This is a genomic window from Polaromonas sp. P3_B1, from assembly GCF_056402935.1.
Genome location: NZ_JBFUGK010000046.1, coordinates 1 through 46,982, shown reverse-complemented (window position 1 = coordinate 46,982; position 46,982 = coordinate 1). Strand labels below are relative to the sequence as shown.

General features: G+C 64.9%; 46 protein-coding genes. 13 read left to right on the top strand and 33 right to left on the bottom strand.

Annotated features, from left to right (window positions below; all coding sequences use genetic code 11):
• Positions 1 to 133: 133 nt before the first annotated feature.
• The 24 genes from nagZ to AC1DXS_RS21735 form a co-directional block, all read right to left on the bottom strand.
• The gene (gene nagZ, locus AC1DXS_RS21850) at positions 134 to 1,192 is read right to left on the bottom strand and encodes a beta-N-acetylhexosaminidase (RefSeq protein WP_477739557.1); all 1,059 of its coding nucleotides are present in this window, start codon (positions 1,190 to 1,192) and stop codon (positions 134 to 136) included.
• 29 nt (positions 1,193 to 1,221) lie between these two features.
• Entirely contained in the window at positions 1,222 to 1,617 is a 396-nt protein-coding gene (gene acpS / locus AC1DXS_RS21845; protein ID WP_477739556.1) for a holo-ACP synthase, read from the bottom strand.
• Entirely contained in the window at positions 1,614 to 2,420 is an 807-nt protein-coding gene (locus AC1DXS_RS21840) for a pyridoxine 5'-phosphate synthase (protein WP_477739555.1), read from the bottom strand. Before AC1DXS_RS21840 ends, acpS begins: the two co-directional genes overlap by 4 nt.
• A gap of 12 nt (positions 2,421 to 2,432) precedes the next feature.
• The gene (gene recO / locus AC1DXS_RS21835) at positions 2,433 to 3,185 is read right to left on the bottom strand and encodes a DNA repair protein RecO (RefSeq protein ID WP_477739558.1); all 753 of its coding nucleotides are present in this window, start codon (positions 3,183 to 3,185) and stop codon (positions 2,433 to 2,435) included.
• A 133-nt stretch (positions 3,186 to 3,318) separates the two neighbouring features.
• Complete coding sequence (gene era, locus AC1DXS_RS21830) at positions 3,319 to 4,386, bottom strand: GTPase Era (protein WP_477739554.1); 1,068 nt, start codon at positions 4,384 to 4,386, stop codon at positions 3,319 to 3,321.
• Positions 4,387 to 4,432: 46 nt separating this feature from the next.
• Entirely contained in the window at positions 4,433 to 5,134 is a 702-nt protein-coding gene (gene rnc, locus AC1DXS_RS21825) for a ribonuclease III (protein ID WP_477739553.1), read from the bottom strand.
• Positions 5,135 to 5,476, bottom strand: a complete 342-nt coding sequence (locus AC1DXS_RS21820) for a DUF4845 domain-containing protein (RefSeq protein ID WP_477739552.1) — start codon at positions 5,474 to 5,476, stop codon at positions 5,135 to 5,137.
• 55 nt (positions 5,477 to 5,531) lie between these two features.
• Entirely contained in the window at positions 5,532 to 6,518 is a 987-nt protein-coding gene (gene lepB / locus AC1DXS_RS21815) for a signal peptidase I (protein ID WP_477739551.1), read from the bottom strand.
• Positions 6,518 to 8,329, bottom strand: coding sequence for a translation elongation factor 4 (gene lepA / locus AC1DXS_RS21810; protein WP_477739550.1), 1,812 nt, complete (start codon positions 8,327 to 8,329; stop codon positions 6,518 to 6,520). The genes lepB and lepA overlap by 1 nt, the downstream gene beginning before the upstream one ends.
• A 613-nt stretch (positions 8,330 to 8,942) precedes the next feature.
• Complete coding sequence (locus AC1DXS_RS21805) at positions 8,943 to 10,406, bottom strand: DegQ family serine endoprotease (protein ID WP_477739549.1); 1,464 nt, start codon at positions 10,404 to 10,406, stop codon at positions 8,943 to 8,945.
• Positions 10,407 to 10,490: 84 nt separating this feature from the next.
• Positions 10,491 to 11,501, bottom strand: coding sequence for a MucB/RseB C-terminal domain-containing protein (locus tag AC1DXS_RS21800; protein WP_477739548.1), 1,011 nt, complete (start codon positions 11,499 to 11,501; stop codon positions 10,491 to 10,493).
• A gap of 36 nt (positions 11,502 to 11,537) precedes the next feature.
• The gene (locus AC1DXS_RS21795) at positions 11,538 to 12,152 is read right to left on the bottom strand and encodes a sigma-E factor negative regulatory protein (protein WP_477739547.1); all 615 of its coding nucleotides are present in this window, start codon (positions 12,150 to 12,152) and stop codon (positions 11,538 to 11,540) included.
• 90 nt (positions 12,153 to 12,242) lie between these two features.
• On the bottom strand, positions 12,243 to 12,887 hold the full coding sequence (rpoE, locus tag AC1DXS_RS21790) for an RNA polymerase sigma factor RpoE (protein WP_477739546.1): 645 nt from the start codon (positions 12,885 to 12,887) through the stop codon (positions 12,243 to 12,245).
• A complete protein-coding gene (locus AC1DXS_RS21785) occupies positions 12,884 to 13,426 on the bottom strand; it encodes a hypothetical protein (protein ID WP_477739545.1) in 543 nt (180 codons plus the stop codon). The genes rpoE and AC1DXS_RS21785 overlap by 4 nt, the downstream gene beginning before the upstream one ends.
• Before the next feature lie 23 nt (positions 13,427 to 13,449).
• Positions 13,450 to 14,694, bottom strand: a complete 1,245-nt coding sequence (gene fabF / locus AC1DXS_RS21780; protein ID WP_477739544.1) for a beta-ketoacyl-ACP synthase II — start codon at positions 14,692 to 14,694, stop codon at positions 13,450 to 13,452.
• A gap of 84 nt (positions 14,695 to 14,778) precedes the next feature.
• Positions 14,779 to 15,018 (bottom strand): acyl carrier protein, encoded by a 240-nt coding sequence (acpP, locus tag AC1DXS_RS21775; protein WP_007873885.1) that lies wholly within the window; start codon positions 15,016 to 15,018, stop codon positions 14,779 to 14,781.
• A 157-nt stretch (positions 15,019 to 15,175) separates the two neighbouring features.
• A complete protein-coding gene (gene fabG, locus AC1DXS_RS21770; RefSeq protein WP_477739543.1) occupies positions 15,176 to 15,922 on the bottom strand; it encodes a 3-oxoacyl-ACP reductase FabG in 747 nt (248 codons plus the stop codon).
• On the bottom strand, positions 15,919 to 16,869 hold the full coding sequence (gene fabD, locus AC1DXS_RS21765) for an ACP S-malonyltransferase (RefSeq protein WP_477739542.1): 951 nt from the start codon (positions 16,867 to 16,869) through the stop codon (positions 15,919 to 15,921). Before fabD ends, fabG begins: the two co-directional genes overlap by 4 nt.
• Before the next feature lie 90 nt (positions 16,870 to 16,959).
• The gene (locus tag AC1DXS_RS21760) at positions 16,960 to 17,601 is read right to left on the bottom strand and encodes a hypothetical protein (protein WP_477739541.1); all 642 of its coding nucleotides are present in this window, start codon (positions 17,599 to 17,601) and stop codon (positions 16,960 to 16,962) included.
• Positions 17,582 to 18,949, bottom strand: a complete 1,368-nt coding sequence (locus tag AC1DXS_RS21755) for a sialidase family protein (protein ID WP_477739540.1) — start codon at positions 18,947 to 18,949, stop codon at positions 17,582 to 17,584. The genes AC1DXS_RS21760 and AC1DXS_RS21755 overlap by 20 nt, the downstream gene beginning before the upstream one ends.
• 45 nt (positions 18,950 to 18,994) lie before the next feature.
• On the bottom strand, positions 18,995 to 19,972 hold the full coding sequence (locus AC1DXS_RS21750) for a beta-ketoacyl-ACP synthase III (RefSeq protein ID WP_477739539.1): 978 nt from the start codon (positions 19,970 to 19,972) through the stop codon (positions 18,995 to 18,997).
• A 29-nt stretch (positions 19,973 to 20,001) separates the two neighbouring features.
• Complete coding sequence (gene plsX / locus AC1DXS_RS21745; RefSeq protein WP_477739538.1) at positions 20,002 to 21,087, bottom strand: phosphate acyltransferase PlsX; 1,086 nt, start codon at positions 21,085 to 21,087, stop codon at positions 20,002 to 20,004.
• An 85-nt stretch (positions 21,088 to 21,172) separates the two neighbouring features.
• Positions 21,173 to 21,355: a 50S ribosomal protein L32 gene (gene rpmF / locus AC1DXS_RS21740; protein ID WP_007873878.1), complete on the bottom strand. Its 183-nt coding sequence runs from the start codon at positions 21,353 to 21,355 to the stop codon at positions 21,173 to 21,175.
• A 239-nt stretch (positions 21,356 to 21,594) separates the two neighbouring features.
• Positions 21,595 to 22,146, bottom strand: coding sequence for a YceD family protein (locus AC1DXS_RS21735; protein ID WP_477739537.1), 552 nt, complete (start codon positions 22,144 to 22,146; stop codon positions 21,595 to 21,597).
• A gap of 26 nt (positions 22,147 to 22,172) precedes the next feature.
• Here AC1DXS_RS21735 and AC1DXS_RS21730 point away from each other — a divergent pair, with 26 nt between their 5' ends.
• Positions 22,173 to 22,793: a Maf family protein gene (locus tag AC1DXS_RS21730; RefSeq protein ID WP_477739536.1), complete on the top strand. Its 621-nt coding sequence runs from the start codon at positions 22,173 to 22,175 to the stop codon at positions 22,791 to 22,793.
• The gene (locus AC1DXS_RS21725) at positions 22,790 to 23,557 is read left to right on the top strand and encodes an SAM-dependent methyltransferase (protein WP_477739535.1); all 768 of its coding nucleotides are present in this window, start codon (positions 22,790 to 22,792) and stop codon (positions 23,555 to 23,557) included. The genes AC1DXS_RS21730 and AC1DXS_RS21725 overlap by 4 nt, the downstream gene beginning before the upstream one ends.
• 75 nt (positions 23,558 to 23,632) lie before the next feature.
• Here AC1DXS_RS21725 and AC1DXS_RS21720 read toward each other — a convergent pair whose 3' ends face one another.
• The 5 genes from AC1DXS_RS21720 to AC1DXS_RS21700 form a co-directional block, all read right to left on the bottom strand.
• Positions 23,633 to 24,691 (bottom strand): S49 family peptidase, encoded by a 1,059-nt coding sequence (locus AC1DXS_RS21720; protein WP_477739534.1) that lies wholly within the window; start codon positions 24,689 to 24,691, stop codon positions 23,633 to 23,635.
• 21 nt (positions 24,692 to 24,712) lie between these two features.
• On the bottom strand, positions 24,713 to 25,078 hold the full coding sequence (locus tag AC1DXS_RS21715) for a Rieske (2Fe-2S) protein (RefSeq protein WP_477739533.1): 366 nt from the start codon (positions 25,076 to 25,078) through the stop codon (positions 24,713 to 24,715).
• Positions 25,079 to 25,096: 18 nt separating this feature from the next.
• The gene (locus AC1DXS_RS21710) at positions 25,097 to 25,756 is read right to left on the bottom strand and encodes an HAD family hydrolase (protein ID WP_477739532.1); all 660 of its coding nucleotides are present in this window, start codon (positions 25,754 to 25,756) and stop codon (positions 25,097 to 25,099) included.
• A 64-nt stretch (positions 25,757 to 25,820) separates the two neighbouring features.
• Positions 25,821 to 26,435 (bottom strand): hypothetical protein, encoded by a 615-nt coding sequence (locus AC1DXS_RS21705; RefSeq protein WP_477739531.1) that lies wholly within the window; start codon positions 26,433 to 26,435, stop codon positions 25,821 to 25,823.
• An 8-nt stretch (positions 26,436 to 26,443) separates the two neighbouring features.
• Positions 26,444 to 27,598: an RluA family pseudouridine synthase gene (locus tag AC1DXS_RS21700; protein ID WP_477739530.1), complete on the bottom strand. Its 1,155-nt coding sequence runs from the start codon at positions 27,596 to 27,598 to the stop codon at positions 26,444 to 26,446.
• A gap of 622 nt (positions 27,599 to 28,220) precedes the next feature.
• Between AC1DXS_RS21700 and AC1DXS_RS21695 the strand changes: the two genes are divergently transcribed.
• From AC1DXS_RS21695 to AC1DXS_RS21650, 10 genes are all read left to right on the top strand, one after another.
• Positions 28,221 to 31,331: an Rne/Rng family ribonuclease gene (locus AC1DXS_RS21695; protein ID WP_477739529.1), complete on the top strand. Its 3,111-nt coding sequence runs from the start codon at positions 28,221 to 28,223 to the stop codon at positions 31,329 to 31,331.
• A gap of 121 nt (positions 31,332 to 31,452) precedes the next feature.
• A complete protein-coding gene (locus AC1DXS_RS21690; protein ID WP_477739528.1) occupies positions 31,453 to 31,962 on the top strand; it encodes an RDD family protein in 510 nt (169 codons plus the stop codon).
• An 11-nt stretch (positions 31,963 to 31,973) separates the two neighbouring features.
• Positions 31,974 to 32,690, top strand: a complete 717-nt coding sequence (locus tag AC1DXS_RS21685) for an RDD family protein (RefSeq protein ID WP_477739527.1) — start codon at positions 31,974 to 31,976, stop codon at positions 32,688 to 32,690.
• Positions 32,687 to 33,682 carry a stage II sporulation protein M gene (locus AC1DXS_RS21680; protein WP_477739526.1) on the top strand — a complete coding sequence of 332 codons (996 nt, stop codon included), beginning with the start codon at positions 32,687 to 32,689 and terminating at the stop codon, positions 33,680 to 33,682. Before AC1DXS_RS21685 ends, AC1DXS_RS21680 begins: the two co-directional genes overlap by 4 nt.
• On the top strand, positions 33,672 to 34,427 hold the full coding sequence (locus AC1DXS_RS21675) for a hypothetical protein (RefSeq protein ID WP_477739525.1): 756 nt from the start codon (positions 33,672 to 33,674) through the stop codon (positions 34,425 to 34,427). Before AC1DXS_RS21680 ends, AC1DXS_RS21675 begins: the two co-directional genes overlap by 11 nt.
• The gene (locus AC1DXS_RS21670; RefSeq protein WP_477739524.1) at positions 34,424 to 35,212 is read left to right on the top strand and encodes a DUF4129 domain-containing protein; all 789 of its coding nucleotides are present in this window, start codon (positions 34,424 to 34,426) and stop codon (positions 35,210 to 35,212) included. Before AC1DXS_RS21675 ends, AC1DXS_RS21670 begins: the two co-directional genes overlap by 4 nt.
• Positions 35,209 to 36,447, top strand: coding sequence for a DUF4350 domain-containing protein (locus AC1DXS_RS21665; RefSeq protein WP_477739523.1), 1,239 nt, complete (start codon positions 35,209 to 35,211; stop codon positions 36,445 to 36,447). Before AC1DXS_RS21670 ends, AC1DXS_RS21665 begins: the two co-directional genes overlap by 4 nt.
• 15 nt (positions 36,448 to 36,462) lie before the next feature.
• Complete coding sequence (locus AC1DXS_RS21660) at positions 36,463 to 37,458, top strand: AAA family ATPase (protein WP_477739522.1); 996 nt, start codon at positions 36,463 to 36,465, stop codon at positions 37,456 to 37,458.
• A gap of 5 nt (positions 37,459 to 37,463) precedes the next feature.
• The gene (locus AC1DXS_RS21655) at positions 37,464 to 38,834 is read left to right on the top strand and encodes a DUF58 domain-containing protein (RefSeq protein WP_477739521.1); all 1,371 of its coding nucleotides are present in this window, start codon (positions 37,464 to 37,466) and stop codon (positions 38,832 to 38,834) included.
• 88 nt (positions 38,835 to 38,922) lie between these two features.
• The gene (locus tag AC1DXS_RS21650; protein WP_477739520.1) at positions 38,923 to 39,465 is read left to right on the top strand and encodes a DUF805 domain-containing protein; all 543 of its coding nucleotides are present in this window, start codon (positions 38,923 to 38,925) and stop codon (positions 39,463 to 39,465) included.
• A gap of 19 nt (positions 39,466 to 39,484) precedes the next feature.
• Here the strand turns inward: AC1DXS_RS21650 and AC1DXS_RS21645 are convergent, their stop codons facing one another.
• The 4 genes from AC1DXS_RS21645 to hemC are packed head-to-tail and all read right to left on the bottom strand — an operon-like array spanning position 39,485 to position 43,735.
• Complete coding sequence (locus AC1DXS_RS21645; RefSeq protein WP_477739519.1) at positions 39,485 to 40,774, bottom strand: heme biosynthesis HemY N-terminal domain-containing protein; 1,290 nt, start codon at positions 40,772 to 40,774, stop codon at positions 39,485 to 39,487.
• Between the two features lie 23 nt (positions 40,775 to 40,797).
• The gene (locus tag AC1DXS_RS21640) at positions 40,798 to 41,946 is read right to left on the bottom strand and encodes a uroporphyrinogen-III C-methyltransferase (protein WP_477739518.1); all 1,149 of its coding nucleotides are present in this window, start codon (positions 41,944 to 41,946) and stop codon (positions 40,798 to 40,800) included.
• Complete coding sequence (locus AC1DXS_RS21635; protein WP_477739517.1) at positions 41,943 to 42,770, bottom strand: uroporphyrinogen-III synthase; 828 nt, start codon at positions 42,768 to 42,770, stop codon at positions 41,943 to 41,945. Before AC1DXS_RS21635 ends, AC1DXS_RS21640 begins: the two co-directional genes overlap by 4 nt.
• Positions 42,770 to 43,735, bottom strand: a complete 966-nt coding sequence (gene hemC / locus AC1DXS_RS21630) for a hydroxymethylbilane synthase (protein ID WP_477739516.1) — start codon at positions 43,733 to 43,735, stop codon at positions 42,770 to 42,772. Before hemC ends, AC1DXS_RS21635 begins: the two co-directional genes overlap by 1 nt.
• Before the next feature lie 116 nt (positions 43,736 to 43,851).
• Between hemC and ppc the strand changes: the two genes are divergently transcribed.
• The gene (gene ppc, locus AC1DXS_RS21625; protein ID WP_477739515.1) at positions 43,852 to 46,737 is read left to right on the top strand and encodes a phosphoenolpyruvate carboxylase; all 2,886 of its coding nucleotides are present in this window, start codon (positions 43,852 to 43,854) and stop codon (positions 46,735 to 46,737) included.
• Positions 46,738 to 46,982 lie beyond the last annotated feature (245 nt).

The window sequence follows — 46,982 nt, the reverse complement described above, 5'->3', positions numbered from 1 at the left end:
AGGGTCGCCTTTTCTTTGCTTACTTTCTTTTGGCGAAGCAAAAGAAAGTGAGTTGCCGCCGGGCAACCCCGGCCAGCCGCTCTCAGCAAAGGAAAGAGGAGGAAGAGCGCGCAAGACCGGCGCAAGACCCGGCTTAAGGAATCAACCCCACCGCATGCATATACGCCGGCTGCACCATCAACTCATCCCATCCAAACGCCCTGCCCTGCGGCAGCAAGGCCAGGCGCCGCAGCTCGCTGGCTTCCATGGCCTCCCATTGGCCTTTGAGCAAAGCTTCGGACATGCCGTCCAGCAGTTCGTCGACAGGCTGGCCCTCGCCCACGGACTGGTTGCACAGCAGCACCATGTCGCAACCGGCGTTGAGTGCCGTGACGGCGGCCTCGGTGTAGCTCACTTCCTTGCCGTCGATCAGGCGGGCACCAGCCATGCTGAGGTCGTCGCTGAAGATCGCGCCGCCGAAGCCCAGCTGGCTGCGCAGGATGAAGTTCAGCCACTGGCTCGAGAAACCGGCGGGCCGGGCATCGACCTTGGGATAAATCACATGGGCGGGCATCACGCTGCTGAGCGTAGTGTTGAGCCAGCCGTAGGGCGCGGCGTCGTCCGCCAGTATGGCTTTCAGGCTGCGCTTGTCGACAGGGATGTCGGTGTGGGAATCAGCCTTGACGAAACCATGGCCGGGAAAGTGCTTGCCGCAGTTGGCGACGCCGGCCTGCAGCAGACCGTGCATCAGGCTCTTGGCCAGCAAGGTGACGACGCGGGGGTCGCGGCCGAAGGCGCGGTCACCGATGACGCCGCTCTCACCGTAGTCCAGATCCAGCACCGGCGTAAAGCTGAAGTCGACGCCGCAGGCGCGCAGCTCGGCGCCGAGCACATAGCCGCAGGCGGTGGCGGCGTTGGTGGCGGCCAGTTGGTCTTTCATCCACAGCAGGCCCAGCTCGCGCATGGGCGGCAGGTGGGTGAAGCCGTCGGTTTTGAAGCGCTGCACACGCCCGCCTTCGTGATCGACACAGATCAGCAGATCTTCGCGAATATCCTTGATTTCGGTGCACAGGTCGGACAGTTGCCGGCGGTCTTTCCAGTTGCGGGCAAACAGGATGATGCCGCCAGTGAGCGGATGCTTGAGGCGCCGGCGGTCGGCCTTGGTGAGCGAAAAGCCATCGATGTCGATGATGAGAGGGGCGTGCTGGGTCATGAGGAAATCCGGGCTGTACGGTTGATGGGTCAGGCGAGCTTTTCCACCACGCAGAAACTGGCGGCGTAATCGGTCTCGTCGGTCACGGTAACGTGGGCGGTGAGCTGGCGGGCCTCAAACCAGGCTTTGAGCGCACCATGCAGCACGATCTCAGGTTTGCCGCTGGCGGCTTTGGCGATTTCACAGGAGCGCCAGGTCATGGGCATACGCATGCCCATGCCGATGGCCTTGCTAAAGGCTTCCTTGGCGGAAAAGCGCGTGGCCAGGTAGCTGACGCCACGGTCGGGCCAGCGCGCGCTGCGGGCCTTCCAGGTGGCCAGCTCCCCATCGGCCAGGATTTTTTTGGCGAAGCGCTCGCCGTGCTTGTCAAGGCTGGCGCGAATGCGGCGCACGTCGCAGATGTCGGTACCAATACCGTAAATCATGCAGAAACAAACGCCCGGTCTATGCTGGCCAGATAGCTCCGGACGGTGGCGGCGTAACCCAGTTCCAGCGCGTCGGCGATCAGGGCGTGGCCGATGGAGACTTCCAGCACGCCCGGCACTTCGCGCACAAACTCCGTGAGGTTGTCGCGGTTCAGGTCGTGGCCGGCGTTGATGCCCAGGCCGGCGGCGGCTGCGGCCTTCCCGGCCGCGGTGAAGCGGGCTAGGACTTGTGCTTTTTCAGGGGTCGCCCAAGCGCGGGCGTAGGTCTCGGTATAGAACTCAACGCGGTCGGCGCCAACGGCTTTGGCCGCCGCCATGGCTTCCGGCACCGGGTCCATAAAGAGGCTGACGCGCACGCGGCGGTCGTGCGCCTGCTGGATCAAAGGCCGCAGGCGCTCGGCGTCCTCGGGAAAGCTCCAGCCGTGGTCGCTGGTGAACTGGTCTTCGCTGTCGGGCACAAAGGTGCACTGGTGCAGTGGCAGGCCCCGGGCGGCGAGATCGTGCACAAAACCCATGAGGTTCTGGAAGGGGTTGCCTTCGATGTTGAATTCGCGGTCTGGCCAGTCTTTCATCAGCGCAGCCAACTCAAAGACGTCGTCGGGGCGGATGTGGCGCTCGTCGGGCCGCGGGTGGACCGTGATCCCCTGGGCGCCAGCCTCCAGGCACAGCTCGGCGGCGCGCAGCACGCTGGGAATGTCCAGGTGGCGGGAATTGCGCAGCAAGGCGACCTTGTTGACATTGACCGACAGTGCGGTCTTGTCGTGCGCATGGGACACGACGGGAACGGGCGAAAGGATTTTCATGGCGGTGGCTCGTTAAAAAGCTTGCAGGTCCATCATCATTTGCCGCGTTTTCAGGACCTTCACGCCGCAATGGTAGTGCAGCAGGCCGCGCAACTGGGTTTTAAGCTCATTGAAGCCGGGGATACAGGCCCGCACGGTATCGGAAAACAGGGAGTCGTCGCCCAAAGCCTGCTGTATCGCCTGCCATTGCCCCCCGGGCAGGCTGGCGCGGTCGTCGTCATGCGCCTGCCTGAGGCCCGCTTCCGGCACCAGCACATAGCGGGTGTCCGGGTCCAGCGGTGCCAGCGTGGCGGTTTCGGCATCCAGCAGGGGAAGCAGGCCGATGTCGCGCAGCAGCCGCAGCTCGAACGCCCGCAAGGCCAGCTGCAGGGTCTCGGCGCTCTGCGCGGCAAGCAACTGCACCGTAGCCGCGTAGGCGTCAAACAGCACGGGATGCGGGTCGTCCCGGGCCATGAGGCGCATCAGGAGTTCATTGAGGTAATAGCCCGACAGCAAGGCATCGCCGGTCGGCATGACATGCCCGCCCTGCCATTCTGCACTCTTGAGGGTGCGGATTTCAGCGTCACCGCCGAAGGCAATATGCAGCGGCTGCAGGGGCAGCAAAATCGGCCGGAAACTGGAGCTAGGCTTCTTCGCCCCTCGAGCCACCAGCGCCACCCGCCCGTACTTGCGGGTAAACACCTCCAGGATCAGGCTGGACTCGCTCCAGTCGTAGCGGTGGAGAACGTAGGCCGGCTCATCGCCGATGCGTCTAGCGGCCATGATTAGGCCATCAAGCAGAGGTCAAAGGAAGCTATCCACCAGCAGGGGCCGCGGAACCGGCTTTGCCGGGCCGCAGGCGCAGCAGCCCCCTCGGGGGGCAGGAAGCTACACGAAGTGAGCGACCGTGGGGGCCACATTATTCGTAGCCGAAGGTCTTGACCCTGGCTTCATCGTCGGCCCAGCCGGAGCGGACCTTGACCCAGATCTCCAGGAACACCTTGCCGCCCGTGAGGGTCTCAAGCTCGTGCCGGGCCTCGGTGCCTATGCGTTTGAGTTTTTCGCCCTTCTCGCCAATGATCATGCCCTTGTGGCCGTCGCGCTCGACCACGATGGTGGCGGCAATCTTGCGCAGGGTGCCCTCTTCCTCGTACTGGTCGATGATGACGGTGGAGGTGTAGGGCAGTTCGTCGCCGGTGAGGCGGAACAGCTTTTCGCGGATGATCTCGGCGGCCATGAAGCGGTCGCTGCGGTCTGTCAGTTCATCGGCACCGTACATCCACGGCTGGACCGGCAGGTACTTTTCGCAAATACCGAACAGGCGCTCGATGTCCTTGGCATTGTTGGCCGACATGGGAACGAACTCGGCGAAATTGTGCCGCTCCTGCATCTCCTTGAGCCATGGGGCGATCTCGGCCCGCCGGTGTATCAGGTCGAACTTGTTGGCCAGCAGGATCGCCGGGGTCTTTTCAGGCAGCAGGGCCAGCACCTTGGCATCGGCCTGGTTGAACTGGCCCGCCTCAACGACAAAGACAATCAAGTCCACGTCGTTGACGGCACCAACCACGGTTCGGTTCAGCGAGCGGTTCAGCGCGTTGCCGTGCCGGGTCTGGAAGCCCGGGGTATCCACGAACACATACTGTGTCGCCTTGACCGTGCGCATGCCGGTGATGCGGTGGCGCGTGGTCTGGGCCTTGCGTGAGGTGATGCTGATTTTCTGGCCGACCAGAGCATTGAGCAAAGTGGACTTGCCCACATTGGGCTTGCCGACGATGGCGATCAGGCCGCAGCGCTGCTCGCCGGCGGGTGGCGTGCCGACGGCCGGCACCGCCGCGCCGCGCGAGGACAGGGCCTGCGCCAGCATGGCTTCGAGCGCGTCGGGCGGCTGGGCAGCCTCCAGTGCTTTGGTCGGCCGCGCCTTGGGCTTGGTAGCGGGCGCTGCTGCGGCAGCAGCCGGTTTCTTGGCTTCTTTTTTACCTGTACTCATAATCTTGGTGTGTTGGCCTGGGGCCCTTGGGGCCGCAGGCGCGGAGTCAGGATTCCAGTGTCTTGACAAACATCAGCATGGCAGCCGCGGCCGCCTGCTCTCCGGCACGGCGCGAACCGCCTATGCCGCGCTCGGCCCGCCCGAACTCTGCGATTTCGCATTCGACGTCGAATGTCTGCTTGTGAGCGGCGCCCATGGTGCCCACCACACGGTAGATGGGCAGGTTCATTTTGCGCCCTTGCAGCCACTCCTGCAATTCGGTCTTGGGGTCCTTGCCGATCGCCTGCATCTGCGGGTTGATCTCGACGTCCTTGAAGAGACGGTGCACCAGCCGGGCTGCGGTTTCAAAACCGGCGTCAAGGTAGACCGCGCCTATCACGGCCTCCAGCGCATCGGCCAGGATGGAGGGCCGCTTGTGGCCGCCGGACTTGGCCTCGCCCTCCCCCAGGCGCACCATGTCGGGCAGGCCCAGCCCTACGGCCAGCTTGTGCAGGGTATCCTGCTTGACCAGGTTGGCGCGCACGCGGGACAGGTCGCCTTCGGGCAGCTCGCTCAGTTGCTCATAAAGCATGCCGGCGACCGCCAGGTTCAGGACGGAGTCACCCAGAAACTCGATGCGCTCGTTGTGGTCGGACGAAAAGCTGCGGTGCGTCAGTGCCTGCACCAGCAGCTTGGGATTGGAGAACTCATGCTCCAGGCGCTTTTGCAGCGCCGGCAGGCCCGGGCTCGAGGTGGCGCTGGCTCGCACTTATTTGGATTTGCCGCTGTACTTGAGCAGCAAGAAGGCAGGGCCGGCCAAGTGGATTTCCTTGTTATAGGCGAAGGCCACCACTATTTTGTCGCCGTCCTTGGTCACTTCCAGGTCTTTGCCGGTGATCGATTTGATGTCGTCGATCTGGGCTGCCTTGTCGAAAATGGTCCGGACTTCAGCGACGGAGTTGCCGTCCCTGGCCTTGTTGGCGGCCTTGGTGATGGCCTGAAGCTCCACCAGTGTCGGGAAAACCTGGGCGGCCACAATCCCGGCGCAGACCAGGATGACGCAGAAAAAAAGAAGGCCGATAAAGGAAATGCCGCGTTGCTGATGTTTCATTTTTTCTCCTGCTCTGACTAGAAAACCTATCGGATCCCGGGCTCAGGCGCACAGCCTATTCGAAGGAGCCTATCCGTTTGAGGTTGCCAAAATTCATCCAGACAAAAAAGGCCTTACCCACGATGTTGGCCTCCGGAACGAAACCCCAATAGCGCGAGTCCTGCGAATTATCGCGGTTGTCACCCATCATGAAGTACTGCCCCTCCGGCACCTTGCAGACCATGCCCTCGCTACTGTAACGGCAATTTTGCTTGAAAGGAAAGTCCATGACCTCACGCTCGTCCAGCCCGGCACGCCGTGTGTCGTCATTCAGCAGGCGGTACTTTTTGGTGCCGTTGACCTCTTCGAACTGCTTGGCATAGCGCAGCACGTCCTCGTCGAAGAAATCCGGCAGCGGGGTCTTGGGCAGGGGCTTGCCGTTGATGGTCAGCTTTTTGTTGATGTAGGCCACCTCATCCCCGGGCACGCCGACGACACGCTTGATGTAGTCCAGGCTGGGCTTGGGCGGGTAGCGGAACACCATCACGTCGCCGCGCTGCGGACTCTGGTTGTTGATGACCTTGATGTTCAGCACGGGCAGGCGCACGCCGTAGTGGAATTTGTTGACCAGGATCAGGTCATTGATCAGCAGGGTCGGGATCATCGAGCCCGAGGGGATCTTGAAGGGCTCAAACAGGAAGGAGCGCAGCAGGAAGACCACCACGATCACTGGAAAGAGGCCGGCGGTCCAGTCCAGCCACCAGGGCTGCATGATGAGCCGGGCACGCGCCTCACCCAGATTGACGTTGTCGACCTGGTTGATGCCCATTTTGGCGAGTTCGGCCTGGCGGCTGGCGGCGCTTTCCTCGAGCGCGGCGGCGGCCTTGTAGCGCTGCGGCAGGAAATAGAAGCGTTCAGCCAGCCAGTAGATGCCGGTGACCAGCGACGCCAGGAACAGCAGCAGGGAGAAATTGCCTTCAACGGCGCCGAAATACCAGGCGGCGCCGTAACCCACAAAGGCCGCCAGCACCACGGCCGTGATCGTGCTCATTGCGCCGCGCATCAGTCTTCCACCTGCAAAATGGCCAGGAAGGCCTCCTGGGGTACTTCAACGGAACCGATTTGTTTCATGCGTTTTTTACCCGCTTTTTGTTTCTCTAGGAGCTTGCGCTTGCGTGAAATATCGCCGCCGTAGCATTTGGCGATCACGTTTTTGCGAAGCGCCTTGATTGTCTCACGCGCAATAATGTTGGCCCCGATCGCGGCCTGGATCGCGACGTCGAATTGCTGGCGCGAAATGATCTCGCGCATTTTGGCCACCACCGCCCGCCCGCGATAGGCCGACTGGCTGCGGTGGACGATGATGGACAGCGCGTCCACCTTCTCGCCGTTGAGCAGGATATCGACCTTCACCACGTCGGAAGCCCGGAATTCCTTGAACTCGTAGTCCATGGACGCGTAGCCGCGCGAGACGGACTTGAGCTTGTCGAAGAAGTCCAGCACGATCTCGCCCAGCGGCATTTCGTAGGTCAGCATGACCTGCTTGCCGTGGTAGGCCATGTTCAGCTGGATGCCGCGCTTCTGGTTGGCCAGCGTCATGACGGCGCCGACGTAGTCCTGCGGCATATACAGGTGCACGGTCACGATGGGTTCGCGGATCTCGTTGACGCGCCCGGCGTCCGGGATTTTGGACGGGTTCTCGACCATGATGGTCTCGCCGTCGGACTTGAGCACCTCATAGACGACGCTGGGCGCCGTCGTGATCAGGTCCTGGTCGAACTCCCGCTCCAGCCGCTCCTGGACGATTTCCATGTGCAGCAGGCCCAGGAAGCCGCAGCGAAAGCCGAAACCCAGGGCTTCGCTGACCTCGGGCTCATAGTGCAGCGAGGCGTCGTTGAGCTTGAGCTTTTCCAGCGCGTCCCGCAGGGACTCGTACTCGCTGGCCTCAGAGGGATAGAGGCCGGCAAAAACGGCAGGCTGGATTTCCTTGAAGCCGGGCAACGCTTCGGTCGCAGTGAAGGCCGCGCCGCCGGTGCCGGCCTTGACCAGCGTGACGGTGTCGCCCACGCGGGCGGCTTGCAGCTCCTTGATGCCGGCGATCACAAAGCCCACTTCTCCGGACTCCAGCGATTGGCGCGGTTCGGTGTGCGGGGTGAAGACACCCAGTTGCTCGGCGTTGTACATCGCCTCGCTGGCCATCAGCTTGATGCGGTCGCCCCTGGCGAGCCGGCCGTCGACCACCCGCACCAGCATGACCACGCCCACATAGGCGTCGTACCAGCTGTCGATGATCATGGCGCGCAGCGGGCCGTCCGGGTTGCCCTTGGGCGAGGGAATCCGGGCGACGATGGCTTCCAGGATTTCGTCGATGCCCATGCCGGTCTTGGCGCTGCAGGGAATCGCGTCGGTCGCGTCGATGCCGATCACTTCCTCGATTTCCTGCTTGGCGTTTTCGGGGTCGGCCTGCGGCAAGTCCATCTTGTTGAGCACCGGCACGACCTCCACGCCGAGGTCCAGCGCGGTGTAGCAGTTGGCGACGGTCTGTGCCTCCACGCCCTGGCTTGCGTCCACCACCAGCAGCGCGCCCTCGCACGCGGACAGCGAGCGGCTCACTTCATAAGAGAAGTCGACGTGGCCCGGCGTGTCGATCAGATTGAGGTTGTAAACCTCGCCGTTGAGTGCCTTGTATTTGAGCGCAGCGGTCTGCGCCTTGATGGTTATCCCACGCTCTTTTTCGATGTCCATCGAATCCAGAACCTGCGCGCTCATCTCGCGGTCCTGCAAACCACCGCAGCGCTGGATGAGTCGATCGGCCAAGGTGGATTTGCCGTGATCAATGTGCGCAATGATCGAAAAATTTCTGATGTGATTCATCAACGAGAACGCCTAAGTACTTGAAAGTATTGCGAAGAGATTGGGTGCGATTCGCGAGGGGCCATAAAAAAGGGCGCGTCGATTAGCGACGCGCCCTGAACCAACAATCTATGGCAACTGCGATAGTTGGAACTTCATTGTAGGCAAAAAGCCAGACCCGAACAGTCCCAAAATGGCCATATTTTTGTCGTTGCAGGCTAGCAACAGGAATCTTATACACAACTTATTCACATTTTTAAACTGCTTGTCTCTGGACAACTTGTGGGTGATCTGTGGATCGCTGGGTATTACCCAAAAACGCGATGGAAAGCCGGATTTTGACGCGGCCGATATATCCAAAAGGCACAGAGGCAGACCTGCATTCTACCGAAAAGCCTCCGAGAGCAATTTTATTGTGAGCATTCACTAACAAAAAGCAAGTATCGGGCCTCGAAAAAATATATTTTTGAGGGAATCAAAAAGAGCCTCGCAGGGGGCTAAACCCATAAAGCCCAGCAGGGTATGGGGGCCTTCGGGGTGCTCCTGGGTGACGGGCGACATCCTCACGCGAGCGCGGATGCAACTCCGCGTGCGCGCCCGGCGAGCCGACCCGCACGCCGGGCTTCCCATGCGATTAACGCGAGGGGCGAATCAGCGCGTACTGCGCCCATTCGCCACGGCGAAACAGCACATTGATGGCTTTGGTTTTGTCGATCTTCGCCAGGGCCGCTTCGAACTCCTTGACGCTGGTGACCTCCGAATTGGCAATCGCCACGATCACGTCGCCCTCGCGGAGGCCGGCTCGCGAAGCGGCAGCCTCGGCGGTATCGACCTTGACGCCACCCTTGATCTTGAGTTCCTTCTTCTGCGCGTCGCTCACCTCGCTGACCACCAGGCCCAGCGCCTGGGCCGCACCCACGGCGGGTGCTTTGGGCTCCGGGCCCGAAGCCTTGCGTGCCGGCTTTTCAGGCTCAACCTCACCGATGGTCACTGAGATGTCTTTGCTCGCGCCGCGCCTGAAGACGGTCACCACGGCCTTGGTGCCGGGCTTCACGTTGCCGACCATGCGCGGCAGGTCGCTGGATTTTTCGATCGGCTTGCCGTCGAACTTGATGATGATGTCGCCGGCCTCGATGCCGGCCTTTTCTGCGGGTGCACCGCTTTCAACGCCGCGGACCAAAGCGCCCTGTGCCTTGCCCAGGCCTATGGATTCGGCCACGTCCTTGGTGACCTGGTCGATCTGGACGCCGATGCGGCCCCGCGTCACCCGGCCGCTGCTGCGCAGCTGGTCGGATACGCGGGCGGCTTCATCGATGGGGATGGCAAAGGAAATGCCCTGGAAGCCGCCGGAGCGCGAGTAGATCTGGCTGTTGATGCCAACCACTTCGCCGCGCATATTGATCAACGGGCCTCCGGAGTTGCCCGGGTTGATGGCCACGTCGGTCTGGATGAAGGGCAGGTAGTCGCCGGTATCACGCTGCTTGGCGCTCACAATGCCGGCCGTCACGGTGTTTTCAAGGCCGAAAGGCGAACCTATGGCCATCACCCACTCACCGACTTTGAGGCGGTTGATGTCGCCGATCTTGACGGCCGGCAGGCCGGTCGCCTCGATCTTGACCACCGCCACGTCGCTGCGCTTGTCGGCGCCGATGATCTTGGCCTTGAATTCGCGCTTGTCCGCCAGGGTAACGAGCACCTCATCGGCGCCCTCCACCACGTGCGCATTGGTCATGACAAAGCCGTCCGCCGTGAGGATGAAACCGGAACCAACGCCGCGCGGCTGGTCTTCGTCAGGCTGGCCGCGATCAGGCCGGGGCACGCGCGGCATATTCGGAGGAACGGGAATGCCGAAGCGTTTGAAAAACTCCAGCATCTGCTCGTCGGCGCTTCCGCTGGCGGAGGGTTTGGCTTTTTCCAGGGTGCGGATATTGACCACGGACGGCCCCACCTGCTCCACCAGGTCCGTGAAATCAGGCAATGTGCGGGTTTGCGCCGCAACCGGTGCCAGCGGCACCAGCGTGGTGACCGTGACAGCAACGGCGGCCAGCAGGCCTGCGGACAGGCAGGAGCGCAGGGGTTTCCAGGTCAATTCAAGCATCATTCAAGCCTCATCAAAAATAGGTGTCTTCAGGCAATCCAGGCTGCCGCAGGGAAGAGCCGGCGCCAAAGCGCCATGCGCATATTATTTCTTGCGCTCCAGGCCATTGGCAAAGAGCTTCAGGGTAGCCATGGGGACTTCGCCCATGACGGTGACCCAATAAGTGTCGAGCTGGCGGGTGATGGTCTGCGTGGCGCCCATCGACAGGCTGGACTCCCGCTCGTGGCGTTGCCGGTCAAAGGGTTCCACGAAGATGGACACCGAAGCCAGGCCGTCCGAAAAAATCCATTGCAGCGGTTCCTCGCCGGGTCCCGGATTGGCCGTCACCGGCCGCTTGTAGCAGCTCATGGGCTTGAAGCCCGCCACCGGGGCCTTCAGCACCCAGCCTTCGGCGCTGGCGCTGGTCTTCACCAGGACCGGTTTTTCGACGCGGTAGCCCTCGACCTTGCCCATCATCTGGAGGAGCTTGTCCATCTTGACGGGGGCATCGAGCTGCAACTCGGAAAACGCCGCCTGCTCCAGCACCTTGCCGTCGGTGTCCAGCGTCTGCAGCTTCACGACCAGGCCTTTTTTCTGCTCGGTCCAGACGCGGTAGCCAAAGCGCATGCTGTCCTTGGGCACCAGCAGCACGACGTCGGCTTCGACGCCCGCCACGCGGTCAGTGCCCTCCTGCTTGACCTTGTAGTAGTCGGCGATCCTGCCATCGGTTGATTGCAGCAGTTGCGGAAACATCCCCAGCGACTCGCGTTTTTCGCTGCGGACCACCTTGTGGTCGGGCATGAAGGTGACGACCTGGTCGTTGTGCCGGAAAATGGAGCGCGGCGCACCGGTGAGCGTTTCGACCCGCTCCATCTGCTGGTCGCCTTCACAGACGTGCCAGATCTTGGCGCTGGACATGGCGCCGCCTGAAGAAACCACAAACGTGCCGATATAGGAGCGCTTCCTGGAGGCCTCATGCATGCGCATCAGCCAATCATTGATGCTGCGGGATTCCACAGCTGAGGCGGCGGGGGTTGAGGTCTGCGCCGCTACATAACCCATGGCGGGCAACGCGCATCCCGCCAAAGCCAGCAGCCGGAGTAACTTGAGGTTCATGGTGTCGCCAAAGCCCTGTCGCGTTGCAGCGTGCGCTCAGCGCCCTGCATTGCGGGGAGTCTCGAAGGTGGCATTGCGCAGGAAGCCCGAGGGCTCCTGCAAAGCCGAGGTGCCGCCGAGCTGCTTGTGCGCGGCCAGCAGTTCCTCGAGCCGGGCATCGCGCACCATGGGACCTTGGGGTGAAGCGACGACGACCACCTGCTGTTGGAGGGCAGGCGCCTGAGCCAGTTGAGGCGCGGCGGCAGGCGCCAGCAAACCAGCGGCATTCCACGCAATGGCCGACACCGCCGCGACCGAGGCAAATCCAGCCACCAGCTTCCAGCGGAAGTCGCCGTCGTTGGCCGCCTGGCCGCGCTGCGGAAGCAGGACCACGGGTGAACCCTGGACGGCCGGCTGCGCAGGAGCTTGAGCAGGGCCCCGCGCCGTTTCCTGTGCCAGGCGCTGGTTCAGGCGGCTCAGAAATGCCGGGTCCGCGCCACGCGCACCATGGGGAGACCGCAGCGCATCGCCGATCAGGTGATAGGTGTCCCAGCAGGCGACCGCCGAATCATCGTGTCGGCTGGCGTGAAGCGCGGCCGCAAAGTCCTCCCCGCCCAGTTGGCCATCGGCCAGGGCGGACATGAGTTCGCTGGTTTGCATAGACGGTTTCATGATGTTCGTGGTGTTCGTGGGTGGCGGAACTGTCTGGATAAGGGTCTGGAAATACCTGGCTTGTATGGGTTCGTGATGGCTGCGGCGCCCTTACCAGCGCTTGCCGCTCTGGTTTTCAAGCAAGGGCTTCACCTTCTGCGAAATCGCTTCGCGCGCCCTGAAAATCCGCGACCGCACCGTACCTATGGGGCAATCCATGACCTCAGAGATCTCCTCATAGCTCAATCCTTCGATTTCACGCAGGGTGATGGCCTGGCGGAGTTCCTCCGGCAAGGCTTCCATGGCGGTATTGATGATCTCCGCGATTTCCTTGCTGGCCAGCACGGCATCCGGCGTTTCAGAGCTTGTTAGTTCGTTTTCCAGCGGGGAAGTTTCATCGCTTTCCTCGCTTTGGCCCGATTTGAAGGCATTTTCGGAAACAGTCGGGTCCCGTTTGAGGTCCATCAGCGCTTTTTTGGCGGTATTCACCGCGATCCGGTACAGCCAGGTGTAGAACTGGGCCTCGCCCCTGAACTGGGCCAGGGCCCGGTAAGCCCGGATAAACGTCTCCTGGGCAATATCTTCCACCAGGTCCACGTCGCGGACCATGCGGCCTATCAGGCGCTGGATGCGCCGCTGATACTTGATGACCAGCAGCTCATAGGCTTTCTGATCGCCCGCGACCGTGCGCTCGACCAGCATGGCGTCGCTGTCGGCGGCCTTTTCAAGCGGCACAAGTGGCAGGTCGGCGCTCATGAAGGATTGGGGGTGCCGCTGGTGGAGTGCATAGCCCCCGATACTGCCACAGCGGACGGCCGGTCCGCGCCCAGCGCATCATCCTGCCAGGGCGCGGCGACAGTTTTGCGTGGTGAATACACGGCCCTGCGCAGATCAAGCCAACGTTGGGGCATGCTGCGCCGCTCCATCCAGAGCCACAAACAGGCATGAGCCTGGTTTTCAAGCCGCAGCAGCAGGATATTCTGGAAGTCAGCCAGGACCGTCAGGCTGTACTCGGCGACGCCCGCCTGGTAGCCCGGGCTTTCCCAGCGCCAGACCTCGCCATCCCAGGCGAGTTGCCCGGCCGGGGCGTTTCGCCAACCGGTATACGCGGCAGCACCGGCTACGGCCACCAGAACAAGCGCCGATGCGATGCGCCAATCGAGGCGCCCCGTAGCTTGAAGAAACCACAGCAGGGTCAACAGCAAACCGCAAAGCCACAAGCCAAACAAGAGCGCGCCCAGAAAACGCGAACGCCCCAACGGATAAACAACCGAAGGGGCGTTGTGGGTGGCCAAGGGGTTTGCGAACGCGGGGGAAATCAGGCGCGCTTGAAGACCAGCGTGCCGTTGGTACCGCCGAATCCGAAGTTGTTCTTGACGGCAACCTCGATCTTGGCGTCACGCGCGGTATTGGCGCAGTAGTCGAGGTCGCACTCGGGATCCTGGTTGAAGATGTTGATGGTGGGGGGAATCTTCTGGTGGTGCAGCGAGAGGACGGTGAACACCGACTCGATGCCGCCGGCCCCGCCCAGCAGGTGGCCCGTCATGGACTTGGTGGAGCTCACCATCAGCTTTTTGGCGTGGTCGCCGAAAGCCGCCTTGATGGCATTGGTTTCGTTGAGGTCACCCAGCGGGGTGGAGGTGCCATGCGCGTTGAGGTACTGAACTTCATCGGCGTTGACGCCGGCGTTCTTCAGCGCCATCACCATGGAGCGGCGCGGGCCGTCAATATCGGGCGCTGTCATGTGGTATGCGTCGGCACTCATGCCGAAGCCGGTCAGTTCGGCATAAATTTTGGCGCCGCGGGCCTTGGCGTGCTCGTACTCTTCGAGCACCAGCACACCGCCGCCCTCGCCCAGCACAAAACCGTCGCGGTCCTTGTCCCAGGGGCGCGAAGCCGTTTTCGGGTCGTCGTTGCGGGTGGACAGGGCGCGCGCAGCCGCGAAGCCGCCTATGCCCAGGGGAGACACGCAAGACTCGGCGCCGCCGGCCACCATCACGTCGCAATCACCGTACTCGATCATGCGAGCCGACAGGCCGATGGCGTGAAGGCCGGTGGTGCAGGCCGTGACAACCGCAATGTTGGGGCCTTTGAAGCCGAACTTGATGGATACATGCCCGGAGATCATGTTGATGATCGAGGCAGGAACGAAAAAGGGGGATATCCGGCGCGGGCCGCGATTGACCAGCTCGGAATGCATTTGCTCGATCATCGGCAGCCCGCCGATTCCCGAACCGATATTGCAGCCGATGCGCGTGGCCATCTCGCCATCGAGCGCATCGCCGGTCGGCAAGCCGCTATCGGCCACCGCCTGGCAAGCCGCGGCCAGACCGAGGTGGATGAAACGGTCCATGTGCCGGGCTTCTTTTTCGGGGATGTAGTCCGCGATATTGAAACCCTTGACCTCCCCGGCGAATTTGCAGGCAAGGTTGCTGGCGTCAAACCCGGTGACAAGATCAATTCCGGGCTTCCCGGCAAGAAGATTGGCCCAGGACTCAGCCACGGTATTACCTACCGGACTGACGCAACCCAGACCTGTCACGACAACACGACGACGGCTCATTCAGAAATCCTGAAAAGAACCTGAAAAGGCCCTGTGGCTTTTCAGGCTTGGTGACGGCAGAGTCACAGGCGAAAACCTGCGGCTTCAGGCCTTTTGATGGGTGTTCGCGTAGTCGATGGCGTTCTGGACGGTGGTGATCTTCTCGGCGTCTTCGTCGGGAATCTCAATGCCGAACTCGTCTTCCAGAGCCATAACCAGTTCTACGGTGTCAAGGGAGTCTGCGCCCAGATCGGCCACAAAGGCTTTTTCATTGGTGACCTGGCCTTCTTCCACGCCGAGTTGTTCGGCAATGATCTTCTTAACACGTGCTTCGATATCGCTCATAGTTCCCTCTGAGGGTTGTAAATTAATCCGTGATTTTACCGCGTTAGAGTCGTTTCCCTAAGCACCGCGCCGGACGGATAAAAACCGGCTTCGATTTCCTGTGTTTTACCACCGTCAACCCGCGGTTTTCATGAAACCGCGGATTGACGGCCTCGGCCTACATATACATGCCGCCGTTGACGTGAATCTCCTGGCCGGTAATGTAAGCCGCCTGGGGGCTGGCCACAAAGGCCACAGCGTGCGCAATGTCTTGCGGCTTGCCGAGGTGGCCCAGCGGAATCTGGCCCAGCAGCGCTTTTTGCTGCTCTTCGGGCAAGCCTGCGGTCATGTCGGTTTCGATAAAGCCGGGCGCCACGCAATTGACCGTGATGTTGCGCGAACCGAGTTCGCGCGCCAGCGCCCGGGTCATGCCGGCCACGCCGGCCTTGGCGGCCGCGTAATTGGACTGGCCCGCGTTGCCCGAGGCGCCCACCACCGAGGTGATGCTGATGATGCGGCCATAACGCTGCTTCATCATGGTGCGCATCACCGCGCGGCTCATGCGGAACACGGCCTTGAGGTTGGTGTCCAGCACCGCGTCCCAGTCGTCATCCTTGAGGCGCATCGCCAGCATGTCGCGCGTGATGCCCGCGTTGTTGACCAGCACCTGCAGGCCGCCGTGCTCCTTGACGATGGCCTCGATCAGCGCTTCGGCGGCGGTCACGTCGTTCACGTTCAGGTTTTTGCCGGTGCAGCCCGGGAAAGCCGCTAGAGCCTGGCCGATTTTGGCCGCGCCTTCGTCGCTGGTCGCCGTACCTATGACCTTGAGGCCTTTCTGGGCCAATTCGAGTGCAATGGCAGCACCAATGCCGCGCGATGCGCCTGTGACCAGCGCGACCTGGCCTTCAAATTTGACTTCGCTCATGCCAGTAACTCCTTCACTTCCGCCAGTGAGGCGGGATCAAACAGCGGGATACCCGTCAATTCGGGGTCGATTCTTTTGGCCATGCCGGCCAGCACCTTGCCGGGACCGCACTCGACCAGCGTGGTGAGCCCGCGCGCCTTGATGGCCTGCACACACTCCACCCAGCGCACCGGGCCGAAGGCCTGGGCGTAGAGCGCGGCGCGAATGCGGTCCGCGTCGGTCTCGACGGCCACGTCGATGTTGTTGATGACCGGAATTTTCGGCGCCGCGAAATCGACGCCCGCCAGCCTTTCGCGCAGCTTCTCGGCCGCGGGCTTCATCAGGCTGGAGTGAAAGGGAGCCGACACCGGCAGGGGCAAGGCGCGCTTGGCGCCGTTGGCTTTGAGCACTTCGCAAGCCTTTTCGACCGCGGCCTTGCTGCCTGCGATGACGGTTTGCATCGGGTCATTGAAATTGACGGCTTCCACCACCTCGGCGGTGGTGGCTCCGAAACTGCGCGCGGCCTCAGCGCAGCCTTCGATCACCTTGGAGGCTTCCATGCCCAGGATGGCGGCCATAGCGCCCACACCGACCGGCACGGCATCCTGCATGGCCTGCGCGCGAAAGCGCACCAGCGGAGCCGCCTGCGCAAGCGTCAGAACGCCAGAGGCGACCAGGGCGGAATACTCCCCCAGCGAATGGCCCGCAACGGCCGCGGGTGCGGCGCCGGTCTCAGCCATCCAGGCGCGGTAGGCCGCCACGCCGGCAACCAGCATCACGGGCTGGGTGTTGGTGGTCAGGGCCAGCGTCTCCTTGGGGCCTTCCTTGATCAGGCGGCCTACATCCTCGCCCAAGGCCTGCGAAGCTTCAGCGAGGGTCTGCGCGACCACGGGATGGTCGCCCCAGGCGTCCAGCATGCCGACCGACTGCGAGCCCTGGCCGGGAAAAACAATGGCAAACGATTTCAAATGATTACTCCATGGATCGAATTCTTGAGTCGCTGAAAAGCACCCGCATGCATTTTAAGAAGATGAATCGCCATTTTTTGAAGACGCCAATCAGACGGGGGATGGCATGGCGCCGAGGCGCGCACTGCGAAGTCGCGCAAGCCCCCGGCCGACAGCAGACCTGGCGCAATGAAATATCGCCGCGACGGCCAGCCAGGGGTCCATGAGGTAGTCCCACAAGTTGGTGGACTCCAGCGCGCCGGCCACCCAGGCCAGCAGAGCCAGGGCCACCAGCGCAGGCAGCAGGCGCAGGCCCCCGGCCCAACACGCAAGCGACAACACCAAAAGCGCCGCCCACAAGCCCCAGGAACCCCAGCCCAGCCGGTAGGCATCCCAATCACCCCAGCCCAGCGCCAGCGGATACAGGAACAAAGCCCCGCCCGCGAAGGCAAGGCTCAGCACCACGCGCTCACGCTGCGCCATGAGTGGAATGCCGCGCAGGCGCTGGTACATGCCCAGGCAAGCGATGGCGACCAGCGAGATACTCAGATCCGAACTGACGCCGCGCACATAGGCCACAACCGGCAAACGGGCGGGCCCCACGGGACACCACAGCAGCAAAAACACGGCGGCGCTGACCCACTTGCTCCAAGGCGTGACGCCATGGCGCCAGCTCAGCAGGCGCAGGCAGCCGGCACAGAGCACCAGACTGATGCCAAGCAAGGCGATCAGGTCATTTGCCGGTGGGAGCATGGCCGGGCGCCGCTTGTGCGGCCTCAAGGGTTTGCAAGGGGTCCAGATGCACATGCTTGATGCGCGTGCGGTGCCAGGTATAGACCAGATGCAGGTAGCCGTCGCGGCTTTGTATCAGGTAAGGGTAGGAGAACTCCTGGGAGCAGCTCTGGCCGCCGCACAGCTGGCGCCGGGCGCTGGCCACATAGGCCTGGGCCTCGCCGTCGCTGGCACCGCGCGCCTTGAGCTCCTGGGTCAACAAACGCTCATAGTCGCCAACGGATGTGCGCAGCTGCGGATTGACAGAGGACTCGACGATCCAGGGCGTCACGCCGTCAAATGAGCCGCCCGCAACGGTCTGCAGCAAGGCCAGTGTTTCGCGGTTGCGGGGCGCCGGGTTCAGGGCCAGCCATTGCGTGCCGCTGTTCGTCATGGTGCCGGCCAGGGCGGAATCCGGGTTGGGCCAGGCGCTTGCATGGGCCGGCAACCAGGTCTTGCCGGCATCGGCGGTGCTTGAGGCCATCAGCGCCGTGGCGTTGCCCGAGCGCATATAGACCTGCGCTTTTTCCGGCCCCGACACCAGGACCACCGGCTGCAGGCTGGTACGGCTACCGGGAATGCGAATTTTGTCGACTACTTGTCCCTGGGCATTGATGCGCAGCACTTCGCCGAACTTGGCAACGAACTCGTGGTACACCGGCAAGCCGATTTCACCGTTCTCGAAGAGGACCGGCGTGCCTTTGACCAGCGTGCTGATGTTCAGGAAAGGCGAGGTCACCAGCCGGCGCGGCGCACTCCAGCTTGCGCCTTCGTCAGTGGAGCGTGCCCAGGTGATGGAACTGCCGGCCCACCCACCCAGCGACACATTAACCATCCACAGGCACAGCGAGCCATCGGGCGCACGCGCAATGACCGGGTTGCCGAGTTTCTTCACATAGCGCCACAGGCCTTGCTGGAGTGCGTGCCGATCGAACAGCGTGCTTTCGGCGCTCCAGCGCAGGCCGGCCGGCTCCAGCACGGCACTCTGGATGGTGACATCTCCCGCGCCCTCGCGTGAGCCCGAGAACCAGACTGCACGCAGGCGGCCGTCGCGCAATTCCACCAGGGAAGCTGCGTGCACGGCCTGGCCGGGAGAGGAAGAGACAAACTGCGCGTCGAAGCGGAAACGGCCGTCGGGCGAACGTTGTTGCTGCGCCGGTCCGGCCTTGGTTGACAGGGGCTTTGCCGCATCCACGGCAGGATCGGCCTGCGGTATCGCAAATGGTGAAGCCGGGGGGCGCTGCAGGATTTTCCATCCGGCCAGGGCGAAGGCCAGCACCAGCAGAGCTGCTGCAAGGCGCTCCGATACGCCGGATGGTTTGAAATTCAAGTGCCCACCTGTCTGTGAAAGCCTGGCGGATGGGTAGGGAGCCGCTCAGTACTTGAGAAGCACCGCACCCCAGGTAAAGCCGCCGCCCACGCCTTCGAGCATGAGGGTGTCGCCTTTTTGGATCTTGCCGCTGCGCACGGCCGTATCCAGCGCAAGCGGGATGGAGGCGGCGGAGGTGTTGCCGTGCTGGTCGACCGTGACGATGAGCTTTTCAAGCGGCATCTTCAGCTTTTTGGCCGTGCTCTGCATGATGCGGATATTCGCCTGGTGCGGGATCAGCCAGTCAATGTCGGCGTCGGTCAGGTTGGCCTTTGCCAGCGTGGCGCGCGCGGCGCTTTCGAGCACGCCCACGGCCAGCTTGAACACAGCCTGGCCGTCCATCTTGAGCAGCGGGTCACCCAGGATCTGGCCGCCCGAGACATTGCCAGGCACACAGAGGATGCCGACATGCTTGCCGTCGGCGTGCAGGTCGCTGGCGAGGATGCCGGGCGTCTCCGAAGCCTCCAGTACCACGGCGCCGGCGCCGTCACCGAAAAGCACGCAGGTGGTGCGGTCCGAAAAATCCAGGATGCGCGAGAACACTTCTGCGCCTATCACCAGCGCCTTGCTGGCCGAACCGGTGCGAATCATGGCGTCGGCCACGGTCAGCGCATAGACGAAGCCGCTGCAGACAGCTTGCACGTCAAAGGCCGCACAGCCGGCGATGCCCAGCTTGTTTTGCAAGATGCAGGCTGCCGACGGAAACACCATGTCGGGTGTCGAGGTCGCCACGATGATGAGGTCGATATCGGACGCCTGCAGGCCCGCGGCTTGCAGCGCATTCTTGGCGGCTTCCACGCCCAGGTCGCTGCTGGTCACGTCGGGCGCGGCAAAGTGGCGCGCCCGGATGCCGGTGCGCTCCACAATCCATTCGTCGGAAGTTTCTACGCCCCGTGTAGCCAAATCGGCGGCCAGTTCGGCGTTGGTCAATCGGCGCGGAGGCAAAAAACTACCGGTGCCGGTGATGCGTGAGTAACGGGTCATTAATAAGTGGCCGTGTTGAAACTGCTGAGTCAACTGGCATTGAGGAGGGGTTCGGCAGGCGCATCGGCAAGCGGTGCCGCATGCGCCACAACCAGCAAAGGGGCTGCGTGGGCGATGCGCTCGCGGACTCTCTCAAGCAAATTGTTCCGAGCCGCATCATAAGCCCGATTCAGCGCCCTCTCAAAAGCGAAGGCATCGGCCGAACCGTGGCTCTTGAAGACCAAACCTTGCAGCCCCAGCAATGCCGCGCCGTTGTAGCGCCTGTGATCAACCCGGTTTTTAAATGCATTTAACACCGGATAGGCAATAATGGCTGAAATTTTTGTGAAGATGTTCCGCGAGAACTCGGTCTTCATGAAGCCGCCAATCATGCTGGCGAGGCCCTCGCTGGCTTTCAGGGCCACATTGCCCACAAAGCCATCGCAGACCACGATGTCTGTCGTTCCCTTGAAAATGTCGTTGCCTTCGACATTCCCATAGAAATTCAAATCACCGGAATTGGAAGCAGATCGCAGCAATTCACCGGCTTTTTTAATCATTTCACTGCCTTTTATCGCCTCTTCGCCGATATTGAGCAGGCCGACGCTAGGTGTGGGGTTGGTGGTGATGGCCGCCACCAGAGCCGAGCCCATGACGGCAAATTGCAGCAGGTGATCTTCGGTGCAATCAACATTGGCGCCCAAGTCCAGCACCGTGGTGGCGCCGCCCAAGGCATTGGGCAATTGGGTGGCAATCGCCGGGCGGTCTATGCCGTCCATAGTCTTGAGCACATAGCGGGCGATGGCCATCAGTGCGCCGGTATTGCCAGCCGACACGGCGGCTTGTGCCGCACCGTCCTTGACCTGGTTCATCGCAACCCGCATCGAAGAGTTCTTCTTGCGCCGCAGCGCGATCTCGATGGGATCGTCCATGGTGACGATTTCGCTGGCGGGGACGATCTGGCAGCGAGGGTGGGCCTGGAGCCGCGCATGCAGCGGGTGCGTGGCCAGCACTTCAGGCTGCCCCACCAGCACCACGGCGGCGTCAGGGTGGCCGTCCAGGAAAGCCAGGCTGGCGGGCAGCGTCACGGCGGGGCCGATATCGCCGCCCATGGCATCGACAGCAATCCTGATCATGAGGCGACCGGTGCAGTCAAGAGGTGGAGTTCAGGCAAAAGAAAGGCCCGCAGGATGAGTGCGGGCCCATGCTCAAAGCGTGGAGTTACGCTTCGGATTTGGTTTTCAACACCTTGCGGCCACGGTAGAAACCGGTGGGGCTGATGTGGTGACGCAGGTGGGTTTCGCCGGTGGTGGACTCCACGGCAATGCCTGGCACGGTGAGTGCGTTGTGCGAACGGTGCATGCCGCGCTTCGAAGGCGACTTCTTGTTTTGCTGGACGGCCATGATCGGCTCCTGATGGGGTGTTAGGTTGGTAAATTACGCACCAAATTCCGAGTTCAGACAGCTGGACCTGAATATCAGCCCATGACAGCCTGAGCGCCATGACACCGTATCCACCGCATTGGTACGCGAAGCCTTTGATTATAGCTTGATGCGGGGGCATTTTCATCACCCTGGCCTCAGACGGGCGAAATGTCCATGAATCCAGTGGTTTTTCGCATGAATTTAGTAAAACCAAATTACTACTTTTTATTCTTTAGCTGCGCCAACACGGCAAAGGGATTGGGTTTTCCGGCGGGCTCACCCGCCGCATCTGGTGCTTCCACATCACCGGCCTGAAGCTTGGGGGCGACCGGGCATTCCTCATGCATCGGCACCAGGGGCAAGGCCATCAGCAGTTCGTCTTCCAGTACGGCGAGCAGGTTGAACTGCGGCTCCATCACCAGCAGGTCCTCTTCGGCCTGGTCGTCCTCGGCCATGGCGATGTCTTCGCTGGCGACAAAACGGTACCGCTGGTCCACCTCCACGGGCGTCTCGACCACGCCCATGCAGCGCTGGCAGGTCAGCGGAACGGTGGCATGGGCCTGCAAGTGCAGCCACACCTCGTCGTCAGCGCCGGCGCGCGGGCGCAATTCGCCTGACGCCTGCCACTGCACGACTGCATCAGCCTGCAGCCCTTGCGTTTCCTCGGCAAGCCGCTCCAGATTTTGTAGCGGAGTGGTTTCGGCAAGCGCCACGCCCTCCTGGGCAAACGCTTTCATGTTGAGCCGGCTGGGCTGAAGGGATCTGGACATGGATGCAGTGTAAGAGAATCGAGGCCATGACCCTCGCCTCCCCTCTCGCCTCCAATCGTCCTCTCGTGCTGGGTTCGACCTCACGCTACCGCCGCGAATTGCTGCAGCGGTTGCACATCCCTTTCGAGGTCGCCGCGCCCGAGGTGGACGAAACCCCGCAGCCCGGCGAGGCCCCGCGCGCCCTGGCCGAACGCTTGGCCCTGGCCAAGGCCCGTGCAGTGGCTACCGCTTTCCCGGGTGCCGTTGTCATTGGCTCCGATCAGGTCGCCGACCTGGACGGCGAACCCCTGGGCAAGCCCGGAGACCATGAAAAAGCCGTTGCACAGCTGCGCCGCATGCGCGGACGCACCGTGATTTTCCAGACGGCCGTGGCCGTGGTGTGCCTGGAAAGCGGCTACGAGGCGCAAAGCCTGGCGCCGGTCAAGGTGAAATTCCGCGAGCTGAGCGACGATGAGATCGAGCACTATTTGCGCATAGAGCAGCCCTATGACTGCGCGGGCAGTGCCAAAAGCGAAGGCCTGGGCATCGCGTTGCTGGAGTCCATCGACAACGACGACCCGACGGCCCTGGTCGGCCTGCCGCTGATACGCACCTGCCGGCTGATCCAGGCCGCAGGCATCAAACTACTGTCCGGAGGCCGGCCATGAGCGCCGCCATGAAGGGCAAGCTCTACCTGGTGCCCGCGCCGCTGGATTTCGGCTGCGACACGCAGGCGCCCCTGCAGGACGTCATGCCGCTGCAAACCCTGCAGCTCGCGTCGCGGCTGTCCTGCTGGATCTGCGAGAACGCCAAAAGCACGCGCGCCTACCTCAAGCGCATAGACGCGCTACAGCCGCTGGCCGCGCCGCTGCAGTCGCTGCAGATCCAGGAGCTGCCGCGCGAGGTCCATAAAAAAGGCGACCATGGCGGCAACTTCGACGCTCGCCCCCTGCTCGCGGCCGCCCTCGAAGGCCGCGACATGGGCCTGGTCAGCGAAGCCGGCATGCCGGCGATTGCCGACCCAGGGTCCTCCGTGGTGCGCGCGGCGCATGACCTGGGACTGGAAGTCGTGCCGCTCACGGGCCCGATGTCGCTGATGCTGGCGCTGGCCGCCAGCGGCCTCAACGGCCAGAGCTTTGCCTTTGCCGGCTATGTGCCGCAAACGCCGGCCGAGCGGGCGCAGCGCCTGCGCGAACTGGAATCGCTGGCGCTGAAATCCGGCCAGACCCAGCTTTTTATCGAGACCCCCTACCGCAACGCCGCCCTGCTCCAGTCGCTGCTGCAAACACTGCAGGACAACACCCGGCTGGCGCTGAGCTGCGGCCTGACCCTGGGCACAGCCTGGTCGCGCAGCGCGCAGGTGAGCGTGTGGAAGCGCGACAAGCCCCAGGCGCCGCTGGATTTGCCGACCGTGTTTGCCATAGGCCGTTGAAGAAGCCCCGAAGTGCACCCAGCGCCCACAAAAAAGCCCGCATGACGCGGGCTTTTTTACGCGGCCAAAGAGCGCTTAACGCAGCGCGGGAATCGCCTTGAAAGCTTTCATCGCGCCCTCACCCATGGCGGCGCCAAACTTCTTGGCCAGGCGCTCGGCCACGTTGTCGCGGCGCGTGTAGTCGATGATCTCGTCGGTCTTGACCACTTCACGCGCGACATAGTCGAGGTTGCCGAGCTGGTCGGCCAAGCCCAGTTCGACGGCCTGCTGGCCGCTCCAAAACAGGCCGCTGAACATCTCGGGCGTTTCCTTCAGGCGCTTGCCGCGGCCGGCTTTGACCACCGCGATGAACTGCTGGTGGATCTGGTCCAGCATGGCCTGTGCGAAGACGCGCTGCTTTTCGTTTTGCGGGCTGAAGGGATCCAGGAAGCCCTTGTTCTCGCCGGCGGTCAGCAGGCGGCGCTCCACGCCCAGCTTGTCCATCAGGCCGGTAAAGCCGAAGCCGTCCATCAGCACGCCTATGCTGCCCACGATGCTGGCCTTGTCGACGTAAATCTTGTCGGCCGAGACGGCAATGTAGTAGGCGGCGGAAGCGCAGGTCTCTTCAACCACCGCGTAGACCGGCTTCTTGTGCTTGGCCTTCAGGCGCAGGATCTCGTCGTTCATCATGCCGGCCTGCACGGGGCTGCCGCCGGGGGAATTGATCAGCAGCACGATGGCCTTGGCGCCGTCGTCCTCAAAGGCCGCGCGCAGGGCCGCATTGACGAACTCGGCGCTGGCATCGGCGCCCGCGGCGATCTCGCCCTTGATTTCCACCACGGCGGTGTGCGGAACCGTCGCGTCGCTGGCGGGCGTGCCGCGGTGCAGCAGCATCCAGACCAGGGCGACAAAAAACCCCAGCCAGGCCAGGCGCACAAAAGTCTTCCAGCGGCGCGTGGCTTTTTGCTCGTTGAGCGCAGCAAAAGCCAATTTCTCCAGGGTCGCGCGCTCCCAACCCGGGGCGGCGGTCGGGTCTGCCGCGGATCTTTTTGTTTGGGGATAGGGAGGAAGTGACTCCGGCTGGTTGGGCCGGAAGTCCGATTCGCGCAGCAAATCGGGATCTGTGGAGGGATCAGGGCGTTGGGGATCGTTCATGGGCACTAGTTTAGAGAGGTATTAGAACTGTAGCGGTTTAAGGTTGTAAGCGGGATGCCAATAAACAACCCCCTCCGATTCGGAAAGCGTGATTTTGATCAGCCCGCCCTGGCAAGGCCCGCCCGCGCATTGGCCGGTGTCCGGACGGTAAGCCGCGCCGTGGCTGGCACACAGCAGCCACCGGCCCTGGTCGTCAAATACGCGGTTGGGCTGCCAGTCGAGCTCCATCGCGACGTGGCTGCAGCGATTGAGGTAGGCATGGACTCCCCCCTCGAAACGCACGGCAAAGGCACGGCAGGTCTGCCCCGCGTAAACCACGTCGAACGGCACCGCCAGCCCGCCTTCAAGCAGGTCGCGGCTGTTGCAGAGAGCTTGCCGTTCGTCCATAAGCTTTAAGTCCGGAAGTCAACCATGGGCAAGCAGCCACTCGTGCAGCTCCTGCACCGAATGCGCCACGTGGCGCGGCGCCAGCACGGCAAAGCTGTCGGGTTCATGCGCGCCGTAGCTCACACCCACACTGGGGCAGCCGGCATTGACCGCCATCTGCAGGTCGTGGGTTGTGTCGCCCACCATCAGCACGCGTTCGGGCGCAACGTCAAATTCCGCCATCAATTCGTGCAGCATGCGCGGATCGGGCTTCCCGGCCGTCTCGTCGGAGGTGCGCGAACCGTCGAAAACGCCCTTGAGTTCCACGGTGCGCAGCACCTCATCGAGGCCGCGGCGCGACTTGCCGGTGGCCACCGCGAGCAGGTGGCCGCGCGCCTTCAGCGCATCAAGCAAAGGCAGCACGCCGTCGAACAGGCTCAGGTCGTCGTAGTGCGCGGCGTAGTGGTGACGGTAGCGCTCGCCGAGCTGGGGGTATTTTTCAGGCGGCACGTCGGGCGCGGCATGGGCCAGGGCCTGCATCAGGCCCAAGCCGATGACATAGCCGGCTTCCTTGTCGGTCGGCACCGTGCCGCCCACGTCGCGCACCGCGGCCTGGATGCAGCGCACGATGATTTTTGTCGAATCAAACAGTGTGCCGTCCCAGTCAAAGGCGATCAGGTCGAAATTTCGGGTTTGCATGGGGATATTGTCTTAGGGACGGCCCGCATATTGGCGCATAGGGACAAAAGCCGCAATGCGCACGTCAGTTGTCCCGGCGTTGATTGAACCACCACGATGAGAGCCCGTACGCCGCCCCCAACAAGGCGCCGGCCAGGCCAAGTACAACAAGGTGGAAAAGTTGCCCGTATTTCTCAAGGAATCCCCACGCCGAGTCGTCGTACGAAGCCCGAATGTGGGGATTGTAAAAATACAGCGCGTCCCATCCCTGCGTCACTGTCGCCGGATTCAAGGCCACAAAAGCGCACACGCACACCAGCAGACCGGCCACCGACCTGGACAAAACAAGACGGAAGGGGGACATGGCGCTCACAGAAGGCATCACCCTCTTGTTCAAGAGCCAGAAAATCACCGCAGCCAAAACGGTAGGCAGCGAAACCTGAAGCACTGCGTCAAGGCTACCCAACGACACCCAGAACAAAAACTCCATCAGAAGCGGCCAGAACACCACGGAAGGCAGCTGGCTCCAGCGGAATTCGCCGCGCCCGAAGTCACCCGCCACCAGGTAATACGCCACACCATACAGCGCTGGGCCGGCAACGACGAACATCAGCACCGTCGCGCCCAGGCCGCCGAGCTTTCCCCGGATCGGCCCGGCTGCGCTCCTGGAATCAGGCGCCTCAGGAAGGTCATGAGCCATTTGAATACCTATGCGGGCAAAAACTGCTGCAATTCGGGCGGCAGGGGCGCCTGCAGGTGCACCACCTTGCGCAGCTTTGGGTGGTTGAACTTCAGGCTCCAGGCATGCAAAAACATGCGCTTGAGCGGCACCGCACCAGCCGCGGTCTTCTGCAGCGCCCGGTTCAGCTCGAAATCGCCGTATTTGTCGTCGCCCGCGATCGGGTGGCCCTCATTGGCCAGGTGCACGCGGATCTGGTGCGTGCGGCCCGTCTTGATGGTGACTTCCAGCAGGGTGAAGGGCGTCGCGGGCGCCAGCGCGCTGGCGGGAACGACTGCCTTGACCTTGACCAGCGTCACCGAGCGCAGGCCGTCGGGGTGGTCGTTGGCCACCACTTTCACGCGCCGCTCGCCGTCGGGCAGCAAATACTTGTGCAGCGCCTTGTCGATCACACGGTGATTGGCCGGCCAGTCACCACCCACCAGCGCCAGGTAGACCTTGTCGGTTTCGCGCTCGCGGAACTGCTCCTGCAGCAGCTTGAGCGCCATGCGCCGCTTGGCGATCAGCAGGATGCCGCTGGTTTCGCGGTCCAGCCGGTGCACCAGCTCAAGGAAGTCGGCCTCCGGCCGCGCCATGCGCAGCTGCTCGATCACACCAAAGCTCACGCCGCTGCCGCCGTGCACGGCCACCCCGGCCGGCTTGTCGATGGCCAGCACGAAGTCGTCTTCAAACAGGATGGGGAATTCGCGCGACGGCGCGTAGCCGCCGGTGGTGGAACTGGCGCCATGGCGGGCGATTTCCTGGGCCATGGCCTCGGCTTTCTGGCCGGCCCGCTCGGAGGTGCGCACCGGCGGCAGGCGCACCACGTCGCCAGCTTCCACACGGGTGTCGGCCTGTGCCCTGCCCTTGTTCACCCTGACCTCGCCGCTGCGGATGATGCGGTAAACATGGGTTTTGGGCACACCCTTGAGCTGGCGAATCAGGAAATTGTCCAGCCGCTGGCCGGCGTAGTCCTCGTCCACCGTCACCAGCGTGGCCTGCGGCGCGGCGGGCTGCGGCGCCTGAGGAAGGGCGGCTGCGGGGCTAGGCTCCGCCCTGGGCCTGGCGGCGGACGCGGGTGGGCGACCCGGTGTTTTCCCGGGTTTCCTTGCCAAGCCCCTGGCTGACCCTATAATGTGTTTCACTAGCGATGCGCTGTAAGTGGTTGATTTGTCTGGAGTTTAGTCCACGCAAGTCCCCAGCCCTGAAAAGGCGGACAAGCAGCCTCGCTGGAAGGTCGATGCCCACGCCGGCAATTGCCCGCAAGCGACGAGTGCCAGGCACCTCGCGGCGAGCATCTTGCACGGTAGACGAGTCGACGTTTTGCGAACACAACTACGGAATACCATGTGCGCAGCCCAAGTCACGAACAACAGGCTGCACACGGATCCAGCCGAGATCAAGTCCTTTAACGGGTAGCCCTCTGATGACAACACTGGTCAGTCTGATTTACATATGCCTGCGGCGCCTCACGACATTCGTGTGCCCCGCATTCGGCATGAATCAGCCGCCAGCCTTTGTGCAGTGGGCGCCAGCAGCCGCGCTTTGCGCGGCACCCACCCGTTTGACCCCTGCTCGCTCCATCCACGCGCCTACGCCCAGACCACGTCGCTGACCGATTCATTTCGGTCGGCCGCGCGCCGTCAAAAGCTCTCCGGCAATTCCTCCCCGTTCGCACTGCGTCCCTCCGGCGTCGTTGGCCCATTTTGGGCATGTGATTGATGTCTGCGCATGACATCAGACGAAGAACGATAAGGAAGGCTACCCATGAAACGGATGCTGGTAAACGCCACTCAGGCTGAAGAACGCCGCCTGGCGATCGTCGACGGACAAAAACTCCTCGACTACGAAATTGAAATCGAAGGGCGCGAACAGCGCAAGGGCAACATCTACAAGGCCGTCGTCACGCGTGTCGAGCCCTCGCTGGAAGCCTGCTTCGTCGACTACGGCGAAGACCGCCACGGCTTCCTGCCGTTCAAGGAAATCTCCAAGCAGTACTTCGCCCAGGGCGTGCCGGTCAGCCAGGCGCGCATCAACGACGTCATCAAGGAAGGCCAGGAACTGCTGGTCCAGGTCGAAAAGGAAGAGCGCGGCAACAAGGGCGCGGCCCTCACCACTTTCGTCTCCCTGGCCGGCCGCTATGTGGTCCTGATGCCCAACAACCCGCGCGGCGGCGGCGTGAGCCGGCGCATCGAAGGCGACGACCGGGCCGAGCTCAAAGAGGCGATGGACCAGCTCGAATACCCGAATGGCATGAGCATCATCGCGCGCACCGCCGGCATCGGCCGCAGCGCCCCTGAACTGCAGTGGGACCTGAACTACCTGCTCAAGCTCTGGACCGCCATTGACGGCGCCGGCAAGGGCGGCAAGGGCGCTTACCTGATTTACCAGGAATCCAGCCTCGTGATTCGCGCGATCCGCGACTACTTCAACAGCGACATCGGCGACATCCTGTTCGACACCGACGACGTCTACGAGCAGGCCAAGCAATTCATGGCCCACGTGATGCCCGAGCACGAGCACCGCGTCAAGCGCTACCGCGACGATGCGCCGCTGTTCAGCCGCTTCCAGATCGAGCACCAGATCGAGTCGGCCTATGCGCGCACCGTGCAGCTGCCTTCCGGCGGCGCCATCGTGATCGACCACACCGAAGCCCTGGTTTCAGTCGACGTCAACTCGGCCCGCGCCATCAAGGGCGGCGACATCGAGGAAACCGCCACCCGCACCAACCTGGAAGCGGCCGACGAAGTCGCGCGCCAGATGCGTTTGCGCGACCTGGGCGGCCTGATCGTCATCGACTTTATCGACATGGAAGAGTCGCGCAACCGCCGCGACGTGGAAAACCGCCTGCGCGACGCGCTGCGCCAGGACCGCGCCCGCGTGCAGTTCGGCACCATCAGCAAGTTCGGCCTCATGGAAATGAGCCGCCAGCGCCTGCGCCCGGCCCTGTCCGAAGGCGCATCGATCCCCTGCCCGCGTTGCGGCGGCTCCGGCCACATCCGCGACACCGAGAGCTCGGCGCTGCAGATCCTGCGCATCATCCAGGAAGAGTCCCTCAAGGACAGCACGGCCTCGGTGCTGTGCCAGGTCCCGGTCGACGTGGCCTCCTTCCTGCTCAACGAAAAGCGTTCCGAGATCGCCAAGATCGAAGTCAAGCAGCGCATCAACGTGCTGCTGGTGCCCAACAAGACGCTGGAAACCCCCAACTACCGCCTGGAACGCCTGAAGCACGACGACCCGCGCCTGGACAACATTGCCGCCAGCTACAAGATGGCCGAGGAAGTCGAAGACCCGACCACCGTCACGCGCCGCAGCCAGGAAAAGCACAACAAGCAGGAGCCCGTCATCAAGGGCGTGCTGCCCGACGCGCCCGCCCCCGTGGCCCCACCCAAGCCGGAAGCCGCACCACACGCGGCGCCCAAGGCCGTTGCCCGCCCGGCACCGGCTGTCGCGGCGCCCGCAGAGAAAGGCTTCTTCGGCTGGATCAAGAGCCTGTTCGGCGGCGCGCAGGATGCGGCACCGGCGCCTGCGACCAAGGAAGTGAAAAAAGACGAGCGCGGCGAAGGCCGGCGTGAAGGCCGTGGCGGTGAAGGCCGCAGCGGCGAGCGCTCGGACCGTGGTGGCGAGCGCGGCGGCCGTGACGGCCGGCGCGGTGGCCGCGGCCGCAGCGAAGGCCGCGAAGCACGCCCCGAAGGCCGTGGTGAACGCGGTGAAGGCCGCGGCGGCGAACGCCGTGAACGCAATGCCGAAGGCCGCCAGGAACGCCCGGCCGGCGAAGCCCGCCCCGAAGGCGCTGGCGACCAGCCGCGCGGCGACACCCCCAACCGCGAAGGCCGCGAAGGCGGCCGCAACCGCCGTGAACGCGGCGAGCGTGGCGGTGAACGCAATGGCGAACGTGCAGAGCGCGGTGAACGCATCCAGCGCGACGCAGTCGAGCAAGACCTCGCGCTGGCCAACCAGGCCGCCATGGCAGCCGCCATGGGCGGCGAAGCCGCCGAGACGCGCCAGGAGCGCGCCCCCCAGGACGGCGAGCGCCAGGGCAACCGCGAAGCACGTGGTGAGCGTGGTGAAGGCCGCCGTGAACGCGGCGACCGCAACGGCCGCCGCAACGACCGCCGCGGCAGCGATCGTCCCGAAGGCACCGAAGCAGCGCCTGGCTTCAGCCCTGAAGCCGCAGCCGCTCCCGTGCTCGACGAAGCCGGCAATGTGGTCGCTCCCGCACAGAACGGACAAGCCGGCCAGGGCGACGAACAGCGCCAGCCGCGTGAACGCCGCAGCCGCGACCGTTATGGCCGCGACCGCCGCGAACGCGGTGAGAACGGCGAACGCGGTGAGCAGCAAGCACCGGTCGAAGGTGGCGTCGACGCCGGCCAGGCCGGCTTCGCGGAGCCTCAGCAGCAGCCTCAATCCCGCGAAGAACGCGCACCGCAAGCCGTCGCCGACTACGCGGCACCCGCAGCCGCCGTGACGCCTGCGGCGCCCTTTGTGCCTGAAGCAGCGCCGGCTCCAGCCTACACAGCCCCTGTGGCCGTGGCTGCATCAGTGCCCGCACCTGTGGTGGCAGCGCCCGCGCCGGCACCGGTCCAGGCCGCCGCACCGGCCGCCGCGGCCATCAGCCTGCCCAAGGTCCAGTCCTATGCCCTGCCCCTGGATGAACTGGCCCAGGTGGCCCAGTCCTCGGGCCTGCAGTGGGTGAATTCCGACGCAGCCAAGATCGCCGAAGCCAAGGCCGCCATCGCCGCCGAGGTCAAACCGGTGCACGTGCCGCGCGAGCGCCCTCCCCTGGTCGTGGCCGACGAAGGCCCGCTGGTGCTGGTCGAGACCCGGCGCGACCTGGGCGCGATGCCACTGCCCTTCGAAAAATCGGCAGGCCAATAAACGCGCCAATCCCGGCCGCTCCTGCGGCCACCCCCAAAAAGGCCCGCCAATGCGGGCTTTTTTTATGCCTGGAAACAGGCCCTAGAATCAGCCCAACAAAACCGATAAAGAGGGAAAGACCATGGACCAGCCCACGCACGATGCGCGCTACGCGCCGCCGCAGGCCACAGTGGCGGATGTGGCCGACGAGGCCCAGGGCCCGCAACTGGCCGGCCGCGTCGAACGGCTGGGCGCCGCCATCCTCGACACGGTTTTTCAAAGCCTGGTGCTCTGGCTGATTTCGCTGCTCACACCCTACAACCCCTGGGACGCGCAAGGGCGCGACGCGTGGTCCTTCAATGCAGCGAGCGTGGCCATCGGCGTCCTGGTCTTCATCCTGCTCAATGGCTACCTGCTCGCCACGCGGGGCCAGACCATCGGCAAGCTCCTGCTCAAGATACGCATTACCCGGCCTTCAGGTGAAGCCGCATCCATCACCCGCCTGGCCTTTCGTTATGGCGCGGGGTTCATGGCCGCCCTGGTGATGGTCGTGGTCTGGGTCTACTCGCTGATCGATTGCCTCATGATCTTCCGCCAATCCCGCCGCTGCCTGCACGACGTGATCGGCGACACCATCGTCGTCAAGGCCTGAACCCGCTCCCCGTGACCGCAGCGCGCCTGGACACGATTTACACGGCCGAAACGCCGGAGGGCATCACCCTGTCCCTGCGGCCCGCCGGCATCGTCGCGCGCGGTCTGGCTTACCTTATCGACCTGGCCATACGCATCGGCATTTTCATCGCCGTGGCCATCACGGCAGGCCTGATGGGCAAGGCCGGAGTGGCCGTGATGCTGCTTGCTTATTTCGGCCTCGAATGGTTTTATCCGGTCGTGTTCGAGCTGACCCGCTCGGCGGCCACCCCCGGCAAGCGGGCGATGGGCCTGCGGGTGGTGATGGACTCGGGCCTGCCGGTGACCCCGGCCGCCTCCCTGACCCGCAACCTGCTGCGCGCCGCCGATTTCATGCCCGCGCTGTTCGGCGCTGGCCTGGTGTCCATGCTGTGGCGGCGCGACAGCAAGCGCCTGGGGGACCTCGCCGCCGGCACCCTGGTGGTGTTCACCGATGCCGTCAAGCTGCATGGTGAGGTACCCCTGTCACCCCCGCTGGCGCCGGCGCGGCCGCTTTCGGCCGCTGAACAGGCCTCGGTGCTTGCCTGGGCCGGGCGGGCCACACGGCTGACACCCGAGCGCCTCGGTGAACTCGCATCTCTTGCCGAACCTGTGCTGGGCACGGGCGCGCCGGGCAGCAATGCCACGCAGCGCCTGCTGGGCGTGGCGCAGTGGCTGATGGGCCGGCGTGAAGGGGGATCACGGCCATGACACCGCTGCAGTTCGAGACCTCGTACGCGCCGCTGTGGGCCGAGCTCGAGAAGGTCGTCAACGTGGCCGAAACCGAACGCAAGTTCGACGGCGACCGGCTGGCCACGCTCTACCGCCGCGTCTGCGAGCACCTGGCGCTGGCGCAGGCCCGCGCCTATCCCGTGCACCTGACGCAGCGGCTGGAAACCTTGACGCAAAGCGCCCACCGGCTGATCTACAGGCGCCACGACTACGGCCTGGCGCGCCTGGGCATGCTGGTGCTGGTCGACTTTCCGCAGGCCGTGCGCGCGCACCGCGGCTACCTGCTGGTGGCAGCCCTGCTGTTCGTGGTGCCCCTGCTGGCCGCGGGCCTGGCCACCTACCGCGACCCGGGTTTCATCCTGCACCTGATGGACGCGGCGCAGGTGCAGCAGTTCGACGGCATGTACGGCGACAGCGCCAAATCATTCGGGCGCAACCGCGACGCCAGCGGCGACTGGCAGATGTTCGGCTACTACGTCATGCACAACATCGGCATCGGTTTTCGCTGCTTCGCCGCCGGCATCTTCGGCGGTATCGGCAGCGCCGGCGTGCTGCTGTTCAACGGCGTGCAGATAGGCGCCGTGGCCGGCTACCTGATCGCTTCCGGCCACGCGCAAAACTTCTGCTCCTTTGTCATCACCCACGGCGCCTTCGAGCTCACGGCCATCGTGCTCGCGGGCGCGGCGGGACTGCGCCTGGGCTACGCCCTGATCGCGCCGGGCCGGCACACGCGGCTTGAAGCGCTGCGGCTGGCGGCCCACCACGCCATCGTGGTGGTCTATGGCGTCATCGGCCTGCTGCTGATCGCCGCCGCCGTCGAAGCCTTCTGGTCTTCGGCGCGCTGGGTCACCCCCGCCGTGAAATACGGCGCCGGCGCCGCTTGCTGGGTCCTGGTGCTGGCCTACCTGGGCTGGCAGGGTCGGCCGCGCGCCGGCGCGCCCGCGGGTGAAAGGCAGCGCAATGCAGGTTGATGCGCTGGCCGTCGCGCTGCGGCCACGGCCCATGGCCGAAGCCGCCGACCTGGGCCTGGCCCTGGTGCGCCGCCATGCCGGCTCCATCTGGCGCACTTTCCTGCCGATGTATGTCGTGGCCATCGCGCTGGTGCTGTGCACCATCGAATTCGCCTACTGGCTGCCCGGCCTGCTGATTTTCTGCCTCAAGCCCTGGTTCGACCGCAGCCTGCTGTTCATCCTGTCGCGGGCGGTGTTCGGGCAGTCCACACGCTGGAAAGACCTCTGGGAGCACCGGGCCCAGGTGTGGGGTGGGCAATTGCTGCGCACGCTGTTCTGGCGGCGGCTGTCGCCCTGGCGCTCCTATACGCAGGCTGTCGAGCAGCTCGAAGGCCAGCGCGGCAGCGCCAGGCGCAAGCGGCGCGACCAGCTGCTGCGCGGGCGGCGCGGCGCAGGCGCCGGCATGCAGCTGATTTTTTCCAACGTCGAAATCGCACTCGAGTTCGCCATCCTCTCCATTCTGTTCTGGTTTGCGCCCGAGGGCAGCCTTTCAGAGCTCTGGCGCTGGCTGATCGCAGATGAGTCCACGGTGCAAAGCCTGTGCCTTGCCGTGGTGTATGCCTTTGTGGTCGGCCTGGTCGAGCCCTTCTTTGTCGCGGCCGGCTTCGCGATGTACCTGAACCGCCGCGTCGAACTCGAAGCCTGGGACATCGAGCAGGAATTCCGCCGTGCCTTCACGCCCGCACCGGCAAAGGCCACGCCATGAGCGCCATGCACCACGATGCCGCGGCACGCTTTGCATGGCGGAAGGCTCTGGCCTGCGCGGTGATTGCAGGTTGGGCGGCCTGGGCCAACACGGCCGCCGCTGCGCCCGGCGAGCCGCCCTCGCGCCAACAGGTGCAGTCGGCCGCCGACCGGGTTCGCACCGACCCCAACCTGCCCGGCAGCAAGAGCGAAAAAACCTTGCGCCTGAAAGACCAGAGCAAAAAACCCGAGGACAAGAAAAAGAAGGACAGCGACGGCTTCACCTGGCTCAAGGATTTTGTGACCAAGGTGTCCGAAGCCGCGCGCCTGCTGGTGTGGGCGCTGGGCGCGCTGGCCCTGGCCTGGCTGGTGATTCGCATACGGCGCTGGGTGCAGGTGCGCGCCGGCGGCGGCCGCCACCGCATGGCACCCTTGCCCAGCCATATCGGCAGCCTCGACATCCGCCCCGAAAGCCTGCCCGACGACGTGGGCTCCGAGGTCGCCTCGCTCTGGCAGCGCGGCCAGCGGCGGCCCGCGCTGTCGCTGCTCTACCGCGGCGCGCTCTCGCGCCTGGTGCACCTGCACGCGGTGCCCATTCGCAATGCCAGCACCGAAGGCGAATGTGTGGCCCTCAGCAAAGGCCGGCTTGCGCCGCCATCGCTCGATTTTTTTGCGCGCCTGGTGTCGGCCTGGCAGCTGGCGGCCTATGGCGGGCGCCTGCCGCCCACGGCCGGCGTGCTGGCGCTGTGCGCCGAATTTGACGCGCAGCTGGGCGCACCGGCCGGGCCGGCCAAGGCGGCGCCATGAGGGACCGACTCGTCCTTATTCTGCTGGGCGTGCTGCTGCTGGCCGGCGGCGTCTGGCTGATGTCGGCCACCGAATGGGTTGACGTGGACGTGCCCACGCCGGCCAAGGGCGAAGCCCTCACCAACCCGCTTTACGCGACTGAAAAACTGCTGGCCGCGCTGGGCGCAAAAGTCGTCCGGCACAAAAGCCTGGACGCCATGCCGCCGCCGCAGGCACGGCTGGTGCTGGTGTCGCACAACTGGGACCTGTTTCCCGAACGCGCGCAGCGCCTGCGCACATGGGTGTCGCAAGGCGGGCACCTTGTGATTCCAGGTTATCTGGCCGGGCATGCATCACTCACAGGCTGGCTGCCCGTCACCATGGAAGCGCCCATCCGGTCGCAGACGGTGACGCCGGCGCGGCCTTTCGACAGGGCCGCCAAGGACGCGGACTGCCGCGCGCTGGAAGAGCCCGCCGAGGTCGCAGCCAGCTATGGCGACAGCCGTATCTATCGCGTCTGCGGCGCCTATTTCAGCCCCCAGTACCTGCCGGCGAACCGGCAGGCTCCACCGCTATGGTCCTTGCGCGGTACATCCGGCAGCGAAGCCGTGCGCATGCAGTTCGGCCAGGGCACGGTCACCGTCTTCGGCGGTTGGGGCCTGCTGAGCAACAGCAACCTGCTGCGCGCCGACAACGCGCAGGTGGCGGCTGCGGCGTTGCAGGCGCGCGCCGGCGCCGAGTTCTGGTTTGTGGCCGAAGAGGCCAGGGAGCCCTTTGCGCCCTGGCTCTGGCACCAGGCCTGGGCGGCGCTGTTGCTGGGCCTGCTGGCCCTGGCGCTGGCCTTGTGGCGCGCCGGCGTGCGCTTCGGGCCGCTGGCGCCGTCGGCTCCCGCCCACCGGCGCTCCATGGCCGAGCAGGTGCGCGGCACCGCGCGCTTTTTGCACATGCACGGGCCCAAGGCACTGCATGCGGCCCAGCTTCGCGCGCTGCACGCCTCGGCCGCGCGGCAGTTGCCGCGGTTTTCGCAACTCGTCCCTGCGCAACGCACCACCGAGATCGCGCGCGCCACCGGCCTGGATGTGCGCGCGCTCGAGCGCGCGCAGGCCGACAAGCAGCGCAACCGCGGCTTGCTGGCCGCCGACCTCGAACTGCTCGAAACCGCCCGCCGGCGGCTCGATGCGCGGGAGCCCGTCCCGTCGCCCGTTTCCTCTTCCGCTCCGTCCGTTCCTTCCGCTTCATCCCCCTCTTCACCCTGAACCCGAGAAACCACCATGTCATCGATTCCCAACGAAGAACTGCAACGCGCGGCCCAATGGCTGCAGACCCTGCGCCATGAAGTCGGCAAGGCCGTGGTCGGCCAGAAGGAAGCCGTCGACCAGACCCTGGTGGCGCTGGTCGCCTCCGGCCACGTGCTGATCGAGGGTGTGCCCGGGCTCGGCAAAACGCTGCTCGCACGCGCCCTGGCGCAGGCCATGAGCCTGCGCTACGCGCGCGTGCAGTTCACGCCCGACCTGATGCCCTCGGACATCACCGGCCACTCGGTGCTGGACCCTTCAACCCGCGGCGAATCCGGCATAGGCACGCTGCGCGTGCACCAGGGACCGGTCTTCACCCATTTGCTGCTGGCCGATGAAATCAACCGCGCGCCGGCCAAGACGCAGAGCGCCTTGCTCGAAGTGATGCAGGAATACCAGGTCACGCTCGAAGGCCGGGCCATGCCGCTGCCGCGCCCCTTCATGGTGATGGCCACGCAAAACCCGATAGACACCGAAGGCACCTACCCCCTGCCCGAGGCACAGCTGGACCGCTTCCTGCTCAAAATCAACATCGCCTTCCCCAGCCATGCGGAAGAAAAAGCCGTGGTGCAACTGACCACCGGCCAGCGCGCCGGCAACCAGTTGCCGCTGGACGCAGTGCGGCCCTGCCTGGACGACACCCAGGTGCTGGAACTGCAGCGCCTGGCCAGCCTGGTGCAGGCACACGAACAGGTCATCGACTACGCCGTCCGCATCGCCCGTGCCACACGCGACTGGCCCGGCCTTTCGTCCGGCGCGGGACCGCGCGGCACCATGGCCCTGGTGCGCGCCGCGCGCGCCGGCGCGCTCATGGACGGGCGCGACTTCATCACGCCCGACGACGTGGCGCGCCAGACCCTGCCCGCCCTGCGCCACCGCGTGATGATTTCGCCGGATGCGCAACTCGAAGGCCTGGGCGTGGACGACCTGCTGCGCAGCGCCCAGGCCAGCGTGCAGGCGCCTCGCCTTTAAGACGCATGCGCTGGCTGGTGATTCCCACGACGGGCATGGTCAAGGCTCTGGCCGGCGCCGCCGTGGCCGCTTGCCTGGCCCTGCTGGCCGGCGTTCCGGTGGGCACGCTCGCGCTGCTGGCCGGCGCGGTACTGCTGCCGGCGCTGGCCGGCGCACTGCTTGACCTCTGGCGCAGCCGGCGCCTGTGGCGGCAGGCGCCGCTGCGCATAGAGCGCACATTGCCCGGCGCGTTCTCGCTGGGCGTGCCCACCGTGCTGACGCTGGTGCTGGTCAACGAAGGGCCGCTGGCCTGGGCCGTGACCGTCTTCGACGAAGTGGATCCGCGCTTTGCCTTCGAAGGCCTGCCGCAGGCCCTGACCGTGCCGCCGGCTTCGCGCGCGGAGCTGCGCTATACAGTGACCGCGCGGGAACGCGGCGTGGCGCTTTTCGGCACCACCCAGTTGCGTTGGAAGAGCCGCGGCGGCTGCTTTGAAGTGCAGCAGTCGCTGGGCAAGCCCGGCAAACTGCGCGTGTACCCCAACTTTGCCGCGCTGGCGCGCTACGCCTGGCTTTCAGGCGACCGGCGCCTGGCGCAGATCGGCATCAAGACCTATGTGCAGCGCGGCCTCGGTACTGATTTCCGCCAGCTGGCCGACTACAAGACCGGGGACTCGCTGCGCCACATCGACTGGAAGGCCACGCTGCGCCACCAGCGGCCCATCGTGCGCGAGTTCCAGGACGACCGCGACCAGTGCGTGTTCTTCCTGCTCGACTGCGGCCGCCGCATGCGCGCCGATGAAGGCGGGCCGGAAGAAAATGCCGGCCAGGGAAGCAGCCACTTCGACGAAGCCCTCAACGCACTGATGCTGCTGAGCTATGTCGCCCTCAAGGAGGGTGATGAGGTCGGCGCCATGACCTTCGGCGGCCTGCCCGGGCAGCGCCGCGATTTCGCGCCGCGCAAGGGCGCGGCCACGCTCAACGCCCTGATGAACCGCCTGCACGACATCCAGCCCGGCGCCATGCATTCGGACTACCTGCTGGCCGCGCAGGAACTGCTGCGCGTGCAGCGCCGGCGCGCACTGGTGATCGTGCTCACCAACTTCCGTGACGAGGATGCGGCCGAACTGCGCCCCGCGATCAAGCTGCTGCGCGGCAAGCACCTGGTGCTGGTGGCCAGCCTGCGCGAGCGCGTGCTGGGCCGCATCGCCGGCCAGGCGCTGTCCACCCCGGCGGACGCGGTGGACGTGGCCGCCGCCCACCTGTTCGCGCAGTCGCGGCGCGACGCCTTCGCGCGCGTGGTCGGCCAGGACCCGCTCTCGATGGACGTGGAGCCGGCGCAGCTGGCTGTTTCACTGGTCAACCGCTACCACGCGGTCAAGCGCGCCGGGTTGCTGTAGAGCCTGTTACGGCCTGCCCAGGCGCCAAGGGTTCCCGCGGGGCCCCGGCAACGGTTATCCTTCGGGTCTCAACAACAGGAGGGATGAGATGTCTGAAGCAATGAATCCTTATGCCGCACCGCGTGCGGCTGTCGCCGATGTGTACGAAGACGAGGGGGGTATACAACCCGTCAAATGGTTCTCCGCCAAGGGACGCGTCGGGCGCCTTCGCTACCTGGCCCGCACTTTGGTGGGCTACCTGCTTTTTCTCGCGGTTTTCTTCGTGCTCAGCATGCTGACAGGCCGTTCCGGCGTGGGCATATGGGCGGGCCTGGCTGTCACCCTGGTCACCATCCCCTATGTCATTTTTATCGTCCTGCTGTCCATCCAGCGCAGCCACGACATGGGATGGACCGGCTGGACGGTGCTCCTGGCCTTCATCCCCTTTGTCGGGCTGATCTGGCTTTTAAATCCGGGCACCAAGGGCAGCAACCGATTCGGCGCGCCCCCGCCACCCAACAGCACGCTGGTCAAAATCGGCGGCTTGATATTTCCGGTGATGGCGCTCGTCGGCATCATCGCCGCCATCGCCTTGCCGGCTTACCAGGGGTACATGCAGCGGGCCAAGGCGGCCCAGGTGATCAAGCCTTAAGCCGCCCTCAAAGCGACTCTCAAATCTGCGCAGCGCGCTTGTAGGCCTGCGCGGCAGCGGCTTCGTCCTCGCGCTGCTCGGCCAGCAAGGCCAGCGCGCGCCAGGCGTTGCGGTGCAGGGTCACATCCTGCAGGGCCGGCGCGGCCTGCGTCAGCAGCTGGCGGGCCTTGCCCCAGAGCTGGCGGTTCAGGCAGGCCATGCCCGCCAGATACTGCAGGTTGGCGTCGCGCGGGCGGCTCAGCTGTGCCGTTTCAATGCGCGCCAGCCAGGTGGCGTCCAGCGAATCCAGGCCGGCCTCCAGCACGGTGATCAGCTTGATGCGCAGGTTATCGCCGATCTCCGAGCGCGGCTGCATCATCGCGTCCCAGACCTGCAGCAGCCAGGTGCGGGCCAGCTCGGGCTCGCCGTGCAGCGCCATCAGTCGCGACGCGGCATGCACCACCAGCTCGGGCATGGCGCGCTCGCTCTCGTCGAGTGAGAACCAGGCCTGCTGCAGCTGCGCCGGGTCGTGCGCATCGTTGAGCAATTCCAGCGCCAGGCCGCGAATGATGCTTTGCGCCGCCGCCTGGGAAAACGCGCGGTGCTTGGCCAGCAGGCGCGCGGTTTCCAGCGCCTGCGAAGTCTTGCGCGCATGGCGCGAGGCGCGCAGCTTCATGCGCAAGGCCAGCGTACGGCGCGATGCGCCCTGCGGCAGCTGGGCCAGCCAGTCGAGCGCAGCGCCCGCATCGCGGTCGTCCAGCGCCCAGCGCGCCGCGCGGAACTGCACGCCCTCGCGCACTTCCTGCGCATGGCGCGGCGCGGAGCTTTTCAGCGCCTGGTGCAGGTGCTGGTCGCGCAGGCTCTTGTTCTGCAGCGACTGCGCGGCCTCGGCCACCAGCAGGTGGGCCAGCGCGCGCAACTGGCCGCCGCGGCTGGCGCTGTGCCCGGTCACGTGGGTATAGTTGTCGGCCAGCGGGCGCAGACTTTTTTCCTGCGCCAATGCGTTCTGCGCGGATTTGGTGGAGCGTATGTAGCGCCCCGCCAGCAGGTGGGCCAGCGAATCCATGAGGGCGCCGTACATGGCGCGCTCTTTTTGCTGGGCACGCCAGCGCCGTGCCTCGGCCGGCAGCGAGAACACCGCCGACACGGCGCGCAGCGCCAGATGGAGCACGAAGAACAGGCCGGCCAGCAGCAGCACCAGCAGGTTGAATGAAATGTCGACCCGGTGCGGCGGCCAGAAGACGGTCACCACGGCCTGGTTGTTGCCCGCGAACAGCGCCACGGCAACCGCCACGCCAAAAAGGGCCAGTAGCCAGAGAGCGGCGCGCATGCGTGTGTCCTGCCTGTGGGAAATCAGCGGCCCGCGGCCGCCGTGGCCAGCGCGGCCATGGTTTCGTCAAGGCGCGGCAGCTCGCTGGTCTTGAGCTGGCCCTGCACCTGGGCCAGCAGCTGGGCCGCGGCCTGGGTCTTGCGCGAGGAGGGGTCGAAGTACTTGCCCAGCCAGGTGCTGGCGCTGGCGAGGTCTGCGCGCACCGAATCGGTCTGGCGCGACAGCAGGGCCAGGCGTGCATTGAGCAGTCGCAGCTTGAGGTTTTCGCGCAGGAAGAAGGACTGCTCCGGCGACAGCAGGGCCGCCTCGGGCTGCTCGATGCGGCTCACCCGCAGCAGCTTGCGCGCTTCTTCGCGCAGGTTGTCCAGCGTGCGCTGCGACCAGGCGCTCAGCGAAAGCTTGTCAAACACCCCCGGCGAAGGCTTGTCGGCCGCCGGCGCGCTGGCGCGCACGGCGGGCGCCGCCACGACCGGAGCTACGCGCTGGCCGCTGTTGGCCACCATGGCGTTGGCCACCGGCAGCTCGTCGGCCATGCGTGCCAGCTCGTCGAGCTTGAGCATCAGCACCGGCACGTCGGTCAGCGTCGCGGCCTTGATGCGGTCCATGTCGCGGGCGATGGCCCGCTGCAGGGGGTTCAGGCGCGGCTGGGCGGCGCGCGCCAGGCGCTGGTCGGCCGACTTGAGCGCGGCCAGCAATGGTTCGGCGCTGCCGGTGAGCTGGGCCTGCTGCTGCGCCAGGCGCAGCGCGGATTCAACGTCCACCACCAGGTTTTCATCGCGCGAACGCGACAGGCTTTGCATCAGTTCTTCAAGCTGGGTGCGCTGCAGGCTGACCTCGCTGATGCGGGTTTCCTGGATGGCCAGCCGCCCCGAGAGCTCGCGCGCAGCCTCTTGAGCCTGCCGCGCCAGGGTGCGCGCTTCAATGGATTGCGCGCCGGAGTCGATGCTGCGGCGGGCCAGTTCTTCCTGGATGTTGCTGAGCTTTTGCCACAGCAACCCGCTGGCCAGCAGGCCCCCGGCGGCCAGCGCCGCCACCCCCAGCGCCCACTTGCGCGGCACCAGCCAGGCGTCCGGCACGGCGATGGGCGGTTCAGCCACGACCAGCGCGCGCTCCAGCACAGGCTGGTTGTCGGGCGCGGAAGGCGAGGGCTGGGCTATGTGGGGATCGCTCATGGATAAAGAGATTCTATCGAGGCCAATGTGTCCCTGATGTCCGTCAGGGCGGGGCGTGACGCCACAACAACACCCCAACCGGCGGCCCGCACCGCCTCCTCAATGCGCGGGTGCGTTGCCACCGCACGGGCGCCGCGCCAGTCGACGCCGGCCAGCGCCGGCTGGTGCACAAGGTTGGCCACGGCTTCCGAGCTGCTGAACAGCCACACCGAGYCGTCCGCGGCGGCGGCGCGGGCCCGGTCAAGCTGCGGCCCACTGAATTGAGGCGTGCGGCGCTGGTAGACGCCGACAAAATCCACCTGCGCGCCGGCGGCTTCCCACTGGCGGGCGATCCAGTCGCGCCCCGAAGAAACACCGCCGCCCGCGGCATCCGGGCTTTCGCCCCGCACCACCAGCACGCGCTTGCCGCGCCAGTCGCGCCGGCCGGCCACCGCCCACAATGCCTCGGAATCAAACTGCCCGGCGTCGTTGCCCGGCGCATCGACCTGCGCGGGCGGCACGCCCGCGCCCAGCAAAGCCGCCACAGTGCCGGGGCCGGGCGCCATCAGGCGCAGGGACGCCGGCAGGCCGCCGGCCAGGGGAGACTTGAAAAAAAAGTCCACCGCGTTGCCGCTCACAAACATGCAGGCCGCATAACGGTCCAGCGTTCGCCACGCCTGCGCCAGGGGGCCGGTGTCGGATGCGGGGGCTATATCGATCAGCGGCAGTGCTTCGGCCGCAAAGCCGCCCTGCCGCAGCTGCAGCACCCAGTGCTGCGCATCCGCCGCCGGGCGCGTCACGATGACGTGGGCCGCACCGACCGCGGGCACCGGCTTTTGCGGCATCAGGCGTCCGGGCCCTTGCCGGCCCACACGGCGCCCCCGGCCCGCAATTGCGCCGCCACGGCTTCGCCCAGGGCCTCGGCCTCGGCGAAATTGCGCACGACGGCGCTGTGTTTGACTTGAACCAGCGGCGCCAGCGGGGCGGCCGATGTCGAAGGCGCTTCGGCCGTGGCCGGATCGCCCCAGGCCGCGTTGAGCTGCATCGCTTCGCCGGCCGCCGCGCCCGGCGTGAAAGCCGCCAGCGGCATGGAGCAGCTGCCGCCCATGGCGCGCGACACCGTGCGCTCGGCCGTCACGGCCAGCCAGGTCGGTTGATGCGCCAGCGTGGCCAGCGCGGCCAGCAGGTCGGCGCGGTCGGCGCGCACTTCAATGCCGAGCGCGCCCTGCCCCGCGGCGGGCAGCATCTGGGCAGGTTCAAACGTGTTACGTATGCGCGACTCCAGGCCCAGGCGCTTCAGGCCCGCGGCCGCCAGCACGATGGCCTGGTACTGGCCTTCGTCGAGCTTGCGCAAACGCGTGTCGAGGTTGCCGCGCAGCGGCTGTATCACCAGGTCGGGCCGCAAGGCCTTGAGCAGCACCAGCCGGCGCAGGCTGGAGGTGCCCACCACCGCGCCCCGGGGCAAATCGGCCAGGCCGGCGAATTGGTTAGACACAAAAGCATCGCGCGGATCCTCGCGCTCCAGCACGCAGGCCAGCGCGAAACCCTCGGGCAGGTCCATGGGTACGTCCTTGAGCGAATGCACGGCGATGTCGGCCCGGCCTTCGCTGAGCGCCACTTCGAGCTCCTTGACGAACAGGCCCTTGCCGCCGACCTTGCTCAGCGAACGGTCCAGGATCTGGTCGCCCTGCGTGGTCATGCCCAGCAGCTCAACCCGCCAGCCCAGGCGCGACTCGAGCAAGGCCTTGACATGCTCGGCCTGCCACATTGCCAGACGGCTCTCGCGCGTGGCGATGACCACCTTCTTCATATCAGGGGGGTTGGATTCAGACACTGCGGACACTCGTAACCTGCTTGTAATACTTGGGGGGAAGTGAATGCTAGCATGCAGGGCTTGAGAACAAGCTTAAGAACTAGAGGGTAGAGATGGTCACTTCCGCGCGCGCCAAGAAGCTACAGCAACACGCCACTGAAGGCGCCAGGGAGGCCACCGCAAGCGCGGCGCCCAAAGCCAGCACCCGTGCCAGGGACAACGAACGCCCCCTGGTCGAGGACATACGCCTGCTGGGCCGCATCCTCGGCGACGTGATCCGCGAACAGGAAGGCGTGGCCGCCTACGAGTTGATCGAGCAGGTGCGCAAGCTCTCCGTCGCCTTCCGGCGTGACGCCGACCAGGAGGCCGACAAGGCCCTCAAAAAGCTGCTCAAAGGCCTGACGGGCGACCAGACGGTCAGCGTGATACGCGCCTTCACCTATTTCAGCCACCTGGCCAACCTGGCGGAAGACCGCCACCACATTCGCCGCCGCGCCGTGCACGAGCGCGCGGGCGACACCCAGGAAGGCAGCATCGACGTGGCGCTGGCCCGCCTGCGCTGGGCAGGCATCTCGACCCGCACGATCTCCAACACGCTGGCGCACAGCTTTGTCTCGCCCGTGCTCACCGCCCACCCCACCGAGGTGCAGCGCAAAAGCATCCTGGACGCCGAACGCGTCATCGCCCAGCTGCTGACGGCGCGCGACGACATCAAGGCGCTGGCGCTGGCCCACAACGCCGCCAAGGACGCCCTCACGCCGCGCGAACTGGCCGCCAACGAAGCCCAGCTGCGCGCCCGCGTGATGCAGCTGTGGCAGACCCGGTTGCTGCGCTTTTCCAAGCTCACCGTGGCCGACGAGATCGAGAACGCGCTCAGCTATTACGAAGCCACCTTTCTGCGCGAAATCCCCAAGCTGTACGCCAACCTCGAGCGCGAGCTCGGCAACCAGCCGGTGCACAGCTTTTTGCGCATGGGCCAGTGGATTGGCGGCGACCGCGACGGCAACCCCAATGTCAGTGCTGAAACCCTCAATTACGCGCTGGGCCGGCAGGCCGAAGTGGCGCTGCGCCACTACCTGACTGAAGTTCACTTCCTGGGCGGCGAGCTTTCGCAGTCGGCCATGCTGGTCGACTTCAGCCCCGAAATGCGCGCCCTGGCGGAAAGCTCGCCCGACACCAGCGAGCACCGCAAGGACGAGCCCTACCGCCGCGCCCTCACCGGCGTGTATGCCCGCCTGGCCGCCACGCTCAAAGAGCTAACCGGCGGCGAAGCCGCGCGCCATGCCGTCGCGCCGCAAAACGCCTATCTGAAGTCCGAGGACTTCCTGGCCGACCTGCGCACCATCGAGGCTTCGCTCAAGGCCCACCACGGCGAAGCAATCGTCGCCCAGCGCCTGCATCCGCTGATACGCGCGGTCGAAGTCTTCGGCTTTCACCTGGCCACGGTCGATTTGCGCCAAAGCTCCGACAAACACGAAGAAGTGGTGGCCGAGCTGCTGGCCGTCGCGCGGATAGAGCCGAACTACGGCAAGCTCGACGAAGCCGCCAAGCGCGCGCTGCTGGTGGGCCTGCTCAACGACGCGCGGCCGCTGCGCGTGGTCGGCAGCGATTACTCCGCCCATGCGCAAAGCGAGCTCGCGATTTTTGAAGCCGCCCGCACGGCTCGCGCGCGCTTCGGCAAGGAAGCGATACGCCACTACATCATCAGCCACACCGAAACCGTCAGCGATTTGCTCGAGGTGCTGCTGCTGCAAAAGGAAGTCGGCTTGATGCACGGCACGCTCGACGGCAACGCGACGAACGATTTGATCGTCGTGCCGCTCTTCGAAACCATCGAAGACCTGCGCAATGCCGCGCCCATCATGCGCGAGTTTTATGCGCTACCCGGCATCGCCTCGCTGGTCAAACGCAGCGGCGCCGAGCAGGACATCATGCTCGGCTACTCCGACAGCAACAAGGACGGCGGCATCTTCACCAGCAACTGGGAGCTTTACCGCGCCGAGATCGCGCTGGTCGAACTGTTCGATGTGCTCGCCAACTCGCACAATATTCAATTGCGCATGTTCCACGGACGCGGCGGCACCGTGGGCCGCGGCGGCGGCCCCAGCTACCAGGCCATTCTGGCCCAGCCCCCGGGCACGGTGCGCGGGCAGATACGCCTGACCGAACAGGGCGAAGTCATAGGCTCCAAATACGCCAATCCCGAGATCGGCAGGCGCAACCTTGAAACCCTGGTCGCCGCCACGCTGGAAGCCACGCTGCTGCAGCCGACCAAACCCGCGACCAAGGCCTTTTTGCAGGCTGCCGCCGAACTCTCGCAAGCCAGCATGGCGGCCTACCGCACGCTGGTGTACGACACCCCGGGCTTTACCGATTATTTCTTCAGCGCCACACCGATCCGCGAGATCGCCGAACTCAACATCGGCTCACGCCCGGCTTCCCGCAAGGCCTCGCAAAGAATCGAAGATCTGCGCGCCATCCCCTGGGGCTTCAGCTGGGGCCAATGCCGCCTCACCCTGCCCGGCTGGTACGGCTTCGGCTCGGCCATCGCGCACATGCTGAACGAAGGCGGCACGCCCGCCGCGCGCAAGGAAGCGCTCGCGCTGCTGCAAAAAATGTACAAGCAGTGGCCCTTCTTCCGCACCCTGCTCAGCAACATGGACATGGTGCTGGCCAAGAGCGACCTCGCCCTGGCCTCGCGCTATTCCGAACTCATGGGCGACGCGCGCCTGCGCAAAAAGATCTTCAGCGCCATCGAAGCCGAATGGCACCTCACCGCCGAAGCGCTGGTGCTGATCACCGGCGAAAAACAGCGCCTGGCCGGCAACGCCGCGCTGCAGCGCTCCATACGCCATCGTTTTCCCTATATCGACCCGCTGCACCATTTGCAGGTCGAGCTAGTGCGGCGTTATCGTGCTGGTCAGGCGGACCAGCGGGTGCAGACGGGTATTCATATTTCGATCAACGGGATTGCGGCTGGGCTTCGGAATACGGGGTAGGGCTTTCCTCCCTCCCCCCTGCTAAGTTCAGCTGGCCGGGTCTCGCCCCGGCGGGCGAGGCACTTTTCTTTGCTTCGCCAAAGAAAAGTACCCAAAAGAAAGGCGACCCGCAGTCTGGGTCCCTTCGCTTCGCTACGGGCAACCTGCGGTGCTCGAGACAAGCGGGGTCAAAAACAACTCGCTTCGCTCAAACACGTTTTTGCCCTGATCCGCTTGTCTCTGCGCTCCTCGGCCCAGCCAGGACG

What these genes read in the sequence shown, in the direction of transcription:
- nagZ (WP_477739557.1), bottom strand. Translation starts at nt 1,192, where the DNA reads ATGACCCAGCACGCCCCTCTCATCATCGACATCGATGGCTTTTCGCTC.
- acpS (WP_477739556.1), bottom strand. Translation starts at nt 1,617, where the DNA reads ATGATTTACGGTATTGGTACCGACATCTGCGACGTGCGCCGCATTCGC.
- AC1DXS_RS21840 (WP_477739555.1), bottom strand. Translation starts at nt 2,420, where the DNA reads ATGAAAATCCTTTCGCCCGTTCCCGTCGTGTCCCATGCGCACGACAAG.
- era (WP_477739554.1), bottom strand. Translation starts at nt 4,386, where the DNA reads ATGAGTACAGGTAAAAAAGAAGCCAAGAAACCGGCTGCTGCCGCAGCA.
- AC1DXS_RS21820 (WP_477739552.1), bottom strand. Translation starts at nt 5,476, where the DNA reads ATGAAACATCAGCAACGCGGCATTTCCTTTATCGGCCTTCTTTTTTTC.
- lepB (WP_477739551.1), bottom strand. Translation starts at nt 6,518, where the DNA reads ATGCGCGGCGCAATGAGCACGATCACGGCCGTGGTGCTGGCGGCCTTT.
- lepA (WP_477739550.1), bottom strand. Translation starts at nt 8,329, where the DNA reads ATGAATCACATCAGAAATTTTTCGATCATTGCGCACATTGATCACGGC.
- AC1DXS_RS21805 (WP_477739549.1), bottom strand. Translation starts at nt 10,406, where the DNA reads ATGCTTGAATTGACCTGGAAACCCCTGCGCTCCTGCCTGTCCGCAGGC.
- AC1DXS_RS21800 (WP_477739548.1), bottom strand. Translation starts at nt 11,501, where the DNA reads ATGAACCTCAAGTTACTCCGGCTGCTGGCTTTGGCGGGATGCGCGTTG.
- AC1DXS_RS21795 (WP_477739547.1), bottom strand. Translation starts at nt 12,152, where the DNA reads ATGAAACCGTCTATGCAAACCAGCGAACTCATGTCCGCCCTGGCCGAT.
- rpoE (WP_477739546.1), bottom strand. Translation starts at nt 12,887, where the DNA reads ATGAGCGCCGACCTGCCACTTGTGCCGCTTGAAAAGGCCGCCGACAGC.
- fabF (WP_477739544.1), bottom strand. Translation starts at nt 14,694, where the DNA reads ATGAGCCGTCGTCGTGTTGTCGTGACAGGTCTGGGTTGCGTCAGTCCG.
- acpP (WP_007873885.1), bottom strand. Translation starts at nt 15,018, where the DNA reads ATGAGCGATATCGAAGCACGTGTTAAGAAGATCATTGCCGAACAACTC.
- fabG (WP_477739543.1), bottom strand. Translation starts at nt 15,922, where the DNA reads ATGAGCGAAGTCAAATTTGAAGGCCAGGTCGCGCTGGTCACAGGCGCA.
- AC1DXS_RS21760 (WP_477739541.1), bottom strand. Translation starts at nt 17,601, where the DNA reads ATGCTCCCACCGGCAAATGACCTGATCGCCTTGCTTGGCATCAGTCTG.
- AC1DXS_RS21750 (WP_477739539.1), bottom strand. Translation starts at nt 19,972, where the DNA reads ATGACCCGTTACTCACGCATCACCGGCACCGGTAGTTTTTTGCCTCCG.
- plsX (WP_477739538.1), bottom strand. Translation starts at nt 21,087, where the DNA reads ATGATCAGGATTGCTGTCGATGCCATGGGCGGCGATATCGGCCCCGCC.
- rpmF (WP_007873878.1), bottom strand. Translation starts at nt 21,355, where the DNA reads ATGGCCGTCCAGCAAAACAAGAAGTCGCCTTCGAAGCGCGGCATGCAC.
- AC1DXS_RS21735 (WP_477739537.1), bottom strand. Translation starts at nt 22,146, where the DNA reads ATGTCCAGATCCCTTCAGCCCAGCCGGCTCAACATGAAAGCGTTTGCC.
- AC1DXS_RS21730 (WP_477739536.1), top strand. Translation starts at nt 22,173, where the DNA reads ATGACCCTCGCCTCCCCTCTCGCCTCCAATCGTCCTCTCGTGCTGGGT.
- AC1DXS_RS21725 (WP_477739535.1), top strand. Translation starts at nt 22,790, where the DNA reads ATGAGCGCCGCCATGAAGGGCAAGCTCTACCTGGTGCCCGCGCCGCTG.
- AC1DXS_RS21720 (WP_477739534.1), bottom strand. Translation starts at nt 24,691, where the DNA reads ATGAACGATCCCCAACGCCCTGATCCCTCCACAGATCCCGATTTGCTG.
- AC1DXS_RS21715 (WP_477739533.1), bottom strand. Translation starts at nt 25,078, where the DNA reads ATGGACGAACGGCAAGCTCTCTGCAACAGCCGCGACCTGCTTGAAGGC.
- AC1DXS_RS21710 (WP_477739532.1), bottom strand. Translation starts at nt 25,756, where the DNA reads ATGCAAACCCGAAATTTCGACCTGATCGCCTTTGACTGGGACGGCACA.
- AC1DXS_RS21705 (WP_477739531.1), bottom strand. Translation starts at nt 26,435, where the DNA reads ATGGCTCATGACCTTCCTGAGGCGCCTGATTCCAGGAGCGCAGCCGGG.
- AC1DXS_RS21695 (WP_477739529.1), top strand. Translation starts at nt 28,221, where the DNA reads ATGAAACGGATGCTGGTAAACGCCACTCAGGCTGAAGAACGCCGCCTG.
- AC1DXS_RS21690 (WP_477739528.1), top strand. Translation starts at nt 31,453, where the DNA reads ATGGACCAGCCCACGCACGATGCGCGCTACGCGCCGCCGCAGGCCACA.
- AC1DXS_RS21680 (WP_477739526.1), top strand. Translation starts at nt 32,687, where the DNA reads ATGACACCGCTGCAGTTCGAGACCTCGTACGCGCCGCTGTGGGCCGAG.
- AC1DXS_RS21675 (WP_477739525.1), top strand. Translation starts at nt 33,672, where the DNA reads ATGCAGGTTGATGCGCTGGCCGTCGCGCTGCGGCCACGGCCCATGGCC.
- AC1DXS_RS21670 (WP_477739524.1), top strand. Translation starts at nt 34,424, where the DNA reads ATGAGCGCCATGCACCACGATGCCGCGGCACGCTTTGCATGGCGGAAG.
- AC1DXS_RS21665 (WP_477739523.1), top strand. Translation starts at nt 35,209, where the DNA reads ATGAGGGACCGACTCGTCCTTATTCTGCTGGGCGTGCTGCTGCTGGCC.
- AC1DXS_RS21660 (WP_477739522.1), top strand. Translation starts at nt 36,463, where the DNA reads ATGTCATCGATTCCCAACGAAGAACTGCAACGCGCGGCCCAATGGCTG.
- AC1DXS_RS21655 (WP_477739521.1), top strand. Translation starts at nt 37,464, where the DNA reads ATGCGCTGGCTGGTGATTCCCACGACGGGCATGGTCAAGGCTCTGGCC.
- AC1DXS_RS21650 (WP_477739520.1), top strand. Translation starts at nt 38,923, where the DNA reads ATGTCTGAAGCAATGAATCCTTATGCCGCACCGCGTGCGGCTGTCGCC.
- AC1DXS_RS21645 (WP_477739519.1), bottom strand. Translation starts at nt 40,774, where the DNA reads ATGCGCGCCGCTCTCTGGCTACTGGCCCTTTTTGGCGTGGCGGTTGCC.
- AC1DXS_RS21640 (WP_477739518.1), bottom strand. Translation starts at nt 41,946, where the DNA reads ATGAGCGATCCCCACATAGCCCAGCCCTCGCCTTCCGCGCCCGACAAC.
- hemC (WP_477739516.1), bottom strand. Translation starts at nt 43,735, where the DNA reads ATGAAGAAGGTGGTCATCGCCACGCGCGAGAGCCGTCTGGCAATGTGG.
- ppc (WP_477739515.1), top strand. Translation starts at nt 43,852, where the DNA reads ATGGTCACTTCCGCGCGCGCCAAGAAGCTACAGCAACACGCCACTGAA.